Raw genomic sequence first — 52,705 nt, 5'->3', positions numbered from 1 at the left:
GGAATGGAAGCAGGCCATGAACCAGTTCGCTATCCTCTATGCGGATCGATTCGTTCGACCGTCCGTGTGATTCTCAACCCCCGCCTCGAACACGGAAATACTGACACTCCCCCGCATTCGGGCCTCCGAGGGCCGTGCGCGACTGTTTGAGTGTGAGGCTCCACCCTCCGACTGTCGGAATCGAATGTTTAGGACTGAGGCACGCACCGAAAACTGCGGCGCTCGGCCGTCTGCGGGCCGACGGCGGTGCGTTAAGGGACAGGGGTGCTTCGGCAAGGCTCGATTGCCGCGCGCCGCGAAGCGGAATCCGCAAAATGCGCACCGCTGTTGAAGCCCCGAGCCTCGTGCATGGAATCGGGACGTGCAAGAAGCGGCCGCCGCTGCAATCGGCCCAGTTCACTGAAGCAAAGGCAAAAAAAACGCGGCCGAAGCCGCGCAGATCTCGCTTTCCAGAGAGAGAGGGAGCAATGCCTGGTTACTGTTGCGCCACCGTTGCAGGCTGGGCCGGGTTGGTCGGGTTGGCGGCGCTGGCCGGTGCGGCCGGCGGCAGATCACCCCAGCCACCACCCAGTGCCTTGATGAGCCCGACCGTGGAGTTCACGCGGCTGCCGGCCAGTTGCACGCCGATGCGTTCGGCGGACAGCATGTTGCGCTCGGCATCGATCACGTCCAGGTAGTTGACCGAGCCCGCGTTGTAGCGCGTGCGGGACAGCTGCGCGGCGCGCGTGGAAGCGCGCACGGCGTCGTCCTGGGCCTTGGCCTGGTCGGCCAGCAGGCGCAGTTCGGAGAGGTTGTCTTCCACCTCGCGGAAGGCGACGAGCACGCTTTCGCGGTAGTTGGCGACGTTCTCTTCATACGCGGCGCGCGCCTGCTTCACGCCAGCGCTGCGAGCGCCACCGTCGAAGATCGGCAGCGATAGCGCAGTGCCCACCAGCGGCCCGAGAATCCACGTGCGGCTGCCCCACTTGAGCAGATCGCCGATGTCGTGCGACTCGTAGCCGAAGCCGCCCGTCAGCTGCAGCTGCGGGAAGAAGGCCGCACGCGCCACGCCGATACGTGCGTTGGCCGCAGCCATCGAGCGTTCTGCAGCAGCCACATCGGGGCGGCGCTCCAGCAGGGCGGAGGGCAGGCCTGCCGGCACACGCACATCCAGCGTGGTGAGCGGTTGTGCATCCATGTTGAAATCGGCCGGTGCCTTGCCCAGCAGCGTCGCCAGGGCGTGCTCGAGCACCGCGCGACGACGTTGTACGCCGATGCGGTCAGAGCGTGCCGTGGCCAGTTCGGCATCGGCGCGGGCAACGTCCAGTTCGCCGATGTCGCCGGTGTTGAAGCGGCGCTGCACGAGCTTGAGCGCTTCTTCACGGCCGACCAGCGTGCGGGACAGCAAGGCTTCTTCCGCATCCAGCGTGCGCAGGCTGAAATACGTCTGCGCCACGTCGGCCTGCAAGGTCAGCCGTGCGGCACGGTACAGCGCTTCGACGCGCTCGGCGTCGGCACCGGCGGCATCGATGTTGTTGCGCACGCGGCCGAACAAGTCGACCTCATACGCCACGGTGGACTGCGCACGCCAGTACGTCTGCGGCTGCACGGGCGCGCCGACCGGCAAGCCGGCCGATGCCGCCGACGCCCGCTGGCGCGTCGGGCCGAAGCCCACGTCCAGTTCCGGGAACAGCGATGCACGGTTGGCCTGCACGAAGGCGCGCGCCTGCGTCACGCGGGCGGCGGCGGCGGCCAGCGTGGGGCTGGCTTCAGCGGCCTGCGCTTCGAGCTTGTCGAGCGTCGGGTCGTTGAAGATCTTCCACCACGCACCGTCGGCGGGCAGGGCGGGCTCGGCGGTCTTCCACTTGCCTTGCTCGTTTGCCGCCAGCGGTGCATCGGTCGCCTGCGCTGGCTGCGCTGCTTCCTTGAAGGCGTTGGGCGTGCCAACGTCCGGCTTCTCGTAGGTCGGGGCGAGCGAGCAGGCCGCGAGGAACAGCGCGGCGGCCAGCGCCAGCGGAGTCCAGCGGCCCGCGCGCATGGCCGGACCTGTTTGTTGTTGTGTCGACGCGTTCATAACGATGTCTTGATGAGTGTTGACCTTAGTGCTGGGTCGACGGCACGGGCAGCGCGCCGTCCAGGTCCAGATCACGATCGGGTGCGTCTTCCGAGCGCTGGCCGCGGCGAGCCGCCAGCGTGCGCAGCAGCACGTAGAACACCGGCGTGAGGAACAGGCCGAACAGCGTCACGCCCAGCATCCCCGCGAACACGGCCACGCCCATGGCATGACGCATTTCCGCGCCGGCGCCGGTCGACACCACCAGGGGCACCACGCCCATGATGAAAGCGATCGACGTCATCAGGATCGGGCGCAGACGCAGGCGGCAGGCCTCGATGGCTGCTTCCACGATGGTGCGTCCCTGCAGCTCCAGCTCGCGCGCAAACTCCACGATCAGGATGGCGTTCTTACACGCCAGCCCCACCAGCACCACCAGACCGATCTGCGTGAAGATGTTGTTGTCTCCATGCGAGACCCATACGCCCAGCATGGCGGCGAACAGGCTCATCGGCACGATCAGGATCACGGCCAGCGGCAGCGTCAGGCTTTCGTACTGTGCGGCCAGCACCAGGAACACCAGCAGCACGCAGATCGGGAAAATCCACACGGCCGAATTGCCCGCCAGGATCTGCTGATACGTCAGGTCCGTCCACTCGAAGCGCACGCCCTTGGGCAGCGTTTCATGCGCGATGCGTTCCACAGCCGCCTGCGCCTGGCCCGACGAGAAGCCCGGGGCCGGGCCGCCGTTGATGTCGGCAGCGGTGTAGCCGTTGTAGCGCACGACCATGTCCGGCCCGAAGCCTTGCGACACACGGAGCAGCGATGACAGCGGCACCATCTCGCCGGCGGTGTTGCGCGTCTTCAGCTGCAGGATGTCTTCTGCATGGGCGCGGAACGGCGCGTCTGCCTGCACCTTCACCTGGTACGTACGGCCGAAGCGGTTGAAGTCGTTCACGTACAGCGAGCCCAGATACACCTGCATGGTGTCGAACACGTCCGTGACCGGCACGCCCAGCTGCTTGGCCTTCACGCGGTCGAGGTCGGCATTCAGCTGCGGCACGTTGATCTGGTAGCTCGAGAACGACGGGCCCAGCTCAGGCGTCTGGCGTGCCTTCGCCATGAAGGCTTGCGTGGCGGCAAAGAGCTGTTCGTAGCCGACCGAACCCCGGTCTTCGATCTGCATCTTGAAGCCGCCCACCGTACCCAGGCCCTGCACCGGCGGCGGCGGGAAGACGGCAATGAAGGCGTCCTTGATCGCACCGTACTGCTGGTTCAGTTGCCCGGCGATGGCGCCGCCCGACAGGTTGGCACTCTTGCGCTGGTCAAACGGCTTGAGCGTGACGAACACGATGCCGGCGCTCGGGCTGTTGGTGAAGCCGTTGATCGACAGGCCCGGGAACGCCACGGCGCTTTCTACGCCAGGGTGCTTGAGGGCGATGTCGGACATGCGGCGGATCACGTCTTCCGTGCGGTCAAGCGAGGCACCGTCCGGCAGCTGCGCGAAGCTCACGAGGTATTGCTTGTCCTGCATCGGCACGAAGCCGCCCGGGACCTTGTTGAACAGCAGCGCGGTCGCGCCGATCAGCGCCAGGTAGATGCCCAGCATGACCGCCTTGCGGCCGATCACGCGCGACGTGCTGCGGCCATACGACTCCGATGCGGCGCCAAACACGCGGTTGAACGGACGGAAGATCCAGCCGAGGCCCTTGTCCATCGCACGCGCCAGCCAATCCTTCGGCGCGTCGTGGCTCTTGAGCAGCAGGGCGGCCAGTGCCGGCGACAGCGTGAGCGAGTTGAAGGCCGAGATGACGGTCGAGATGGAGATCGTCAGCGCGAACTGCTTGTAGAACTGACCGGTCAGGCCCGTCATGAAGGCCAGCGGCACGAACACGGCAATCAGCGTCAGGGCAATGGCGATGATCGGGCCGCTCACTTCGCGCATGGCCTTGTACGTGGCCTCGCGTGGCGATAAGCCTTCGGCAATGTTCCGCTCGACGTTTTCCACCACCACGATGGCATCGTCCACCACGATCCCGATCGCCAGCACCAGCCCGAACAGCGACAGCGCGTTGATCGAGAAGCCGAACATCAGCATCAGGCCGAACGTACCGATGATCGACACAGGCACCGCCAGCAGCGGAATGATCGACGCACGCCACGTCTGCAGGAACAGGATCACCACGAGCACCACAAGCGCCACCGCTTCCAGCAGCGTGTGCGTGACGGCTTCGATACTGGAGCGGACGAACTGCGTCGGGTCATAGACGATGCGGTAGTCGACGCCTTCGGGAAAGTCTTCCTTCAGCTCGGCCATCGTCTTGCGCACGTCATCCGAAATCTGCAGCGCGTTGGAACCCGGCGCCTGGAAGATCGGAATGGCCACCGCCTGCTTGTTGTCCAGCAGCGAGCGCAGGCCGTATTCCGACGCGGCCAGCTCGATGCGGGCCACGTCACGCAGGTAGGTGACGGCGCCGTTGGGCGAACTCTTGAGGATGATGTCGCCGAATTCCTGCTCGGTCTTCAAGCGGCCCTGAGCGTTGACGGACAGTTGCAGGTCCGTACCCGGCACCGACGGCGAGCCGCCGATCACGCCTGCCGCCACCTGCACGTTCTGGTCGCGAATGGCCTTGACGACTTCGTTGGCCGTCAGGCCGCGCTCGGCCACCTTGTTCGGGTCGAGCCACACGCGCATCGAGTAGTCACCCGAGCCGAACAGCTGCACCTGGCCCACGCCGCTGATCCGTGCAAGGCGGTCCTTCACGTTCAGCACCGCGTAGTTGCGCAGGTACGTCATGTCGTAGCGGTCGTTGGGCGACAGCAAGTGCACCACCATCGTCAGGTCGGGGCTGCTCTTGATGGTCGTCACGCCCAGGCGCTGCACCACGTCGGGCAGACGCGGCAGCGCCTGCGACACGCGGTTCTGCACGAGCTGCTGCGCCTTGTCGGGGTCGGTGCCCAGCTTGAAGGTGACCGTCGTGGTCATGTTGCCGTCGCTGTTGGCTTGCGACTGCATGTACAGCATGTTTTCGACGCCGTTGATCTGTTCTTCGAGCGGCGAGGCGACGGTCTCGGCAATCACCTTCGGGTTGGCGCCCGGGAACTGCGCGCGCACCACCACCGAAGGCGGCACGACCTCGGGGTACTCCGAGATCGGCAATCGCCAGATCGAGATGATCCCGATCAGCAGGATCAGCGTGGAAAGCACGCCCGCAAAGATCGGGCGGTCCACGAAAAATTTAGAGAAGTTCATGGCTGTGAGCGATGAGGTTCAGTCGCGATTGAGCGCAGTCGGGGCCATCAGGCGCGGTCGGCCGGAAGGCGTTGTGCGTTGGCTGCGGTCTTGGCGTTCGCGGGCTTGGTTTCGGCCTTGGCGGCAGGCGCAGCGGATGTGTCGGCTTTGGCTTCGGCGGGTGCGGCCGGGGCGTCCGGCTGTGCACCCGGCAACACCACGCGCTTGGTGACGAGGCTATCCATGGTCACTGTGTTGGGTGCCACGGCGTCGCCCGGGCGCACGCGCTGGATGCCATTCACGACGATGCGCTCGCCGGCCTTCAGGCCCGACTTGACCACGCGCAGGCCGTCGATGGAGGCGCCCAGCACGACGGGGCGATAGCTCGTCTTGTTGGCCGCATCCACCACCAGGACGAACTTCTTGTCCTGGTCGGTACCGATGGCCTTGTCGCTGATGAGGATGGCGTCGTGCGGCGCGCCGGTGCTCATGCGCACGCGGGCGTACAGGCCCGGCGTGAGGCGGCCGTCGGCGTTGTCGAGCGTGGCGCGCACGCGGATCGTGCCCGAGCGCACATCCAGCCGGTTGTCGACCGACTGGATCACGCCTTCGCGCGTGTAGCCGTCTTCATTGGCCAGCCCGATGTAGACCGGGGTCTTGGCGCCCTGGGCGGCCTTCTCGGAGTAACGCAGGTAGCTTTGTTCATCCGCATCGAACGCCACGTACATCGGCGAGACCGACACCAGCGTGGTCAACACTGGCGCAGCGCCCCCGGCAGAGACGACGTTGCCGACGGTGATTTCTGCGCGCGACACGCGGCCCGCGACCGGCGCCACGATGTGCGTGTACTCCAGGTTCAGCTTGGCGGCTTCCAGCGCGGCGGCGGCGCCTTGCAGGTTGGCTTGGGCCTCGCGTGCGGCGTTTTCCTTCTCTTCGAACTCGCGGCGCGCGATGGCGTTGTCGGCCACCAGCTTCTGCGCACGGTCCAGCTCCGACGTGGTGTAGGCCACGCGCGATTTGGCGGCCGTCAGCGCGGCTTGCGTGCGGGCCACTTCAGCCGCGTACGGGCGCGGGTCGATGGTGAACAGCGCGTCGCCCTTCTTGACGATGCTGCCGTCCTTGAAGTGGACGGCGGTGACGGTGCCGCTCACCAGCGGGCGGACTTCAACGCGTTGAACGGCTTCGATGCGGCCGGAAAACTCATCCCATTCGGAAACGTTCTTGGCAAGGACCGGCGCCACATCCACCGGCGTGGCGGCAGGCGCGGCGGCCGGCTGCTGCGAAGCGCCGGCACTGGAGACCAGACCGTAGGTGCCCACAGCTGCAACGCCGAGCACGGCGGCAACCGAAATGGCGAGTGTGCGTTTGGACAGGCTCATGATGACTCTCTCGATTTTGTTGGGTAGGCAAAGAGAAAAGACTGGATAAAAGCGCGTTGGCCGCAGCGTAGAAATACGCGGGCGGCCTCGCACTCCGTTTCTTGTTGTATGGGTTCAGCCAGGCGTCTCCCCGGTCGGGTCTATGGAGGTGCGGTCCTTGCGGTCCGCACGTGGACGGCGTTTGCGTGGTGCTGCGGTCTGGCGCGTCATGCCGAGGTGCCAGCGCAGGAAGCACGTCATCTCGTCTTGCGCCACGGCGCTCATGGCAATCGAGTCATGGCACGCTTCGTTCACGCGCACGACCTGCGTGACCACGCCCGCCTCGATCAGGCATGCGGCGTAGCGCTCGGCTTCGGTGCGCAGCAGGTCTTGCGGCGCGGTGAGCAGCAGGGCGGGGGGCAGGCCCTGCAGGCGGCGCGATTCCACCGGTGCGGCGTAGGGGTGCACGCGTTCGGTCGGGCGGGGCAGGTACTGGCGATAGCAATCGGCGCAGACTTCGGCGGAGTTGTCGGCGTTGGCCAGGTGGTCGGGGCGCACGCGGGCCATGGTCGGATCGAGCATCGGCGCGATCAGGACTTGCGCACGCAGGTGCGGGCCACCGCGGTCGCGCGCAATCATCGACAGCGCCGCAGACAGGTTGCCGCCGGCGTCATGCCCGGCCACCGCGATGCGGCGACGGTCAATACCCCATGCGGCGGCATGGTCAGCCATGCAGCACAGCGCGGCGTATACATCTTCCGGTGCAGCGGGAAACGGCGCGGCGGGCGCCAGCGAATAGCCGACCGTGACGACCACGGCCGGCAATGTGGCGGCCAGGTGGCGCGCCGGCGCATCGGCATCGTCGATGGAGCCGCGCACGAAACCACCGCCGTGCAGGTACAGCACGCCGGGGCGGCGCAGCGGCGCGGCGGCATCGTCGGCATGCATTTCGGGGCGGAACACCCGCAGGCGGATGCGGCTGGCGTAGCCCTGGGTCCAATAATCTTCGGCCATGACCTCGCGCGGCAGCGGTGCCGCGCCAGCCGTTTCGCCCGGCGTGGAAGCTTGCTCAGGCAGCGTCGATGCTGCGCCGCGCAAATTGTTATTCAGTGCAACATTGTTGGTGGCGGGCGTTGCGTACGGTCGCGCTGGACGAACAGCGGCCGAGGCCGCATCGCTGGTCAGCGATCGATCCGAAACAACGAGGCGCGGTGGAGAAGAACCCATGATGTCAGGCGGGGCTTACCTTTGCGGATAACCCGGATATCGATGGGCTGAATGATGGTGATTAGACGAACGCAGATAAATGCCTATAATCAGACATCACTATTAGTTGCAGCCGAACAATCAATATTTACGGTTGTGCTACAAAGTGTCCTAGCTCGAGGCCGATCTTGTTGCACTGCGAAAACCCGTAGTCGCCGCCATCCTGATCGCGCCTCATGCTCAGAATGCATGCGTGTTCTCGAGCATGAGCAGACCCCTTGATTCCACAGGTCCGGCGCATTGCCCGTTTTGATTCGGGCAGTGCGCCCGCCCCGTGGAGTCCGTCCCTAAGGAGCCGCAGATGGATCGCTTGCAGGCCATGCAGGTTTTCACGCGTGTCGTGGAAGCCAGCAGCTTCACCAAGGCTGCCGACAGCCTTCAGTTACCCCGCGCCACGGTGACGAACCTGGTGCAAAGCCTTGAGGCGCATCTCGGCGTGCGCCTGCTGCACCGGACCACGCGCCGGGTCAATGTCACCGCCGATGGCGCTGCGTACTACGAGCGCTGTGTGCGTCTGCTCGGCGATCTGGAAGAGACCGAGGCGGCGTTTTCGCAAAGCGCGTCGGGCGCGCGCGGCACGTTGCGCATCGATGTTCCTGCGTCGATTGGCAAACGGTTGCTCGTGCCCCGCATTCGCGATTTTCATGCGGCGTACCCCGATCTTCAGCTGGAGATCGGCATGAGCGACCGTACGGTCGACCTCGTGCAGGAGGGCGTGGATTGCGCTGTGCGCGGTGGCGAGTTGCAGGATTCCAGCCTGGTCGCGCGCCGCATCGGCCAGCTGTCGATGGTCAATTGCGCGTCGCCGGAATACCTGGCCCGTTGCGGCACGCCCAAGACGCTGGAAGACCTGCAGGACCACACGGCGGTGAATTACTTCTCTGCGCGCAACGGCCGCCGCATGGACTGGGATTTCGTGATCGACGGGCAGAAGCAGATCCACAAGGTGCGCAGCATGGTGTCCGTCAATGATGCCGAATCGGCGGTGGCGTGCGGGCTGCATGGCCTGGGGCTGCTGCAGACGTCGCGCTTCCTGGTGTACGAGCACCTGATGTCGGGCGCGCTGGTGGAGGTGCTGCCGGACTATGTCTCCGAGCCGGTGCCCATCTCGGTGGTGTATCCGCACAACCGGCATCTGTCGCCCAAGGTGCGCGTGTTTGTGGACTGGGTCGCGACGCTGTTTTCCGACCACCCGTGCCTGCAGCTCAAGGAAAATCCGCGGCTGCAGATTGTTAGCGCCGCCTGAACAGTTATTTCTGCAAAGTCGCATTTATCAGACGGGAGCAACGATCTATTCTGCCTTCCAAGCGCAACAACGAGCGCAAACGAACAAGGAATCGATCATGAACTCCCGTCTCTTCTCCGCTTTCTCCCGCCGCGCTCTCTTGGCCATGGTGGCCACCGTGTCGGCTTCCGCCGCGCTGCTGTCGCAGCCCGCAACGGCTTCCATCCAGCCCAACTTCGATGCGCCGTCAGCAACGCAGGCTGGCCGTTTCGACCCGTACACGCAGGGCGCCGACCGCCAGGCCGATACCTACGGTTATCTGTCGTGGAAGAACGATCGCTTTGACCCGTACAGCCAAGGCGCCGATCGCCAGGCTGACACGGATGGCTACCTGTCGTGGAATGGCGATGCGAGCTATCCGAACGGCGGTGCTGCATCGCGCGCATAAAGCGCAGCGACTGAATTTCTCCTCCTCCCTGTTTGCGGCGTGACTTCACCGGTCACGCCGCATTTTTATTGTTCGGGCGCTTGGTAAAACCCTTGCGGCGCCAACGTGCCAAGGCGCCCATGTTGGGTTGGGAGTATCGTGGCAGGCATGCAGACCGTCGTCCTCACGTTCGATTCCAACCTGACGCCGCTTCTTCCGCTGGCGTTGCGCGGGCATCCCGTTGCGCGCGCGTGGGCAGAGGGCGCCACGCTCAAGCACGCCATCGAGGCGCTTGGCGTGCCGCATACCGAAGTGGGGCGCGTGCTGGTGGATGGCCGGCCCATGGCGCTGGAAGCCATGCTGCCGGCCCGGGGCCATGTTGCGGTTGCCGCCGTGGAGCCTTCGCTGCCGGCGGCGCCGCTGCACTTTCTGTGCGACGCCCACCTCGGCGCCACCGCGCGCCTGCTGCGCATGGCCGGCTTTGATACCGCCTACGACAACAATTACGCCGACGCGGCCATCGAAGGGCTCGCCTACGAGGAAGACTGGATCGTGCTGTCGCGCGACCGCGAACTCCTCAAGCGACGCGGCATTCGGCGTGGCGCGTTCATCCGTGCACGCGAGCCGCAGGCGCAGATGCGCGAGATCGTCACGCGCCTGCGGCTGGCCGACGTGGCGAAGCCGTTTTCACGCTGTCTCGAATGCAATGTGCCGCTGCGCATGCTGAGCGCGGAAGAGGCGTCCGCCAGCGTGCCGCCCCGCGTGCGCGAGCGCCAGCGGCTCTTCAGCACGTGCGACGTCTGCCGGCGTATCTATTGGCCCGGTTCACACTGGGCGCGCATGAATGCCGTGCTGACCGACATGCTGTGGCCCGAGGCCGACGCATCCCCCGATGCAGCGGAGGCCGCCGAGCGGATGCCGCGCACCGGCAGCGCGGGCGCCTGACTTATTGCGAAGGCGCGTTGCGCAGATCGGCCACGAACCGCTCGCGCCAGATGGTGAGATTGGCCGCGCGCAGCCGATCCATCATGTGGGCGTAGCGCGCCTTGCGTTCTTCCAGCGGCATCGTCAACGCGCGGTTCAGCGCTTCGGCCATGCCGCGCGTGTCATATGGGTTGACGATCAGCGCGGCATCCAGCTCGCGCGCCGCGCCGGCAAAGCGCGACAGCACGAGCACGCCGGGGTCTTCGGGGTCTTGCGCGGCCACGTATTCCTTGGCGACGAGGTTCATGCCGTCACGCAGGGGCGTGACATAACCGATCTGCGCGCTGCGGAAGAGCGCCATCAATACGCGCCGTTCGTACTGCTTGTTGATGTAGCGGATGGGCGTCCAGTCCAGCTCCGAGTGCTTGCCGTTGATGCGGCCCGACTCCGCTTCGAGCCGTTGCCGGATCTGCTGATAGCTCTGCACGTCCTGGCGCGACGTGGGCGCAATCTGGATGAAGGTCACGTGCCGGCGATGGTCCGGGAAATCGTCCAGCAATTGCTCGAATGCGCGGAAGCGTTCCGGCAGGCCCTTCGAATAGTCGAGCCGATCCACGCTCATGATGAGTTTCGTGGGCGGCTGGCCTTGGCCTTGCCCCTGGGGCGCGATGCGCTCGCCGCGCACACTCGCATGCCGCATGAACGGATTGCGCCGCGCCAGCGACGCCTTCGCCTGCTGGGCGATCTCGTCCGGATGCACGCCGATCGGGTAGACCTCGGCGCGCAGCGTGTGGCCATAGGCGTGCACGGGGCCGTTCTGTTCCTTCTGTTCGATGTAGCCGCGGGCTTCGCGCTCGATGTAGTCGTAGAAGGCGACGCGATCGGTTTCGGTCTGGAAGCCGACCAGGTCGTATGCACACAGCGCACGCATGAGGTCTTCATGCGGCGGAATCGTCGTCAGGATTTCCGGCGATGGAAACGGAATGTGCAGGAAGAACCCGATGCGGTTGGTGAGCCCCAGCGCGCGGCACTCGGCGGCAAACGGGATCAGGTGATAGTCGTGTACCCAGAGAATGTCGTCGGGCTGCACCAGCGCCTTGAGCTGATGCGCGAACTGCGCGTTGACGCGCCGGTAGCCGTGGTACTCCTGGCGCTCGTAGCGCGACAGATCCACGCGGTAATGGAAGATCGGCCACAGCGTCGCGTTGGCAAAGCCGCGGTAGTACTGGTCGTAGTCTTTGCGGTTCAGGCCGACGGTGGCGTAGGTGATGTTGCCCTTGGTGACGATGTTGGGTTCGTGCGAAACGGTCGTCGCGGTTTCGCCGCTCCAGCCGAACCAGATGCCGCCGGTTTCGCGCAGCGCATCGAACACACCCACGGCCAAGCCGCCGGCCGTTCCCTGGCCTTCGGCAACGGGCGCAACGCGGTTGGAAACCACAATGAGTCGGCTCATGCGGCACCTCGCTTGGCTGGGGTGGCGAGCGTTGCCAGCCACGCTCGCAATGCCGCCGCGTCTGGCACGCGCCAGCGCGCCTGGCTTGGGCCTGCGCCCACTTTGATCGACCAGCCATCCAGCGCATTGACGGCATCGAAGGCGCTTTCATCGGTCAGGTCGTCGCCGGCAAACAGCACCGTGCGGCCCATGAACGGCGGCTCGGTCATCAGCGTGTGCACCACATCGCCCTTGCTGGCGCCGCGCGGCTTGAGTTCGACCACCATCTTGCCGGCCTGCAGGCGCACGTGATCGGCATAGCGGTGCGCCAGCCGATCCGCCAGCGTCAGCACAGCGTTCTCGGCTTCGGGCGCGTGGCGGTAGTGCAGGGCAAATGCAATGCCTTTGCTCTCCAGCACCACGCCCGAAAACTGCGTCGACAACTGCGTGAGTTCAGCGCGTAGCTCGCGCTCCAGCCGGGCGAGCGCGTCGGCGTCGGTGCTCAGGCGAACGAAGCCGCCGTCTGCATAGCGGCGCTCGGCGCCATGCACACCGGCGATGACGAGGCCGGGCAGCGACAGGCGCGATTCCAAATCGTGCACCGTGCGCCCGCTGATGATGGCCAATGCGCCGCCGCTGGCGGCATGCAGCGCGGCCAGGGTTTCGCGTAGCGGCGCAGAGACATGCACCGCATCGGGCTGCGGCGCGATATCGACCAGCGTGCCGTCAAAGTCGAGCAGGAAGGCCGTTTGCCCCAGGTCGAGCGGGGGCAGCGGCGCCGCATTGGCAGAAGACAGAGGAGAGACGTTCTTGGACAAACCGGTTCTGATGAATGTGCTTGATGCGCCTTTTCACGCAAGAACCGGGCCGACTGCGTCAGCCATTGTCATTTCGGCATTCGCAGCGGTTCGGGGGAAGGATGGGATTGTAAAAAGGAGCGCGTGATGCAAAACCTTCACATCACGCGTGCCCCAGGCATCACAGCGATGCAGCCAGGCGCGTGCCTTGGTCGATAGCGCGCTTGGCGTCCAGTTCGAGCGCCTCGTCCGCACCGCCGATGACGTGCACCTTTGCACCGCCGGCCTGCAGCGGCTCCACCAGTTCGCGCAACGGTTCCTGCCCCGCACACAGCACGATGGAATCGACTGGCAGCCACTCGGCGGCTTCGCGTTTTTCTCCGTAGCTCACGAGCAGGCCTTCGTCGCCGATGCGTTCGTAGTTGACGCCGCCGACCATGCGCACGCCCAGGTTCTTCAGGCTGGTGCGGTGGATCCAGCCGGTGGTCTTGCCCAGCCCGCCGCCGAGTTTGCCGGCGCGCCGCTGCAGCAGGACGATGTCGCGCGCGGGTGTTTGCGGTTCGGGGCGGATGCCATCCACGCCGCCGCGCACTTCGGTCGGGTCCCCAACGCCCCATTCGGCACGCCACGTCTGCAGATCGAGCGTGGGCGAATGGCCGTCGAGCGCGAGGAATTCCGCCACGTCAAAGCCGATCCCGCCTGCACCGACAATCGCCACGCGCTTGCCGACCGGCTTGCGATGGCGCAGCACATCGATGTACGACAGCACGCTTGGATGGTCCTGCCCTGGGATCTTTGGGTTGCGCGGCGACACGCCCGTCGCAATGATGATCTCGTCGTATTTGGCGGCGAGCAGCTGCTGCGCATCCACGCGCGTACCCAGGCGCAGCGTCACGCCCGTGGCTTCGACGCGGCGCGTGAAGTAGCGCAGCATCTCGTGAAATTCTTCCTTGCCTGGGATCGTCTTGGCCATGTTCAACTGGCCGCCGAGTTCCGGTGCTGCGTCGAACAGGTCCACCGCGTGCCCGCGCTCGGCCAGCGTAATGGCAGCGGACAGCCCCGCAGGTCCGGCACCCACCACCGCAAAGCGGCGCTTGGCGGGCGTCGGTCGAATGACGAGTTCGGTCTCATGGCACGCGCGCGGGTTGACGAGGCAACTCGCAATCTTGGCCTTGAACGCGTGGTCCAGGCACGCCTGGTTGCAAGCGATGCAGGTGTTGATGTCCTGCGCGCGATTCGTGGCGGCCTTGCGTACGAAATCGGCATCGGCCAGCAGCGGCCGCGCCATCGACACCATGTCGGCGCACCCGTCAGCCAGCACGGCCTCCGCCACCTCGGGCGTGTTGATGCGATTGGACGTGACGAGCGGAATGCCCACCTCGCCCTTCATCTTTTTCGTGACCCACGCAAACGCTGCGCGCGGCACGCTCGTCGCAATGGTCGGGATGCGCGCCTCGTGCCAGCCGATGCCCGTGTTGATGATGGTGGCGCCCGCGCGCTCCACGGCCTTGGCGAGCTGCACGACTTCTTCCCACGAGCTGCCGTCCGGGATCAGGTCGATCATCGACAGGCGGTAGATGATGATGAAATCGTTGCCGACTGCCTCGCGCGTGCGCTGCACGATTTCCACGGGCAAGCGCATGCGGTTGGCGTAGCTGCCGCCCCAGTCGTCCGTGCGCTTGTTGGTGTGCGTGACGAGAAACTGGTTGATGAAGTAGCCCTCGGAACCCATGATCTCGACGCCGTCGTAGCCGGCTTCGCGGGCCAGTTGCGCGCACCGCACGAAGGCGCGGATCTGGCGCTCGATACCGCGTGCGGACAACTCGCGCGGCGTGAACGGGCTGATGGGCGAGCGCAACGCCGTGGGCGCCACCGCAAGCGGGTGGTAGCCGTAGCGGCCGGTATGCAGGATCTGCAGGGCGATCTTGCCGCCTTCCTCATGCACGGCGTTGGTGACCGTGCGGTGGCGACGCGCTGCGCCATGGGTGGCCAGGCGCCCGGCGAAGGGCTTCGTCCAACCGGCAATGTTGGGCGCGAATCCGCCCGTGACCATCAGCCCGACATCGCCGCGTGCGCGCTCGGCAAAGTAGGCGGCGAGCCGGTCGAAGTGGTTGCCGTCTTCCAGCCCGGTGTGCATCGACCCCATCAGCACGCGGTTCTTGAGCGTGGTGAAGCCGAGGTCGAGCGGGCTGAGCAGATTGGGGTAAGGCGAGGAGGGCGTGGAGGCGGGCATGTCCGGCGCAGGGGAGGCGCTGCGATGATGTGGAAACGCGCCGGACGGTAGCACCCAAGCGCCCGTTGGAACAACAGGGCGGGGCTCTAGATGTGTGGACTGCGCGTCAGGATTTTCCCGACTTTTTCGCGTCGTCTTCAGCCGGCTTGCCGAGCAGCGCTTTCAGCAGCTTGTTCTGGGGAATAGCCTTGCCGCTGCCCGTGCCGGGCTTGCCGGTGCGCTGGCTGTCGCGCTTGAGGTTGTTGGCGATCTTGAGGCCCTTGAGTTTTTCGAGGTCGGTTTTCTTCACGATGAGGTCCGCAATGGGATACATGAGCTGCGTGTTACGCTCGGCAGGATACGCGAATTGCCTGACCCCCGGTTCGCCCACGCCCCGTCTTTCTGTATTTCCGCTGCCGCAGTGACCGCATTCACGCCGCCCGCCACGCCCGTTCCGGACCTGTTCCAGCCCAGCCTGCAAGACTGGACCGAGCAGCCCGCCCAAGCCTTCGAGCACTGGCTCGCCGCACGCGGCTATCGTGAATCGTCGGCGACGGTGTATCGCGCGATGTGGCGCAAGTGGCTGCGCTGGGCCGAGTCGCACCAACGCGCGTTGGCAGATTGGAGTGCCGCCGACATCGCAGCCTTTCTCGACGAATCGGGCCTGACCAAGCTGCATCGATATCGCTACGCGCGTTTGATCGAGCGCGTTTTCCACCAGATCGAGCAGCAACGCACGGGCACGCACAACCCGGCAAGCACCGCTGTCCAGCAGAAGCTGGCCGAAGGCGAGAACGACCCGACCACGTTCCTGTCAGCCGCCGAGCGCGCGGCGATCGAGGCTTCATTGGAGGTGGGCGGGCAGGCCAGCGAGGCCGCTGCGAATGCCAGTGCGTTCAAGCTGGCGCGCGACCGTGCGCTCGTGGCGGTTTGCCATGGAGCGGGGCTGAAGGTCGCGCAGGTGCAATCGCTGCTGCTCCGCCAGGTGGATGAGGCGCTGGAGACGATCACCGTCGAGCGCCCGCGGGGCCCGTCTTACCGGGCGCCTGTGCTGGAAGCTGTGCGCCCCGCGCTGGCGGCCTGGCTGGCGGTGCGCGCGCACGCAGAGGTGCCTGGCGAGCGCGTGTTCGTTGCCGACGCCAGCGGGCGCGTGATGCACGCAGCGTCGGTCTACCGGCGCGTTGAGGCCTGGCTTGCCGCGCTGCCGGCATTGCTGCACCGCAGCGAACGGCTCTCGCCGCAGACCCTGCGCAACGGATACACGGCGGCGCTGTTCGACGCTGGCGCGGACCCTGCTGAGGTGGGGTACGCGCTGGGCCTGCGCGATGCGACGTCGGCATGGCGGTTGCGCGCGGCCTATGCTGAGTGGCAGGCGGCTGCCCATCCGGACCGCCAGCCGTAGTTCCAATTTTTGTGCAACACAGGCTGCAAACCGCCCGCTAGCGGCTGGCAGGCTTTGCTATGATCGCGCTGTTTTACGCGCTGCGAAGCGGGTCGGCGCAGCGTAGAACGACGATGCCCGGTTCAAACCGGCACGCTAGCTCTCTCCTTCCTCGATACCTCGCACCCCATGACAGAAACCATTCTGCTGACCGGCGCTACCGGCTACATCGCCTCGCACACCTGGGTTGAACTGCTGGATGCGGGCTACCAGGTGATCGGTCTCGACAATCTCTGCAACAGCAGCTCGACCGTGCTGTCGCGCATCGAGCAGATCACCGCCAAGACGCCGAAGTTCGTGCAAGGCGACGTACGTGACCGCCGCCTGCTCGACGACCTCTTTGCCAGCTCGCGCATCTCTGCGGTCATCCACTTCGCGGCGCTCAAGTCGGTCGGCGAATCGGTCCAGAAGCCGCTGGCCTACTACGACAACAACATGGGCGGGCTGGTGACGCTGTGTGCCGCCATGGCGCATGCGAATGTGCGCCAGCTGGTGTTCAGCTCGTCGGCAACGGTGTATGGCAATCCGCATACCGTGCCGATCACCGAATCGTTTCCGCTCTCGGCCACCAACCCGTACGGCCAGACGAAGGTGATGGGCGAGCAAGTGCTGCGCGACTTGGAGATTTCCAATGCGGCGTGGCAAATCGCTTACCTGCGTTATTTCAATCCGGTGGGCGCGCACCACAGCGGCCTGATCGGCGAAGACCCGCGCGGCATTCCCAACAACCTGATGCCGTATGTGGCACAGGTGGCGGTGGGCAAGCGCGAGAAGCTTTCGATTTACGGCGGTGACTGGCCAACGCCTGACGGCACTGGCGTGCGCGACTACATCCACGTGGTGGACCTTGCGCGCGGGCACCTGTCGGCGCTCGACACGCTGCGTCGCGATGGCCGCGGCTTTACCGTCAACCTCGGCACGGGCCGCGGGTATTCCGTTCTGGAAGTGGTGGAGGCCTACAAGCGCGCCAGCGGCAAGCCCGTCCCGTATCAGATCGTGGACCGCCGCCCCGGCGATATTGCAGCGTGCTATGCCGATCCGGCACTGGCGGCGTCGCTGCTGGGCTGGCGCGCGCAATACGGCATCGAGCGGATGTGTGAAGACTCGTGGCGCTGGCAGAGCATGAATCCGGACGGCTTTCAAACCCGTGGCTGATTCATTGAACGGCTCGAACCCACAGGAGACGCCCTGTCGTGGATGAGGCGTTGATCGCTCACCTGGTCAATACGCTGGCGCACGCGTCGTTGCCTGCATTGCTGCCATTTGTCGTGGCCTGCGGTGCGGGCAGCTTGCTATTGCGTTTGCTCGATGACTTGCGCAGCGCTACCGCGTCGCGCACGCGCGTGCCGCTGGTCATGACAGCGCTGTTTTCCGCGATCGGGCTGTGGGCCGTGCCGCTGCTGCCGCTGCTTGCACGTTGGCCGCTGCACGAAGACACCGCCGTGCTCGTGATGACGCTGGCTTCGTTCTGCTGGAGCCTGGCCGTTGCGGCGCTGTGGTGCGTCCTCGGCGGCCGTGCGGGCATGGTGCGTGCGCTTTCGCTGGGTGTACTGCTGAGCGTGAGTGGGCCGGTGGCGGTGTTGCTGTTGGCCGGTGTAACGAGCTTCAGCACCACCGCATGGGAAGACGCAGGGCTGCTCGCTATCGTCATTGTCTTGTCGGCGGTGGCGTGCGCGGCGGCGCTGCAGTTTGCGCTGTCCGCGCGGTCAGGCGCGACGGGCGTGGCGGTGCGTCGCCCGGGCGTGAGCCTGTTTGTGAGCGTGCTGTTCGGCACCGCGCTGACGGCGGACGCGGTCTACACGGCGTCGCTTGCGGGTTCGTTTTCGACGTTCCCCGCCATGCCCGCCAATGCGCCGGCAGGGTTGCAGTTGCTGCTGGTGGTGGGGGCGGTTGCGACGGTGCTCGCGGCTTTGCTGCTGGGTTATCGGGATCGCGCCACGGGCGACACCGCGGCCGCCATCGCTGCCCGCGAAATTCGTCTGCGCAAGGAAACCGTGCAGGCGCTCAACGACCTGGAGCAGAGCTACCGCCGCCGCGAAGCCGAACTCGTTGCGCGCCATCAACTGCTGCTGGACGGTGCAGACGTCGGCCTGTGGGAGTTCGACCTGGTCACCCGTGCCGCGCAGTTCTCCACGCGCTTTGCGGCCATGCTCGGCTACACGCTCAAGGAAATCGGCCCAAGCACCAGCGAATATCTCCGACTGGTGCATCCGGATGATCTGCCCATGGTGCTCAATCGCATCCAGGCGCATGTTGACGGCAACTCGCCGGCGTACGTGGCGGAATTCCGGATGCGGCACAAGGACGGCAACTATCGCCAGATGGCTGCGCACGGTGTGGCCGTGCGCGACGCCGGCGGCAACGCCGTGCGCATGGCCGGGTCGCATATCGAGATGGCGGTCAAGGTCGTGAAGGTGGCCCAGGCAGAAGTTGCCGCGCCAGCTTCTTCAACCGTTGCGCAAGCGCCCGAAACGCTGCGTCGCCATGGCTTGTGGGAGTCGTGGTCGCCGATCGATTCTTCTGCGGCCGAGGCTGTCCCGGCTCCATCCGCGCCGACAGCTGCGCCTGCGCCGGCCAGCGGCGGCGCACTCCCAAGCATCAACCCCAACGCGTTGCGTTGAAATCTCTTTCTCTCGCCTTTTACGGTCGGCAGCGTCTTCTTGGGTACATGCCCTACTCAAGTTTTCCCCGCGCGCGTTCGATACCCCAAACAGAGCGCGTGTAATCGCGCCAGGGGAGCGCCGCGATGCACCTGTGCCTTGCGGACACAAGAAAACGCTTGGAGGGAAGGAAGATGAATCGACTCACGCTTCGTCAGAAGCTGTGGCTGCCGCTTGTCCTGAGTTGGCTGTGCCTGCTTGTCATCACATTGTGGAGTGCCTGGGGGGCGCGCACTGTGCGGATGGAGGAGCGGCAACGCGACCTCCAGAACGTCAGCGCGACGGCGTTCAGCGTCATCAAGGAATACGCCCAGCTGGCGCAGGAGGGCAAGATGACGGTGGACGAGGCCAAGGCCCAGTCCATCGCGCGCCTCAAAGACATGCGGTACGGTACCGACGGCTATTTTTCGCTGTCGAGAACCGACACCGTGTCGGTCATGCATCCGATCAAGCCCGAGATGGTCGGCAAGAACATGTCTGGCGCGACCGATCCGGAAGGCAAGCATTTGTTCGTGGACATCGCCCAGACGGCCAAGGCCGGCGGCGGGTTCGTGCGCTATCTGTGGCCCAAGCCCGGCAGCGACAAGGCTGAGCCGAAGCTGACCTACGTTTCGTACTACGAGCCGTGGGATTGGTCGATGACGACGGGGCTGTATATCGACGATGTGGATGCGGCGTTCCGCACGTCTTTGATCCAATCGCTGGGCTTGTTGTTTGGTATTGGCCTGCTGATGACCGTGGTGGTGGTGTCGGTCACGCGCGGCCTGCAACGTCAGCTGGGCGGTGAGCCGGCCTACGCCGCGGATATTGCTGCGCGCATTGCCAAAGGTGATCTGGCGTTGCGGGTGCAGACCCGTCCGGGCGATCGGGACAGCATGCTTTTCGCCATGTCCGAGATGCAGCAGCAACTGACCGGCACGATCAGCGACATCAAGAACTCGGCGGATTCCATTGCCAGTGCGACCAAGCAGATCGCTGCGGGCAATGCCGATCTGTCGCAGCGTACGGAGCAGCAGGCGTCTTCGCTGGAAGAAACGGCGTCGAGCATGGAAGAGCTGACCAGCATCGTGAAGCAGAACGCCGACAACGCGCGTCAGGCGAGCACGCTGGCCGTCAATGCCTCGGATATTGCAGTCAAGGGCGGCGAGGTGGTCGGCCGTGTGGTCGAGACCATGTCGGGCATCAACGAAAGCAGCAAGAAGATCGCCGACATCATCGGGGTGATCGAAGGCATCGCTTTCCAGACCAACATCCTCGCGCTGAACGCCGCCGTTGAAGCTGCCCGCGCTGGCGAGCAGGGCCGCGGCTTTGCCGTGGTGGCAGGCGAGGTGCGCAGCCTGGCACAGCGCTCAGCGAGCGCGGCCAAGGAGATCAAGGAGCTGATCGGTGATTCCGTGGGCCGTGTGCAGAACGGGTCGGCGCTGGTGGAAGAGGCCGGTGTGGTGATCCAGGACGTCGTGACTGCCGTGAAGCGGGTGACGGACATCATGGGCGAGATTTCTGCGGCGTCTGAAGAGCAGAGTTCCGGCATCGAGCAGGTCAACCTGGCGGTGAACCAGATGGACGAAGTCACACAGCAGAATGCCGCGCTCGTGGAACAGGCGGCGGCCGCTGCGCTGTCGCTGGAAGAGCAGGCGCAATTGCTGCGCACGGCGGTGGGGCGCTTCCAGACGTAACCGCGCGAATCTCGGCGAGGCAGCAATACAAAAGGCCGGCGAATTTGCCGGCCTTTCTTTTGTGGTTTCCGGCGCGCCTCTTTGTGCGGGCTCGGAATGCTGCGCTTGGTGGCGCAGTTCAGGCGACCAGAAAATCCTCCATCTTCCGGCCTGACGACAGCTCCTTGACCAGCCAGCCCGGACGCTTGCCACGACCCGTCCAGGTATTGCCATTGTTGTCGCGGTAACGCACCGGCACCTTGCGGCCGGCCTTCTTCGAGGCCACGGCACCCTTCGCACCAAAACCGAGGTCTTCGGCGGTCAGGCCGTATTCCACGATCTTGTGCTTGATTTCAGCGATCACCGTCGCTTGTTCATTTGCCCGGAGTTCATCGGCCTGGCGCTGCAGTTCAGAGATCTTCTGAACAATTTCCTTGTAAGTCGGCATTATGGATTCCTCAACTTTGCAATTGAAACATGGGCACGCTCCCCGTAGCCCAGGGCATTATAACGAGTTTGCAGGTGAGAAATGAATTTCGTTAAGACCTCATGTCAATAGCGTGGATTTTCTGCCCCACCACGCTTTGCGCAAACCTGTATGGGGCGTGTGTTTGCGCGAGGTGCGAAAGTCGTAAACATATGAACCATTACAAGGGCCAGGCCATTCGGCGGTATTGAAATCAATCTTGCCGCACAGCCTACGCAATCCCAACACAGTTTTTCTTATGTGACTACTTCATTGCTTCGGCAATCGCGCCTGCGCATTGCCGAAATATTTCCAAATATGAAGGTGAAAGGTTCTCGAAAGGTTCGGTTGAATGCATCAAAAAGGGGCATTTTCTGTGCCGCCTAATTCGATGTCACTTATTAGGCGTACTGCAGCCCAAGTAAACCCTGGAAATCCTTGGCCGGCAGCGGACGTGCCAGCAGATAGCCCTGAACCTGATCGCACTGCAGATTCACCAGGGCCTGCATTTGCGCTTCGGTTTCGACGCCCTCGGCCACGACGGTCATGTCCAGGGAGTGCGCCATGGCACAGATGGCGCGAATGATGGCCGCGGCCTCGGCGGGGTTGTCGTCGAGCGCCGAGACAAATGCGCGGTCGATCTTGATCTGCTGGGCGCGGAAGCGCTGCAGATAACTGAGGCTGGAATAACCGGTGCCGAAATCGTCGATGGCGACCTCAAAGCCGAGCGACTGAATCTGGCGGATGGCGGCAATGCTCTGGCCGGCGTCGCGCATGGCCGCTGTCTCGGTAATCTCAAACATCAACCGATGCGCGGCCACCTGATAGCGGTGCAGGATCTGCGACAGGCGCTGCACAAGGTCGGGCTGCTGGAATTGCCGCGGCGAGAGGTTGACGGCGATGCGCTGCGGCGGCATGCCGATGGCATCCCAATGCATGATCTGGCGGCAGACTTCTTCGACCACCCAGTCGCCCAGTTCGACGATGGTGCCGGTGCGTTCGGCCAGCGGGATGAATTCCGCCGGCGACACCGGGCCCAGTTCCGGATGGTTCCAGCGCAGAAGCGCTTCAGCGCCCGTCATGGCTCGCGTGCGTGCATCGTACTTCGGCTGGTAATACACCGAGAGTTGCCCGTTGAGCGCTGCATGCGAAAGCGCGCGTTGAATCTGCAGCACACGGTGCGCAGTGGTGTTCAGGCGCGGCTCGAAGAAGCGGTAGGCATTGCCGGTCGACTGCTTGCAGTCGAACATGGCCGTGTCGGCATGTTCGAGCAGCGCATCAGCCGTCGCGCCGTTGTGCGGATGGACGACGACGCCAATGCTGGCGGTGGCGCGCAGTCGACGGCCTTCCACTTCCACCGATTCGCGCAGGCGGAACAACAGCTTGTCGCCGATCGTCGCTGCGGCCTCGGGCAGCGCCAGGCCTTCCACGAGGATGCCGAATTCGTCGCCGCCAAGGCGCGCGACGGTGTCTTCGCCGCGAATGGTCTGACGCAGTCGCTCGGCAATGATCTGCAGCACGCGATCGCCGGCGTTGCGCCCGTATTGGTCGTTGATCTGGCCGAAGTTGTCGAGGTCCAGATAGAAGAGGGCAAACGGTCGGCCGCGCCGTGTGGACGAGAGGATTGCGGCCTCGAGCGCTTCGCGCAGATGCTGGCGGTTCGGCAGGCCGGTCAGCGTGTCGTGCAGCTGGGGCCGGGGCGTCTGATTTGCCACGCGCGCCAGCGATGCTTCCAGATGCGCCTGCGCCGAGTCGATGCGGGTTTCAAGCATCATCAGCACCGCATGCAGGCCCAGCGCGACCAGCACGCCCCCGGCGCTGAGCATGATGACGGGCACGGTCTGCGTCATCGACGCGTCGGCCGGCCATACCGCGGCACACGGCCACAATACGAGCGACAGCACGGCGGTAGTGGCCAGCACGGCGGCGGCGCGCGCGCGCAAACCCACGGCGGCGCGACGCTGCGCCGGCGGCATATGAAACGCCATGCACACCGCCAGACATACGCCTGTGCCAAGGACGAGCGTGCCGCCGCCCCAGCCCAGCAGCGTGCGGCGCAGGGACAGGGCGTCGTCATGCACCCAGGGGCGCGTCAGATACAACTCCATCGTCAACAGCCCGATGCCCAGCGCCACGGCACCCATGGCAATGCTGCGTCGTTGCGGAACCTGTGCGCCGTTGGCGGGCGACGCGTCCGGCAACACAATGGAGAAGACCGCCAGCGATGCAGCCAGCGCCGTCATGAGCGTCGCCGCAATCGGCGCGGATATGGGTGTGCCGACCTGCCGATGCAGGCCAAGCTGGCCGAGCCAAAGCCCGGACCACAGCCCAATGCCAAGAATGGCCGCGCAGGCGATGCGCCAGTTGCGGCGTTTTGCGATCGTCGAGCCCCCCGGCAGACGTGTCGCAGCGTCAAGTGCGGCAAACGTGGTCAGCCCCGTGCTGACCCACGCAAACAGCAGCAGCGCAATATGGAAATCGTTATGCATGCGAGCGCATCCGGCGCGGCCCCCCGATACGACCGGCGCCTAGTCTGTGTTTTGCGGCGAGGATAGCGCAAAAGCCTGTCGTTTCAGGCCGCGAAAAAGCGCGTTTGTTGTGCGCTATTCACAGAATGTGTCGGGATCATTCGCCGCAACCGTCTCGTATCGAGCCGGCATGACGGCGCCACGCCTCTCTAGGGAGATCGGCACAAATCGCGGAAACGTGACCCGGGTATACGCGGATGGCCCGACGCCCGTGTTTGGGCGTCGGCGTCAGGCGGGGCGGGTTGGAAAGGCGGTCGGGAGGTCCGGGGCGCGGTCAGGCATTCAAGCGGCCGCGTCGACGCGAAGCCGGCGTGGCGGCGCCCGCACGTTCCAGATCGACACTCGGCAGCAGATGCAGCAAGCGCACAAGTTCAGACTGACGATGTGTGCCGGTCTTGCGCAGAATGTCGCGGATATGTACGCGCACCGTGTGCAGCGAGAGGAATTCGCGCTCGGCAATCTCCTGCAGCGTTTCGCCCGCAGCCAGCCGGGCAGCGACGATGCATTCCTTGTTGGTCAGTCCGAAGAGCGATGCAAGCACGCCGGCGTCCATGACGGAGCGCGTCTCGGAGTTGCCGACCAGCACCAGCGCCAGCGGCGAAGCCCACGTCGAACGCATCGCATCGGAGGGGGCAAGCGGGGTGGCGATGAACGGCACCGGACGGCCATCGCGCGCCAGATACATCCACGAACCAGCCGCGCCTTGCACGCCGAGCGACCCGGCGGCGTGTTCGATGAGGTTGCGCAGCGCGGCGTTGTGCATGTGGTCAGCCGAGTGCAACATGCTGCCATCCAGCGACAAACGGTCGTCTTCTGCCGTCATCGTGCGTGCCCAGGCGTTGGCGTATTTCACGCGCATGGTGCGTTCAATGACCATCACGCCAAAGTCGAGCGCATCCAGCCCAGCCATGCCGACCGCGGCAAGTTCGTTCAGCTCGAGGTTGCGCTGCTGCATGCGCGCGGCACGCTGCAGGTGGGGCAGTACGCGCTGCAGGCGGGACTCGCGCTCCATCGCGCTGACTTCCGACGCTTCGTCGTCGCGCGTGCGCAGTCGCATCGTGACGCGCATGTCGGGCGTGTCGATGAGGGTGACGGCCGCCGAAGCGTTCTCTTCAGAGGCCTCGGCACTGATCAGTTGCGGGTCTTGGCAGAAGGCGTTGCAGTGGCCCGGCTGCGGGCAGTGCTGGCACCAGCCCGACGAAACGCCATGACGCGGCGTGTCGGTGTGCTTGTCCCAGACGAAATAATGGGCGCTTTCGGCGCCGGCGTAGACGGAGAGCAGGGCCAGGGCGATCGGCATCTGCGCAGGCTCAAGTACCGCCTCGTAAATGGTATCGACGAGTCGATGGAACTCTGCGTCATCCGATAGACGTTGCAGCATGATGGCCCCCGGTGCGTATTTGCGACAGCTCAGAGTGCAATCCCTTGCTGTCGGCGTGGTGCGGCGTGATGCCGCCGTCGCTGTAATGATTATTGTTGTTTTGCGCGACTTCTGTTGTAATCGGCAACTCTTTGGAAAAACTTAACATTCCGCTTCTGATGCTCCCAAATTCGGACGGTGCTGTATCCCCCTCCTAAGAGGGGAGTATGGGCGACTTTCAGCGCTGAAAATATAAATAATATAAAAAATTCCTACACATGTTCACGATGCCGGCGGGCGTCAGTTGAACTGGTATGTGTAGGCCGCGTTGAACCGCAGACTGCGGGAGCTTGAATTGATCGGTTTGTCGCCCACGGGGCGCGCGATCGCCAGATCCAGCGTGTAGTACTTCCGATCGGAGAAGCGCACGCCCAGCGCAATCGAACCGAGCTGGTCATGCACCAGCGTGCCGGCGTTCGAATAGACCTTTGCGGTGTCGTACAGCACGTAAGGCTGCACGGTCTTCAGATGATCCATCGAGACCTGGAACGCGCGGTTGATTTCCACCGAGGCGCCCCAGCCGCGGTCACCCGCCACTTCGCCGGCCGGATAGGCCAGGCCGAAGAAGCGTCCGCCAAAGCTGATCTGCTCCGACGACGGAAGCACCGCGCCGCTGTACTGCGCTGCCCCCGACACCACCACGCCAAAGCCCAGGGGCAAGTCGTGGGCTTCGCTGGCGGTGACGCGCGTGCGCAGGAAGCTCAGGTCGACGTTGTTGGTGGCGTTGGCCGAGGCGCCCTTGCCGGCGCCCAAGCTGTTGATGCCTTGGTACAAGCCCAACGACGCACGTCGGGTCTCGCCCGGGTTGACTTCGGTATAGAGAACCTCGGCACCAGCCACGCGGACTTTGGTATCTAACTCTGTCTGCGCAAAGCCCGGGTTTTGCGGTGTATAGCGCTGCTTGTCGTCGTTGCCGTAAAAGGTGCCCGTCAGCGTCAGGTTGCGGGTGTTCGATAGCAATACCGGATAGCTCAATGACAAACCGAGCCGCTGCGTGTCCGTCAGATAGCGCGATTGATAACCCAGTTGCTCCAGCGGCAGATTCTCGGGCATGCCGCGATAGTGCGACCACGAGAGCTTCGCCAATAGTCCATCGGTGCCGATCGGCTGTGCCCACGTGGCGGAGTAGAACGTCTCGTGATCCGACCCGCGCGGTTGCAGCGTCGACACGGTGATCTGCTCGCCCAGCGGCGTCACGCTGTTCAACGTGCCCGTGATGATGGCCCGCACACCCGGCGAGCGATATTCGACGCCCGTGCCGATGGTGTACGGCTGGCGCTTCACGTTCAACACCAGTTCGCTGGCGCCGTCGGTGGTGGTGGGCGGCTGCACGGTTGCGGTGATCTGCACACCGGGTTGCAGCGCCAGCACGCCGGTCACGCGCTCGAACGTTTCGCGGCGCAAGGGCTTTTCATTCATCAGGCGCTGCGAGATGTCGCGCAGGCGGCCTTCCAGCGGCCCGGGTGTCCCTTCGATTCGCATGCGCGCCACATAGCCTTCGACCACGGTAACGCGCACGACCCCGCCTTCAAAGGTCTGTGCGGGCACAAAGGCAAACGACAGCGGAAAACCGCGGTCGGCATACAGCTTGGTGACCTCGTTCGCGGCCTGCAGGAGTTGCGCGACGGTGATGTCGTGTCCGGCCAGCGGTGCGAAATACGCAGCGACCTCAGGAAACGGCAGCGTCTTGACGCCTTCGATCTGGAACTTGGTCGGGGTGAGATGGGTGGCGAGCAGATTCTCCAGCGCGGGATTCGGCCGCTGAACTTCGACCTGGATTTTCTGCTGGGGCGGACGGGAAGTATCGACCTTGGGAAGCGTGTCGATCGGGTTGCCTTGGGTCGGGCTGCTCTGCGCCCAGCTCAGTGCCGGGCCGGTCAGTGCTACGCCTGTGGCCAGGGCCAACCGCATGGTGGTGGTCCGCACGCCTGTCTCCTCCGTGGTATTCGTTTGTGGTGTCGCGAAGCCGTGCAGCCGCGCGTTGCATCAAACGATAACCGCGAGACATGGTGCTTTACAACAAGACACATGGAGGGAGCGTTCACGCGACGCAACGGCCAAGGTTGATACCGATGGCGCGAAGGCGCGTGCCAGCGAGCCCAATGACGATGCCGCATTGCGCGGCATCGGTCTGTTTGAAACGCGACAGCGGCGGGCCGGCGTGGTAGCCGGTCCGCCGCTGTGTGGACGCTCGATCAGTGGTGCGTGCCGCCCAGTACGCCGCCGACCGTACCCAGCAGGCCGCCCACCGCGCCAGTCACCGGCGACAGCGGCGTTGCTGCACCTGCCGACGTCAGGCCCGTGCCCACCGTGGTGACCACCGTGCCAACCGGTGCCGTGATTGCGTTGACCGGGCCCAGCGGATTGCCGGTGCCGCCTGCTGCACCGCCCAGGCCGCCCAGCAGACCGGTGACCGGAGCGAGCGGGCTGGAGCCACCTGCGCCACCCAGACCGCCGAGGGCGCCCGTGATCGGCGCGAGCGGATTGCCGCCGCCCGTTGCGCCACCGAGGCCGCCCAGCAGACCGGTGACGGGAGCGAGCGGGCTGGAGCCGCCTGCGCCACCCAGACCGCCGAGAGCGCCAGTGATCGGCGCAAGCGGATTGCCGCCGCCCGTCGCGCCGCCGAGACCACCGAGCAAGCCAGTGACCGGAGCGAGCGGGTTGGTACCGCCAGTGCCACCCAGACCGCCCAGTGCGCCGGTAATCGGAGCGAGCGGATTACCGCCGCCCGTCGCGCCACCGAGGCCGCCCAGCAGACCGGTGATCGGCGCCAGCGGGTTGCCGCCCGATGCTGTGGGCGAGTACACGACGCCGCCCAGCGCGGCAACCGTGTTGCCCGTGGCCGTGACCACGCCACCCAGACCGCTGACCACCGGAACATTCGCCGCGGTGAGCGTGGTGCCGCCCTTGGCAACGGCCCCGCCAATCGTACCCAGTAGCGTATTGACCGGCGAACCCAGACCGGTGGCCGCGCCTAGCGTCTGCGTACCGCTGGTGACCTGTGAAGTCAGCGGCACGATGGCCGTGCTCAGTTGCTGCGTAAGTTGTTCCACGGGGCCGGTCGACAGGGCCGTGCCCAGCGTGCCGCCGCCGTTGGCCACGGCTTGGCCGATCTGCGTGACCACACCTGCCAGCGGCGTCGTCACCGGGGCCAGCGGTGCCAGCGGGCCGGTGCCCAGGTTGTTGACCAGCGTGCCGGCGCTCGTGACGGTGTTTCCGGCACCGGTCACCACATTACCGAGACTGGAAACCGTGGTGCCAACCGGATTGGCGTTGCGGCCGATGCTGCCCAGCCCGTTCTGCACGCCCGTGCCCAGCGCCGAAACCGTCGCGCCGGCGTTTTCGACGACACCGCCCAAGCCGCTTTGCACACCGCTCAGTTGCGAGGGCAGCGGCGCCGTTTCGATCGTCTTGCCAAGACCGGTCACCGTCGAACCGACGCTCGTGACAATGCCGCCCGCATTGTTGAGGACTGCGCCAGTCGGTGTCAGGGGCGCAGGTGCCGGAGTCGGACTCGGGCTCGGGGAAGGCGACGGAGACGGAGACGGCGAGGGGGAAGGCGACGGCGAAGGGGAGGGGGCCGGGGAAGGCGTCGGCGTCGAACCGCCGCCGTTGTTGTTCGAGCCGCCGCCGTTTGAACCGCCCAGCGAGCTGCCGAGGTCGCCGGAGCCGGAGCTGGCGCAACCACCCAAAACCAACAGGCTTGCCATGGTGGCGGCCAGGCACTTGATGTTCTTATTCATGATGGATCTCCCGTTTTAAAAGTCCGCTTTAGTCAGCAGGAAAATGTCTCACTCTCGCTGTGAGGTGGCCGGACTCTGCAAACGGTGTGCCATGTCTTGATTATTACGCAATGCGTAATGGGGTATCAGAATTTGCCCCGGTTATCTCAATAAAAATGAAGAAACTGTGGAAACTAACCAAAATGCGTGATTTCCATACCCTACCAAAGTAGGGGTGAAACGTTTGCCTCGTGGGTTATGTCGGGAACGAATATGTTCCGTGTCACGTTACGCCGTAACGTCCGAAACACGGATTTGAATGGCGTAACACCGCGTTTTGAGGTTGGGGTAACACCTGATGCATCGCCCACAAAACCAATAAACAGGCCGCTCTCCGAAATCTGAGTCATGTTTCTAATCCACCTGGCATGCCCTTTGCAGAATGTGGCCCGCAGTCCGCAGTACCGAGCTCAGACATCAAGACACATCATTCCAAGAAGGGGACGGACCATGACTCACATTCGATACTCCATTCGCGTTGCGCCGTTGGCCTGCGCTGTTGCCGCTTTCATGTTGGCGGCTTGTTCTTCGGGAGGCTCCGGCTCGGGCAGTTCGCCCAATCCGAGCCCGAACGATACGACGGGCGTGACGCCCATCGGCAAGGTCGCAAACGGCACGGGCAACACCGTTGTGGCGACCGGCCAGGCTGTCAGCAGCCTGGGTTCGACGCTTCAGAACGCAAACATTCCGGGCCTGTCCGATCAAGCCAAGGCCGGGCTGGGCGGCACGGTGGACAACGCCGGCAAGGCCGTCAGCGATCTCGGTCTGGGCATCCAGACCGGCATTGGCAAGATGGGCCAGAACCCGAATCCGATCGGCACGACGGTGGCCAGCACCGGCAATGTCGTGACGGATCTGGGCCAGGCCACGGTGAGCGCCGGCTCGCTGGTGCAGGGCCTCGGTCAGGGCTCGGGCGCGCCGCTGGCGCCGATTACCCAGCCTGTGGGCGGCGGCGTTCAGCAGGTCGGCCAGGCGCTGATTGGCGGCGGCACGCTGCTGGGCAGCGCGCTGTCCTCGGGCGCGGTTCAGCAAGTGACGCAGCAGCTGAGCACGGCCATCGTGCCGGTCACCACGCAAGTCAGCGGGGCGACGCAGATGGTGGGCGATGCCACCGGCCTGGGCGGGGTTCTGAACAACCTGTTGGGCACGGTAGGCGGCGGTGTCGCCGGCGCCGGCAACACCATCACCGGGACGGGCGTGCCGGTGGTCTCGAACCTGGGTCCGGTCGTGACGTCGGTCGGCACGACCGTCGCCGCAATCGGCGGTGTCACCACGGCAGGCGGCTCTGCCGGCAGCAACCCGCTGGGCGGCCTGCTTGGCGGCGTGGGTGGCAGCACCGGCGGCAGCAACCCGCTCGCCCCGCTGACTGGGTTGCTGGGCGGAGCCTCTGGCGGTTCGAATCCGCTGGCACCCGTGACCGGCCTTCTGGGCGGCGCAGCCGGCGGCAGCAACCCGCTGGCCCCTGTGACCAATCTGCTGGGCGGCGCGACGAGCGCAGCCGGCGGAGCCTCGGGCGGCAGCCCGCTGGCTCCCATTACCAACTTGCTGGGCGGCGTTGGCAGCCTGGCTCACTGAGCAGTACCTGTCTGTGCTCTTGAAGGTGCGCGGGCGTGTTCCCGTCGCTCGCGCATCCTTTTTTTGTCTAGACAGAAGGGGAGCGTTCAGACCGACCCCGAGGATTAATGGGAAACCCGCCCAAATAATGAGTTTGGTCCGAGGTGCATTAGGGGATTTCCATTAGTTTTCAGAGGGTTGGCATGTCTTTAATAAAGTTAAATAGAGACTTAACTCTAATTTGTGACAAGTACCTCAGTTGAGTTATTTTGTTTGCGGCGCCGCACGCCTATAAAGTTGTTACGGGGTGTTACGTGACATACGTGACACGCCGAAAAAAAAGGATGCCCATGGGGTGGGTGTGCGGTGATCACCGGGTGTGTTCTGGGAATTACGCTCAGTGAGGCTTGAATCTCGTTCCATTAGTGGAACGACGCAGGTAGCAGAAATTTCTGCCGCTTGTGTCATCGCAGTAAATCCCCATGCGTTTTATCCGTTACTAGCAAATATGAACTGGCTAAGGTTGGAGCGCCGAAAGCTGGTCGAGATCAACACGTCCGCGGGCGAGTGCAAACAGGAGAGAGAATCATGAAAAACGCCGTTCTGAAGTTCCTTCGTGATGAACAAGGTGCCACTGCCGTTGAATACGGCATGATCGCGGGCCTCATCGCAGCAGCGATCACGGTCGCCGTCAGCAAGCTTGGCAACGAACTCACTACCGTGTTCAACAGCATCTGCGGGGCAATCAAAGGTGGTGGCGCTACCACGTGCTAGAGCGCTGGTACGGCCATGCAGATACCGCTGGCTGGGCGAGTGTCGTAGTTCTCGCAGTTCTGGCTATTACGTGGGACTTCCGCGCGCGGCGCGTGCCGAACTGGCTCGTCGCTGCGGGCGTGGTGCTGTCCATCGTGCTGATCAAGCTGGGCGGGGTCGAGGCACTTGCCTATGACTGGCAAGACTTCTGGCTTGGCGGGGTGATCGCATTCGCCTGTTTTCTGCCGCTCTATATGTTGGGCTGGATGGGCGCGGGCGACGTCAAGTTCTTCACGGTCGCCGGGTTGCTGGCCGGCTGGCACGGGCTCGTCGCAGTGTGGCTGGTCTCCAGTCTCATCGCGGGGCTGCATGGACTCGCAATCTTGATGCTGCGCCAGTTTGATGTGTCATCGCCGTCGGCCTGGCTCGCGATGCGCATGTGCCCGGCGCTGGAGCGCTGGGACGCCGCACAGGCCGGACGCCGCGGTATTCCGTATGCAGCCTATATGGCGATCGGATTGCTGAGCCTGCCTTGGGTGCCCGCCACGATGCGGATGCCCTGGTTGCCGGGCATGTAGCCGGAAGATTCAAGCGTTGAAGAAGAGCCGCAAAGCGGCCAGCCTATAAAAAGGAGTCGGCCATGCCGACATTGCGATGGGAACGGGAGGGTGCATACCTGCACCCAGATACGCGCAGGCCAGTAGCCAGCCGGCTTGCGCGACACAACAGCCGCGGTGCGGCTTCTGTTGAATTTGCCGTGGTCGTGCCGGTGCTGCTGGTGCTCATGCTGAGCATCGTGTACTACGGCGTGATTCTCGCCATGCAGCAGATGCTGACGCTGGCGGCTGAAGAGGGCGCGCGCGCCGCGCTGCGCTATCAGCCTTCCAATACCCAACGTGTCGCCGCGGCCTATGCGGCGGTTGCTTCGGTACTGCCTGCCTCGCTGAGCGCGCGGGTCCAGACCAATCAGAGCAGCACACCCCTGGTGAACTGCCAGAACGTGGCAGGCATGCAATGCCTGAGCGTGGTGCTGACCTTGCCCGTGACTTCCGGCAACACCCCCCTGCTGCCTGCGATACCCCTGCTGCCCGCACCCGCCACGCTGACGGGCTCGGCCGTCGTGCAGTTGGTAGCGGGTTCGTAAGCCCTTCCGGTTCGCTGATTCTCTTGATTGATCGCACCTGACATCGCACCCAAGATTGCCTAGACAGGCCGCCCAGATGACCAGCAAACATCTCCAGATTTTCGCCGCCGGACTCCTGCTGCTTGCCGCCATTCTTGGCGCCGTAGCGTGGAAGAGCGCGCATCGTGCGCCTGCGCCGGTGGCCGTGCAGCAAGACGGCAAGACCGTATATCCCGTTGTGATTACCGTGAAGCCGCTGGAAGCCGGCAAGGCCATCACCGCCGACCAGGTGGCCATCGAACGGTTGCCCATCAACCCGACGGATGCGTTCTCGGACGTCAGCAAGGTGGTGGGGCGCGAACCCGTCCTGCCGATTGGCGTGGGTGTGCCGTTGATCGCATCGCAACTCTCCGCCGGATTGGCTCAGCAGGTCGAGGCCGGCCAGCGCGCGGTTGCCATCAACGTGGACGAGGTGATCGGCGTGGGTAACCGCGTCATGCCTGGCGATTACGTCGACGTGTTTCTCGTGATGCGCAAGGACGGCCAGGAGATCGAAGACAGCCAGGCGCGCCTGCTGCTGCCGCATCTGCGCGTGCTGGCGTTCGGCCCGCTGGCCGTCAACGAAGGGCCGCAGAAGCAGCCGGAGAGCAACAACGTCACACGCAAGGTCGATCAAGCCAAGACGGCCGTGCTGGCCGTGCCGGTGGAGGCGGTCAACCAATTGGCGATGGCCCATCAGAGCGGCCGTCTGCTCCTGGCGCTGCGCAACCCCGGCGACGACGCCGAGCCGACCGTCAAGCCGCAGGATGCCGCATTGCTGGCAGCCGCCAACCGCAACCCGATGGACGTTGCACAAGCCGGCGTGTCGATGGCCAGCCTGACGGGTTCGGCGCGCAGGCCGGCAGTTGTGCAAGCGCCGCCGCTGCCAGCCGTTGCCGCAGCACGCACGACGGTGCGCAGCAGCACCGCCGGCACTGGTGTCGAGATCATCCGCGCAGGAAAACGTGAGGAGCAACATGACTGATGCCGCCATGGTTCGCGGTTGGATGGGCGTACTTGCGTTGGGCTACGCTGCCTTCGTGTCGACCGCATGGGCCCAGACAGAACCGACCGGCCAGACGCTTCATCTGCTGACGGGCAGCCAGCGCGAGATTCGCCTGGGCAAGCCGCTGGAGCGCATTGCGATTGGCAACCCCGAGATTGCCGATGCGCTGTTGCTCAAGGGGCGCGGCGCGGCCACGAGTGTCCTGATCATCGCCAAGAAGCCGGGCGCGGCCAACGTGATGGTCTGGACGCAGGGCGGCGTGGCGACGACTTACAACGTGCAGGTGGACGCCGCTGCGCCTGTGGCAGGCGATCCGACCGTGGTTGCGCAGGGCGATACCGCCGTCGTGTCGGGCCAGCCCAAGGATGTATACGCGTTGAGCCGCGCGCGCCGCGCCGCCGCCACGACCAGTGGCGCCGAAAAGCCGAAAGACGGCAACGTCATCGACACCACCTCGATGAACGTGCCGGGCACGGTGCAAGTCGACGTGCGGGTCGTGGAGTTCAGCAAGACGGTGCTCAAGGAAGCCGGGTTCACGTTCGGCCGTACGCGCGGCGGTTTCGATTTCCGGACATTTGCGCCGTCGTCGCTTTCCAAGGTCACGTTCGGCTCCAACGGCTTGACGACCGAATCGACCATGCCCATCGGCTCGGCGTTCAACCTGCTGGTCTCGTCGGTCAGCAGGGGGCTCTTTGCCAACCTGAGCCTGATGGAATCGAACGGCATGGCGCGTGTGCTGGCCGAGCCAAGCCTGGTGGCGTTGTCGGGCCAGAGCGCCAACTTCCTGGCGGGCGGCGAGATTCCGATTCCCGTGCCGCAGGCCCTCGGGACCACCACCATCGAATACAAGCCGTTCGGCATCGGGCTGACGGTGTCGCCGACGATCCTGTCGGAAAACCGCATTGCCCTGAAGGTCGCACCCGAAGCGAGCGACCTCGATTTCAGCCGTGGCATCACGCTCAATGGCGCGACGGTGCCGGCCATCGTCACGCGCCGGGCCGATACAACGGTGGAACTGGGCGATGGCGAGAGCTTTGTCATCGGCGGCCTGGTCAGCCGGTCAACGCTATCCAACATCGACAAGGTTCCGTTCCTGGGCGACGTGCCGATCATCGGGACGTTCTTCAAGCGACTGAATTACAACCAGGAGGAGCGGGAGCTCGTGATCATCGTTACGCCGCATTTGGTCAAGCCGATGGCACGCAATGCACCGATCGACAAGATGCTGCCGGGCCAAAGCGGCGGGCAGGATCGTGATGTCGCGGGCGAGCCGGTATGGCGGCCGTTTGCTCTGGGGGTGGCAGATCCGGCCACCATGCCCGGGTTCTCGAAGTAAGGGGCGGGCATGGATTACTTCCTTCTGCACGGCGGCGCGCGTGGCGGCATGCAGGCCGACGCCCAGTCGGCAGGCGTGCACCGCTGGCTGGCCGCGGCGATTCGGGAGCTGGGCGTGCTGGTGGCGGAGACGACGGGCCACGACGCGTTCATCGAGCAGATTGGCGCCGTGAACCCCGAGGTGGTGTTTGTGCGCTTTGCCTCGTCCCCCACGCTGATCGACGTACCGGACCAGGACCAGAAGCTGGGCGAGGGCACCGACGCAATCAACGAGGCCACGCAGCTTGTTGCGCAACTCACGCGTTTGTTTCCGGGCTTGCCGCTGGTGGCGGTGGGCTCGGCAGCCGATGGCCGCGCGATGCTCGCCGCCTTGCGCGCCGGCGTAAAGGATTTCGTCGATGTGGATGGCGCGCCGGCCGAAGCCGTGCGCGTGGTGCGTCGTTTGCTGGCCGAGCGCGCTTCAGCCGAGCCGACGCGCCGCGGGCGCGTGCTGGCCGTGTTGGGCGCGCGTCCTGGCGTGGGTGCCACCACGTTGGCCACCAACCTTGCCACCGTGGTGCGCCGCACGTCTGCCAGTGATGTGATGCTGCTCGACCTCGGCCAGCCGCTGCGCGATGGCGCGCTGTACCTCAACGTGCAGGCCAACTTCCATTTTGTTGAAGCCGTGCGCAACCTGCGCCGCTTCGACCAGGTGTTCGTGCAGACCGCGCTGTCGCGGCATCCGAACGGGCTGGCTGTGCTTCCGCTGCCCATTTCGCTTGCGGAGATGCGTGATATCTCGTTCTCCGAAGCGCTGGGCCTGCTTAACCGCTTGCGCACGTTCTTCGATCTTCAGGTGGTCGACCTGGGCGGTTTCGGCAACATCGATTTCATCGCACAGATCATCAAGGCCGCTGATGACGTGATGCTCGTGACCGAGCAGAGTGTGGGCGCCATCGTCTCGGCCGCAGAGCTGATGCAGGAACTCAAGAAGCGCGAAATTGACCGCGACCACCTGCACCTGACCATTTCAAAGTTCGACACACGCTTGTCGTTGGACGCGGCACAGATCGCGGAGCGGTTGGAGATCCCCTCGGTGCTGACCGTGCCGAACCGCCGCGAAGCGCTGGTGATTGCGTCCAACCAGGGCGCGATGCTGGCCGAAACGCACCCCACCGACGCCTACGTGCGCGCGCTTGCCCAGATCGCCCAGACGCTGGGTTATGCGCAGCAGAGCGAGCGCGCCTCAGGTGTCTCGAGTTGGGTGTCAGGTGTGAGTGCGCGACTCGGCGGGCGCTTTGGCGGACGTTCCAAGCGCAAGTCGGCAGACGCCACTGAACTGGACATCGGGACCACCGAACGGAACGCGACATGACACAACCCATCGAGTTCTCCAACCAGGCGGACGCCGGCAACGGTGTGTTTGCCGTTTCGCAGGCCTTCCAGGACATCAAGGAAGCCGCGCACGAACATCTGCTCACGCGCATCGAAGAGCTGGGTGCCGAGTTCGGCCGCTGGTCGCGCACGGCCATCCAACGGTTTGTCGATCTGGAGGTGGAAGGCTTTACGCGCATGCGCCGCATCCCCGTCAACGAAACGGAGATCCGGCAGATTGCCGAGGCGCTGACGAAGGAGCTGGCCGGCTTTGGGCCGATCGAAGACCTGCTCGCCGATCCGGCGGTGGAAGACATTCTCGTCAACGGTCATCTCGACGTTTATGTGTCGCGGCACGGCATTCTGGAACGCATTCCGGTGCGTTTTGCCGACAACAACCACCTGCTGCGCATCGTGCGCCGCATCCTCGCGCCGATCGGGCGCCGGCTGGATGAATCGAACCCGATGGTCGATGCACGGCTGCCCGACGGCGGCCGCATCAACGTGGTCATTCCGCCGCTGGCCCTTGAAGGGCCGGTCGTGTCGATCCGCAAGTTCCGGAAAGACCCGCTCAAGCCTGAAGATCTGCTGGGCCTGGGCACGATGAGTGAAGAGATTGGCGCGCTGATCGAATCCGCTGTGCGCGCGCGCTGCAACATCCTGGTCAGCGGCGGCACGAGTTCGGGCAAGACTTCATTGCTCAACGCGATGGCGTATCACATTCCGACGACCGAGCGCGTCATCACCATTGAAGACACGGCGGAACTGTCGCTCAACCACCCGCACGTGGTGCGCCTGGAAAGCAGGCCAGGCGGCTTTGAGGGCACGGGCGTCGTCACGATCCGCGAGCTGCTGCGCAACAGCCTGCGCATGCGGCCCGATCGCATCATCGTGGGCGAAGTGCGTGGTGGCGAGGTGCTGGAAATGCTCCAGGCCATGAGTACCGGCCACGACGGCTCGATGGGTACCATCCACGCCAGCAGCCCGCGCGAATGCCTCTATCGGCTCGAGATGCTTGCGGGCTTTGCCGGCTTCCAGGGCAGCGAGGTGAGCCTGCGCCGGCAGATCACCAACGCCATTGATTTCATCGTGCAGATCGGGCGGCTGTCCAACGGCAAGCGCCGCATTCTGTCCATTACGGAAGTCACGGGGTTGGGGGACAACATCATCTCGACGCAGGAGTTGTATCGTTACGAACCCTACATCGGTCCGGACGGCGAAGAAGTCGACCGCTGGACGGCGCTGGGCCTGCAGCCGCATTCGCCCAAGCTCGCCCGCCTGCGCAACAGCGAAGGGGGTGGCATGGACGGCGGCATGACTGGATTCGGCGGCGGAGGCCGTTTCCATGTCTAGCATGACGCTCTGGTTCGGTTGCCTGGCGCTGCTGCTGATGGGTGCGTCGCTCATGCTGTGGGCGGAGGCCGTGCGCCGTCGCGAGCGCGAGGCATCGCGCAGTTTCGTGCGTGCACAGACCGACCAGATCAACGCGCGCTACCAGCCGAACGTGGAGCCCGCGCCGGCCAGCGTGCCCGATTCACTCCACCGCGTGTGGAACGACGCGCTGCGCCGCGCCGATATCGAACCGACGCGTCGCTTTTACCTGTTGCTGATCGTGCCGGCCATCGTGATTGCGCTGGTCGTATGGGCGTTGTCGAGCATGATGTCGGCTGTGACGGCGCTGGGGTTGTACGTGTTGATCGTCGCGTTCCTGTTCTGGAACCGCACGCGCAAGATGAACGAGCGCCTGCTGCAACAACTGCCGGGCTTCCTGGATGGCGTGGTACGGCTGATGAGCATCGGCAGCGCCGTGCCGGCCGCGTTTCAGGCCGCAAGCGCCAATACCGAGCAACCGTTGCGCAACTGCCTGACCGCCATCACGCAGATGCAGCGTGCGGGCAAGGATCTGGACGCTGCCGTACTGACGGTCGGCCAGCAGTACCGCGTCAATGAGCTGATTCTGCTGTCGTCGGTTTTGCGCCTGGCGTTGCGCTACGGTGGGCGGGCCGACATTGTGATGGAGCGCACGGCGGCGTTCATGCGCGATCGGCAGCAGGCACAGCGGGAGCTGTTCGCATTGTCGGCAGAGACGCGGTTGTCCGCATGGATCATCGGGCTGCTGCCGATCGTGGTGGGTGGGGTGATCGTCATGTTCAACGCGGCGTACATCATGTCGATGTGGCGCGATCCGTTCGGCAAGACGTTGATTCTCACGGCCTTCGGCATGGAAGTGCTGGGTGCCGTCATGCTGGCCAGGCTGGCGAAATCGGTCTGAGGAGGGCGCGTGGACGATACCTTGATCACTCTCAGTCTGACCGCAGCGGCCGCAGGTGTGCTGGTATTCGGCGGGCTTGCGCTGCGTGCAACGCTCACGCGGCATCGCAGCGCGCGCAAGCTCGATACGGCGTTGTCCAACATGCGCGCGACGGCGGCCAACCCTGCCGCACCCGCTGCGTCGCCGGTGGTGCAGCCCGCCGCAAAACCGCGCCCGCACGGCTCGCGTGAAGCTCAGCAGCTCCAGCAGCAGATTGCCAAGGTTGGGCAACGCTGGATCGACACAGGTTTGGGCCGCCGCATCGTGACCGAGGAAGACCGCAAGCTGCTTGAAGAATGCGGTTACTACGGTGAGCACGCCCGGACGGTCTTTGGCGGTACGCGTATCTTGCTGCCGCCGCTGCTCGCCGTGTTCGGCGCATTGCATGCGTCGTCGGCCCTGTTCGTGTTCGTGTTTGGATTTGTCGGCTTTGCATTGGGCTACCTTGCGCCAAAGTGGCTGCTGGGGCGTCGCAAGGAAAGCCGTCGGCGTCGTATGGACGATGAGCTGCCGGTCATGGTCGACATGTTGCGGCTGCTGCAGGGCGTCGGCTTGTCCATTGACCAGAGCCTCCAGGTGATTGCCAACGAATTCCACAGCATGCTGCCGGTGCTTGCGGGCGAATTTGGCCGCGCCAACCAGCAGTTCGCCTCAGGCCGCCCTCGCGAGCAGACGCTACTGCGCATTGCGCGCCTGTTTGACAACGAAGACCTGAAGGGTCTCATCACGCTGCTCACGCAGGTGGACCGCTTTGGCGGCGCGGTGCAGGAGCCGCTGCGGCAGTTCGGCGGGCGCCTACAGGAGAATCGCCGCGCTCGCCTGAAGGAGCGCGTGGGCAAGCTGACGGTGCAGATGACGATGATCATGGTGATGACGCTCCTGCCTGCGCTGCTGATCATCACCGCGGGGCCGGGCTTCATGGGCGTCATGCGCGGCCTGCAACAAACCGGGGGACATTGAGATGACACGCTTCCCAAACAGCGCGCGCGCCAGCCTTGCCGTGCTGACCATCCTCGTGGCCGGCTGCGGCTCGATGGCGACGTCCGACATGAGCCTGCGCGCCGATGCCGACATTGAAATGGCCCGTCAACGCCAGAACCAGGAGAAGGCCGAAATCACGAATCCGGCCACGTATCTTTCGTTGATTCGCAAGATGCAGGAGCAGGGCCTGTATTACGCTTCGTTGGCGCATATCGATGCCTATCAGCAACGTTACGGGCGGTCACCTGAAGTGCTGCTCATGCGCGCTGATGCGCTGCGCGAAACCGACCAGCTAGCAGCGGCCGACGCCGAGTATCGCGCGGTGGTCGGCGCCACCTCTGCCATGGGCGCGGGCACGCAGGGCGCTTTGCTCAATGCGGCGGCTTGGCGTGGCTTGGGCATCGTTGCAGGCCGGCAGGGCAATTTTGTCGAGGCGGCTCGCCGGCTGCAGGTGGCAGCACAGGCCAATCCGACCGACGCCAATACCGCCAGCGATCTGGGCTACGCACTGATGCGTGCCGGCGAGGTCGAGCAAGCCCGCGTGCCGTTGATGCAGGCCCAGCAAATGGCTTTGGGTAACCCGAAAGTTGCGGGCAACCTGGTGATCTGGCTCACCGTGAACGATCGTAAGGATGACGCTGCATCGCTGGCCGCACATGCACAGCTGACAGCATCGGCGCGCAAGGCCGTCGATGACGACGTCGCGCGCGTGCGTGCCGCTTGGCGAGATCGCCGTATCGCAAGGGAGACCACGACGATGGCGCCGCGCACCGTGGCAACCGGGCCTTCTGCCGCAGCGTCTGCGGGCGTCTCGGTCGCCGCAGCGGCGACTGCAACGCGTACATCGGCACGCCCGCTGGCGTTGCAGCGCGGTCGCCTGCTTGACACCTTGGAGGTTTCGCAATGAGTTTCCGCATCCTGATGGCCGCTGGTGTGGCGGCATGGCTGACGTGCGGCGTCGCCGGCGCTCAGGGATTTTCGGGCAACGATCCGCAGAGCGCGGCGCCCAAGGTCGGCACTAACGTGGGTGATGCGACCCGAGCGCTGCTCAAGGCGCAAACCGATGGCACCTACGCGGGCGAGTTCGTGCCGTTACGCGGCGAGCAGGCTGCGCTTGCCTATCAGCGCTACCTCAATTCGTTCAATCAGGCTATGCCGACCGCGGCTCAGCAGGATTCCGGAACGCGGGCGTCGACAATCAATCTTGTCCAGCAGCCCGCGCGCTGATCCTCTGACGAATGTGCCCCGCGCTGTGACACGAGCCGCCCCCCTCCGTCTTCGCCGAGCCGTCATGCTCCGCCGCCGCCTGCGTGGCGCTGTGAGCGTGATGACGGCCACTTTCGTCGCCACGGTCGGACTGGCGGTGCTGGTGTCGATCGATATCGGTAATCTGTTCTATCAGCAGCGGGCTCTGCAACGCTCCGCCGATCTTGCAGCGATGGCGGCCGTGCAGCGGCTGGACGTGCCTACCGCCGCCCAACAGGCAGTGGTACAGAACGGACTGACGGTTGACGGCAGCAATGTCACGCTAGCAGTTGTGCCGGGCGTGTGGGATGCCAGCGCAGGCACAGCGCCCACCTATTTCACCGCGCAGGCGGCCGTTGACGGCAACACCAACGCGGCGCAGGTCACGATCACGCAGAACGTGCCGTATTTCTTCATGGTGGGCCGGCGGCAACTGACGGCGACGGCCATTGCCAAGAACACATCCATCGTGGCGTTCTCCCTCGGGTCTGGGCTCGCCTCGGTCAATAACGGACTCCTGAACCAGCTGCTTGGATACCTGCTCCACACGAACCTGAATATCGACGCCGTCTCGTACCAGGGGCTGGCTACCACCAACATCCGGCTCGCCGATCTGGCGGTCGCGCTGGGGGCGGGTTCGATGCAGCAGTTGCTGTCCCTGTCACCAAGCCTGGGAAATCTTTTCAATGCCGTGATCTCGGTCGCGTCGCAGTCCGGGCTTGCCGGCGTATCTGTGGGCGGGGCAGGCGCCAGCAACGCGCTGTCGTTCGGCAGCGATTTGAATGTGCCGATCAATATCGGCGATGGTGGAGCCTCTTCGCCGGGCTTGCTTCAGGTGCTGGCCCTGGCGGGCAATGAACAGGCGGCACTCAATGCCACCGTCAACGTGCTCGATCTTCTGACAACGGCTGCACAGATTGCCAACAGCCAGTCGGCGGTGAATGTGGCGCCCGTTACGCTGAACCTTGTTGGGTTGGGGGCGGTCACGCTGTCGCTGAAGATCATCGAGCCGCCGGCCATCGCGGTGGGGCCTCCGGGACAGTTCTTGTCAGGGCCGAACGCCGGTCAGTGGAGGACGCAAGCGCGGACAGCGCAGGTTCGGTTGGGTTTAGGCATCAATGCCAACGTGCTGGGGCTTGCCGGCATTACGTTGCCGATCGGCTTGCAAGTTGCCGGCGCGCAAGGACACGCGAAAGCGAACAACTGTGTCGTTCCTCGTCAGAACTCGACGGCCACCATCTCGGTACAGCCGCAGCCTGTTTCGCTATGTATTGCTACGGGTGCAGATACAGCAGTCAGTGGCGCGTTGAATTGCTCATCGGCAGCTCCAGCGCCTCTCGTTAGCCTGATCGGAATCGGTGCAGTGAGCATCAAGGCCAATGTGTCGCCGGCGGCCAATTCTGGTTGGACCGATGAAACGATCGCGGCCACTCAGATCGGCTTGAATCCGCAGACCGATACGAGCGGCAATTCACCGCCGCGCGTTGCGACGCAGGCGGTATTCGGCTCGATCCTGAACAGCAATCTCAATCAACTGCAATTGACAGTCCTCGGAATTCCGCTGGGGCCGATCGGTGCGGCGATTCTGGCGCCGGTATTGGCTCTGATTGGCTCGACCCTCGACGCCGTCCTCACCCCTCTACTCGAAGTCCTCGGCATCCAACTCGGCTACGCCGACATCAAACTCCTCTCCCTCGACTGCGACGCCGTCGAGCTGGTTTACTGACATGGAAGCGACGACATGAAAACCGATCGCTGGGCGTACGAAACGCTTGAGATTTTTGTCTGGGAAGGCCGTCACGACATTGCCGATCGTGTGGCGCGGTTCATGGCGCCGTTCGGGGCGGAGGTGATCCGCGCGGGTGGGATCGATTTTCAGCCGGCCGAGCCCCGGCTGAAGCCGGCAGTGGCGGTGATCAGCGCGTCGGTGGTCGAAAGCGGCGGCTTTACGGTCCTTGACTGGCAGGCCGCGCAAGGCATGCCGGTGATTTGGGTGGCGGCGGACACGCAGCATGATCCCAGCCGCTTCCCGCCCGAATACACGCACGTGCTCGGGCCGGACTTTGGCGCAACGGAACTCCGAGCACAGATCAGCAAGGTTTTGCCGTCGATGTCGTCTGCGCAGGCTCAGGCGCAGGACCAGAGCGACCTCGTGGCCGCATCGCCGGCCATGCACGGGCTGCTGGAGCAGGTCGAGACCTTTGCCGATTGCGACAGCAACGTCATGCTTTACGGCGAAACCGGTGCCGGCAAGGAGCGCATCGCGCGTCTGCTGCACGATAAGAACAGCGTCTACGGCAAAGGCCCGTTCGTGGCGGTCAACTGCGGCGCGATTCCCGATGGGCTGTTCGAATCGCAGTTCTTCGGCCATGCCAAGGGTGCGTTCACGGGCGCCATGTACGCGCACCGCGGCTACTTCGAACAGGCCAATGGCGGCACGCTGTTCCTCGATGAACTGGGCGACCTGCCGCTGTATCAGCAGGTGAAGCTGTTGCGTGTGCTCGAAGACAGCGAATGCACGCGGCTGGGGTCAACGGTGCCCGTCAAGCTGGATTTCCGCCTGGTGGCCGCCACCAACAAGAACCTGCGCGAGATGGTCGCCACCGGCAAATTCCGCGCCGATCTTTACTTCCGCCTCGCCGTGATCGAGCTGCGCATCCCCAGCCTTGAGCAGCGCGGCGCGGACGACAAGATCGCGCTGCTGCTCTCGTTCCTGCGGCATTTGCTGGGCGACAAGACCTTCGATGCCATGCCGCCGGTGCCCGAATGGGTGCGGGCGTCGGTCGCCCGGGCCTACTTTGCCGGCAATGTGCGCGAGCTGCGCAACCTGGCCGAGCGCATCGGCATCACGCTGCGTCAGTTCGGCCGCTGGGACGAAGCGCGCATCCTGCCGCTGTTCGCCGGCCTGCAGCGTGACGCCTTCGAGCGGGAGGGCGGTAATGGAGGCCATGGCGGCTATGGCGAGCGCAGCAGCGGTGGGAATGGGGGCACGGGTGGCGAAGAAGAGCGCCGCCGTATCCTCGCCGCGCTGGACGCCAACAACTGGCGCCGCCAGGACACCGCCGCCACGCTCGGCATCAGCCGCAAGGTGCTGTGGGAAAAGATGCGCAAATACCAGATCGCCGACGGCGAAGCCGAGCTGCGCGAGCTGGAGTGACGCCATACAACACCCGACTGCGCGGCGGGCGCCCCGCGCGCCACACGGGCGGCGGATCGCGTATAGTTTTCGGCTGCAACACCTGCGCAGAATCCACAGGGTCGAGATGAGAACAAAAAAACAGTCAGGGAAAGCGTCGCATCGCGCGTTTCAGAGGGGATTGGCCATCGCGGCCGCAGTCGCAGTCGTGGCCGGTACGGCCGCCTGCACATCGGCCGTGGCGCAAAGCCCCGCCGCACCGCCCACCGCCATTGCACCGATTGCTGCCGCCGCGCCTGTGCCGGCACTGACCGCCACGGTCGGCCAGCCGGCAGCGACGGCGCCCGCCGCCAGTGTGGCCGCCACGCCCGCCGGCGCAGCCCGCACCGACGGTCCGGCACCCGCCAGCGCCGTCTTCGAACTGCAACAGCGCATGCAGGCGCATGAATTGTCCGAGCTGCGCACCACCTATAACGGGGCCTACGGCGCCAGCCTGCTGTTTGCCCAGAGCGACCTGACGTACTACGTCACGCTGTTCCAGCAGAAAGACCTTTGGCGAGTCATCAAGACCACCAATGAAGCCGCTGCCGAACGTCTGTATAGCGACTTCGCCCGGCAAACCCGCACGATGGCCGATCTGGAGCTGCAGCGGATTCGCCTGGAAGCCCAGAAAGAGCGTTCCGAGCGCCAGATTGCCGCCCAGCAGGAAAGGCTGCGTGGCCTGAAGACCGACCTGGATATCCAGCGTCAGCAGCAGGCCCAGGCCCAGGAACGACAGAAGGTCGCCCGCACGGAAGCCGAGGCCTTGGATATCGAACGCCGTGCCGCCCGCGCCCGCGTCGACGAATTGCAGCGTCAGATTCGCGAACTCGAAGCCCAGGTCAACGCGCCGTTCAATTCACAGCCGCGCCGCCGCTGATCCAGCGCTTCACATCGTCCCCAGATCGGGCGGCCTACGGGTCGCCCGATTCACTTTTAGGGGGCCGTATTCAAACATGGCGAGTTTGTTTGATGCATGGCAGGGCGGCGCGTACATTGGCGGACAACCCATTTTCGCAGTCGACCGCGCATGCGTTCCGCCTCCGAGTTACCCGCCAATGCCTCGCCCGCTGCGGCGGAGCCCATCCCGCAGCCCAAGGGCTTGCCGTGGCTGGGCAACCTGCTGCAACTCCCCAAAGACCGCTTGGCCCAGACGCTTCTGGAAACCAGCCGCCAGTTCCCCCAAGGTCTCTACCAGCTCGACTTTGCCGGGCGGCGCGTGCCGTTCGTCTATTCCGCCGATCTGGTGGCCGAACTCTGCGACGAAACACGTTTTCGCAAACTGATCGGCCCGCCGCTCTCGTTCCTGCGGGCGGGGGCGGGCGATGGCCTCTTCACGGCGCATCAGGACGAGCCCAACTGGGGCAAGGCGCATCGCATTCTGCTGCCGGCTTTCAGCCAGCGTGCGATGAAGGGTTACTTCGACGTGATGCTCGAAGTCGCCAATGCGCTGGCCGACAAGTGGGCGCGCCAGGGGCCAGACGCCGATATCCCCGTGGCCGACGACATGACGCGGCTCACGCTCGACACCATCTCGTTGGCGGGTTTCGGATACCGTTTCGATTCGTTCAACACGCCGGAGCTGCATCCGTTCCTGGTGGCCATGGTGGGTGTGCTGTCCGAAGCCATGGGCAAGCTCACGCGCCTGCCGCTCAAAGACCGCTTCATGCGCGAGCACCATCGCCGGTTCGAGCAGGACGTTGCCGCCATGCATCAACTGGTGGACGAGGTGATCCGCGCGCGCCGTCAGGCAAAAGATGGCGGCATCGGCGCGAGCGACTTGCTTGGGCTGATGCTCAACGCGCGCGATCCCGTGTCGGACGAGCCGCTGGATGACACCAACATCCGCTTTCAGGTCATCACCTTCCTGATTGCCGGGCATGAAACCACGAGTGGCTTGCTGACTTTTGCGCTGTACATGCTGCTGCGCCATCCGGCCGTGCTGGCCCAGGCGTATGCCGAAGTTGACCGCGTGCTGCCGGGCGATACCGTGCCGCAGTATGCGCACCTCGCACAGCTGGATGTGATCGAGCGCGTGTTGAAGGAAACGCTGCGCCTGTGGCCAACCGCCCCGAGCTTTGGCGTGGCGCCGTATGAAGACACGCGCATTGGCGGCCGCTACGCCATCCGCAAGGACCAACGCGTGGTGACCGTGCTGCTGGCGCTGCATCGCGATCCGGCGGTGTGGGATCGCCCCGAAGTCTTCGATATCGACCGCTTCCTGCCAGAGAACGAAGCGAAGCTCCACCCGCACGCCTACAAACCCTTCGGCAACGGCGAGCGCGCCTGTATCGGCCCCCAGTTTGCGCTGACCGAAGCCAAGCTGGCGCTTGCGGTGATCCTGCAGCGCTTTGCACTGTCCGACCCGTACGACTACGGCTTCCACATCAAGGAAACGCTGACGCTCAAACCGGACGGTTTCCGCCTGCGCGCGCGGCTGCGCAATGCGCGGGAGCGGTTATCGGTCGCCACGCCTGCCCGCACCGAGGCCGTCACGCAAGACGCCGCCGAATCTGCACTTGCCGGCGGCGGTGAGCCGATGCACGTGCTGTATGGCGGCAGCCTGGGCACCTGCCAGGACATCGCCGAGCAGCTCGCAGCCACCGCATCGCGTGCCGGGTTCGACGCCAAGGTAGCGCCGCTCGACGCCATTGCCGACGCGCTGCCGCAGCAGGGCACGCTCATTGTGGTAGCCGCTACCTACAACGGCCGTGCGCCGGACAGCGCCCGCACCTTGGAGGCGCGGCTCGATGCCGCCGATGCGCTCACCCGGCAGGCAACCGGGTTGCGTTATGCCGTCCTGGGTTGCGGCAACTCGCAATGGCCCGCGTTCCAGGCGTTCCCGAAGCGGGTGGAAGCGATGCTTGCCGCAGCTGGCGCGCAAGCCATCGTGCCGCGTGGCGAGGCGGACGGAAATGCCGGTTTCGATGCTGCCGTCGGCGCCTGGACGCGCAGCCTGTGGAGCGCCCTGGGCGCCCGCCAAACCCACGCCGACGGCCCGTCCGTCCACGTCGACTACGTTGCGCCTGATGCGCTCCGGGCCGCCACGCTGCCGCCCGCCGCACGCGCGATGACGGTGCTCGCCAATGAAGAACTCGTCAGCGACGCCACCGGCCTGTGGGATTTCACGCGGGAAGCGCCGCGCGGCCCGACGCGTCATCTCACCGTGCGGTTGCCCGACGACGTGACCTATGCCTCTGGCGACCACCTCGCCGTCTACCCACGCAATGCCGATGACCGTGTCGACGCCGCCATCGCGCGGCTTGCGTTGGAGGGCGATGCGCTCGTCACCCTGACCGCGCGCCATGCGCACGTGCGGCACCTGCCGCTGAACCAGCCGGTGTCCGTGCGCCAGCTGCTACGTGATTTCGTCGAGCTGCACGACACCGCCACCGTGCGCGATATCGCCGCGCTGCACGCGGCCACACGCTGTCCGTTCACGCGCGGTCAGCTTGCCGTCTGGCTCGAAGGCGATGACGCGGCCGAGCGCTTCGACCGTGACATTCAAGTCGCGCATGTCAGCGTGCTCGACTTGTTGATCCGCTTCCCCGCGATCGAGCTGACGCTGGAGGCGTTTCTCGCGCGGCTTGGGCCGATGCGCCCGCGCTTCTATTCCATCGCGTCGTCGGCACGGGTGTCGCCGGGTGTGGCCGCGCTGACGGTGGGCACTGTGTCGGGGCCGGCATGGTCTGGCGTCGGCACGTATCGCGGGACGGCATCGAACTACCTGATGACGCTGCATGCAGGCGCCGAGATCGCTGCCGCTGTGCGCACGCCGAATCCGCCGTTCGCACCCGACGCAGACGCCAGCAAGCCGATGGTGCTGATCGGCGCAGGCACGGGCATCGCGCCGTTCCGTGGCTTCCTGGAGGAGCGCGCCGCGCAGCAGGCGGCGGGCGAGGCGGTGGCAACGTCGCTGCTGTGCTTCGGCTGCCGCCACCCCGAGCACGACTTTCTCTACCGAGACACTTTGCGTGCGTGGGAAGACGCAGGCGTGGTGCGCGTCTTTCCCGCATATTCCTGCGTGGCCGAGCATCCGCATCGCTTCGTGCAGCATGCCCTGTGGGATGCGCGCGAAGCCGTGTGGGCAGCGTTCGATGCGGGCGCCACGTTGTATGTCTGTGGCGACGGCCGTGCGATGGCGCCAGCGGTGCGCGACACGCTCATCCGCATGCACCAGGCGCGCTACGGCAGCGATCTGCCGACCGCGTCGGACTGGCTGGCGGCGCAGATGCAAGCCGGCCGCTACCGGCAGGACGTCTTCAACTGACGCTCCGATAAGGTTGTTGCTGGTGTTGTGGCGCTGCCGCATCGGCTGCCCGCTTGAACCGGGGCCGGGATGCCACATGTTACGATTTGCCCCTTGGAGTACAGCGCTTTTGGCCCAGCGACGCCCTGTCAGGCGCGTCCGGCGCAGTGGCTCCACGAGGAGAAATGAGAATGTGGCGCCGAATCAAAGCGTCCTGGATGGCGATCTTTCTGTTCACCCTGCTGGGTGTCGGGTACTTGTGGATGTACCGTTTCGAGCCGCTGCTCTCCGGTGAGGCCGGCAGCGATGTGTTTGTGTGGGACCGCTGGACCCATCGCGTCTGTGCGCTGACCGACAATGGCGAAGCCACGGAATGGCGTTGCGATAACGCCATGGAAACCGACGGCTCCAGCAGCAACACCAATTCGGATGTCTCGATCCGCAAGCGCATGCGCGACGCCGTGCAGCGCATCAATCTGTAAATCCCGACTCCCACCCACGCCCGCCGTTCGTCGCGGGCGTTTTTCTTTTTCGGTTCTTCTTATCCCTGGCTGGGTTCAGCCGCGTCCACGAGTTCTGGCGACGGCACGGGCGGCAGCTTGCGCACCTGCGCAGTCTCCATGCGGCCTTGACGCTGGAACGGCCCCAGGTTTTGCGGCTGCCCCGATTCGAGCGCGCGCTCGATGGCGGCCAGTACACGCACGTCGGCCAAGCCTTCTTCGCCGTTCGGCTCGGGCTCTCGGTTGTTGAGGATGCAATCGGAGAAATACTGCAGCTCGCCGCCGAACTGGTCGGTGGCGTCAAACGCTTGTTCGTGCGTCTTGCCATCAATGGTGGCGCGGTATTTCAGCCCCACGCCAAACATGAAGCCTGGCGAAACTTCCAGATCGCCTTTCGTCCCGAGGATGCGGTACTGGTCGATGCTGGCGCCGCTGTAGCTCACGACGAACTGGGCGACGCGGTGGTCGGCAAAGCGCAGTGTCACGCTGACGGTGTCGTCGAAGTTGAACGGGAGGTCGGGGTCACGCACGCCACAGGCGGACACCTCGACCGGCTCTTCGCCAAAGAGATTGCGCACCGCGTTGATGGGGTACACGCCCATGTCCGACACCGGCCCGGCCCAATAGCCGTGGTTGGCGCGGTGGTTGGACGGCGCCACCGATTGGCTGAAGACGGCCGAGAACGCGCGAATGCGGCCCAGCTTGCCGGTTCGCACCAGTTCAATGGCGGCCAGCGTGGCGGGCTCGAAATGCAGCCGGTAGGCAATCATCAATTTCGCATTGCCGTTGCGGGCCGCTTCGATCATCGCTTCGCAATCGGCCTCGCTGGTGGCCATGGGCTTTTCAAGCAGGACGTGGATGCCGCGCTGGAGGGCGGGGAGGGCGTACTGCCGGTGCATGTCGTTGGGCAGCGCGAGGTAGATCGCGTCGATATCGCCCGAGGCGAGCAGCTGGTCGTAGTCCGCATAGCCGTGGACATGCTCGATGCCGTAGCGCTCGGCCAGCGCGGTGGCCTTGACCTCATCGCCGGTGACCAGCGCCGTGACGACGGAGTTGCCGCTTTGCGCTACGCCCGGCAGAAACGCGGCCTGGGAAATCCACCCCGCGCCGACCACGGCATAACGCACCGGGCTCTGAACGGTGCGGGCTGGAGCGACTTGCGGCTCACTTTCAGCCTCATGAGAAGCGGTATTCATGACAATTCCTTTGCAATCGTTGCGCACGGCAGCATGCCGGGCCGTGATGCGGCGTGCTCGACCGTGCGGGTTCTGACTGATTAAGCAAAGGTGGTGCCCGGCGGGCGCAAAAGGCGTCACATCGGGCGCGCAGAGGTGCCTGGCCCTGCGCTCAGGCGTGCTCGGCGCGGCTGTCGGTTGGGGCTTCGTCGCGCTCGGTCATGCCGTAGTCGCGCACCACGTGGGCGATGCGCAGGCGGTAGTCGGCAAACGCGCGGTCGCGGCCGACGTGCTGCGCGCCGCGGTGCTGCTCCATGTTGCGCCAGGCCTTGACGGCCTCTTCATCGCGAAAGAACGACAGCGAGAGCATCTTGTCCGGATTGGTGATGCTCTGGAAGCGCTCCACCGAGATGAAGCCGTCGACCTGCTCGAGCAGGGGCTTCAGCCGTGCGGCAAGGTTGAGGTAGGTGTCGCGCTGGCCTTGTGCAGGCTCGACTTCAAAGATGACGGCGATCATGGCAAGTCTCCTGTGGGGTGTTTTCGTGATGCGTTCGTGGGTGCAACTTCAAGCTTGAAAGCGGGGAATGCGCGCATTGGGGGAGGGGCGGTATGCCACCTCGCCAAGGCTGGCGAGCCATCGGTCGACATCCTGCAGGCTCAGCAGATGCCGCACCGTTGCGCCCGCGATGGTGGTGGCCAATGCGTCGGCGGGGCAGCGGTGCGCGCCACCGCCGAAGGTCCACAGGCGCGGCGCTGTGCGGTCGATGTCGAAGCGTAGCGGGTCCGGGTTGGTTGTGCCATCCACGTTGGCAGCGGCCAGCAGCACCAGGATCTTGTCGCCCGCGCGCAGCGGCTGGCCCAGCAGCGCGATATCGTGCGCGACGAAGCGGCGCGTGTTCTGCACCGGCGCATCGCGGCGCAGGACTTCACGCACGAAAGGCTCGATGGCGAGCGGCTGCGCGCGCAGCCGGGCCGTCAACTCGGCGTGCCGCGACAGCGCAACGATGCAGTTGCCGAGCAGGCCGGCGCAGGCGTCGTAGGTTTGCGCGAGGAGGGCGGCGAGATTGGCGATGTCGGCGTCGTTGTCATCGTCACTGCCGGCGAACGGCGCGTCGGCAAAGCGCTGCTGCAAGCGGCCCACGGCGGCATCGGCCTGCGCGACCACCCCTGCGCTGGCCCCCGGGCCCAACGCGGCCAGGTAGGCGGCAATGTCGGCCTGGCAGGCAGGCGCATCGGCGTGATCGCCCAGCAGCGTTTGCGCCATCGTGGCGAGCGGCACGCGAAAATGGGCATCGGCATCCAGCGCGGTATCCAGGCTGGCTGCGTCGGGCAAAGTAGCGCGCGCTTGCCGCTGCGCGCGGCTGGCCAGCGCCGATACATCCAGCCGGCCCAACGCGGCCATCACCTTGGCTTTGCGCGTGCTGTGATCCGGCCCGTCGATCTGGCGCACGAGGCGGCCAAAAAATGCGCCCGTGGGCGTTGCCGCCACGGCCTTGGGCACCGGCTCTTCTGCAGGCCGTACGCGACAGGCGGCACTGCCAAGCACGGCATCGACAGCTTCGCCGCCGGCGGCCACCCACCAGCCGAGCGTGGCATCGAAGAAGAACGGACGCGTGGCGGCCAGTTCGGCGTAGTAGGGCGCGGGGTCGGCATGCACGATGGCTTGCAGCACGTCGGCGGGCGGGGCGGTGTCGGGGGCGGTCATCTGCGTGGGGCGCGGGAGTAAGATGGCTCCCATTCTCAGGACTGGCCGCCCGCCTGTCACGCGCCAACAGTTTGGTCTCCATCGAACCATGACCGCATCTTCCCCAGCCACCGCTTCGACAACCCAGCCGGACATCGGCCGCGTGGCCGCCACCATTGGCGATCCGACCCGCATCCGCATGCTGCTGCTGTTGATGGAAGGCCGTTCGCTCACCGCCAAGGAACTCGCTTACGGCGCTGGTGTGGAGCCCGCCACGGCCAGCGCGCACTTGCGCCGGCTCGAGGCCGATGCGCTCATCACCTCGTTGTCGAGCGGACGCTACAAATACTTCGGGCTGCGCTCTCCGGCGGTGGCGGAGATGATCGAATCGCTGCTGGTGGTCGCACCTGAAAAGCCGGCCGACCCGCGGCGCTCAGCCGTGCCCGAAAACCTGCGTGCCGCACGCCTGTGCTATGACCACTTGGCTGGGCAGCTTGGCACGGAGGTGTCGGAGAAATTGCTGTCGCGCGGCTGGCTGACGCAGCTCGATGAAACGCACGGCGCCTACGACGTCACGCCCGAGGGTGAGCAGGCGCTGGCCGCCATCGGCGTCGACGTGAATGCGCTGCGCAATGGCCGACGCCGCTTTGCTTACGGTTGCATGGATTGGAGCGAACGTCGCCCGCATCTGGCAGGCGCGCTCGGGGCCGCCGTGGCGGAGCGCTGTATCGCGCTGGGCTGGCTGGCGCGGCAGAAGCATTCGCGGGCGCTGAACATGACCGAGGTCGGGCAGCGCGAATTGCATGCGTGGCTGCGCACGGCGTAGAGCCGTGCTGTTGTGGGTCAGTTGGCGCCGCGGATCGACTTGACGTAATCGCGCTGGAACACGCACATGCGTAGCGCGTTGTGATACGCGCCGTTGCTGAAGAACTCTTCGATCAGCTCGCCTTCGCGCTGGAAGCCGCATTTCTCGTACACGTGGATCGCCCGTTCGTTCACCACGTCGACAACGAGATACAGCTTGTGCAGATTCAGCACCATGAACGCATAGTCGATGGCCAGTCGCGTCGCGGTTGACGCATAGCCGTGACCTTGCCAGCCGGGCGCGATGATGATCTGGAATTCGCCGCGGCGGTGGATGTAGTTCAGCTCCATCAACTCGACCAGACCCACGGCTTCGCCGGCATCGTTTTCGCAGATGAAGCGGCGCTCGCGCTGGTCGTGCACGTGGCGGTCGTAGAGTTGCGAGAGTTCAGTAAAGGTTTCGTACGGCTCTTCGAACCAATAACGCATGATCTTCGCGTCGTTGTTCAGCTCGTGCACGAAACGCAGGTCGTTGCGCTCGAGCGGGCGCAGGCAGAGGTC

General features: G+C 65.0%; 42 protein-coding genes (1 of these 42 only partly in view). 25 read left to right on the top strand and 17 right to left on the bottom strand.

From position 1 onward, the window contains the following. Positions 1 to 475 precede the first annotated feature (475 nt). The 4 genes from R2676_RS17700 to R2676_RS17685 form a co-directional block, all read right to left on the bottom strand. Positions 476 to 2,053, bottom strand: a complete 1,578-nt coding sequence (locus tag R2676_RS17700; protein WP_410482504.1) for an efflux transporter outer membrane subunit — start codon at positions 2,051 to 2,053, stop codon at positions 476 to 478. Positions 2,054 to 2,078: 25 nt separating this feature from the next. Next, positions 2,079 to 5,285, bottom strand: a complete 3,207-nt coding sequence (locus tag R2676_RS17695; RefSeq protein WP_027679075.1) for an efflux RND transporter permease subunit — start codon at positions 5,283 to 5,285, stop codon at positions 2,079 to 2,081. 47 nt (positions 5,286 to 5,332) lie between these two features. After that, positions 5,333 to 6,643, bottom strand: a complete 1,311-nt coding sequence (locus tag R2676_RS17690) for an efflux RND transporter periplasmic adaptor subunit (RefSeq protein WP_206274503.1) — start codon at positions 6,641 to 6,643, stop codon at positions 5,333 to 5,335. A 114-nt stretch (positions 6,644 to 6,757) separates the two neighbouring features. Then, a complete protein-coding gene (locus tag R2676_RS17685) occupies positions 6,758 to 7,849 on the bottom strand; it encodes an alpha/beta hydrolase (RefSeq protein WP_206274502.1) in 1,092 nt (363 codons plus the stop codon). A gap of 340 nt (positions 7,850 to 8,189) precedes the next feature. On the opposite strand from R2676_RS17685, the gene R2676_RS17680 reads away from it, so the two are divergent. From R2676_RS17680 to R2676_RS17670, 3 genes are all read left to right on the top strand, one after another. After that, positions 8,190 to 9,134 carry a LysR family transcriptional regulator gene (locus tag R2676_RS17680; RefSeq protein ID WP_206274501.1) on the top strand — a complete coding sequence of 315 codons (945 nt, stop codon included), beginning with the start codon at positions 8,190 to 8,192 and terminating at the stop codon, positions 9,132 to 9,134. A 97-nt stretch (positions 9,135 to 9,231) separates the two neighbouring features. Further along, the gene (locus R2676_RS17675; RefSeq protein ID WP_206274500.1) at positions 9,232 to 9,561 is read left to right on the top strand and encodes a hypothetical protein; all 330 of its coding nucleotides are present in this window, start codon (positions 9,232 to 9,234) and stop codon (positions 9,559 to 9,561) included. Positions 9,562 to 9,708: 147 nt separating this feature from the next. Then, positions 9,709 to 10,485, top strand: a complete 777-nt coding sequence (locus R2676_RS17670; RefSeq protein ID WP_206274499.1) for a Mut7-C ubiquitin/RNAse domain-containing protein — start codon at positions 9,709 to 9,711, stop codon at positions 10,483 to 10,485. A gap of 1 nt (position 10,486) precedes the next feature. Here R2676_RS17670 and otsA read toward each other — a convergent pair whose 3' ends face one another. The 4 genes from otsA to R2676_RS17650 all read right to left on the bottom strand — a co-directional run bounded on the left by otsA (position 10,487) and on the right by R2676_RS17650 (position 15,239). Further along, positions 10,487 to 11,917: an alpha,alpha-trehalose-phosphate synthase (UDP-forming) gene (gene otsA / locus R2676_RS17665; protein ID WP_027679069.1), complete on the bottom strand. Its 1,431-nt coding sequence runs from the start codon at positions 11,915 to 11,917 to the stop codon at positions 10,487 to 10,489. After that, positions 11,914 to 12,714, bottom strand: coding sequence for a trehalose-phosphatase (gene otsB, locus R2676_RS17660; RefSeq protein ID WP_206274498.1), 801 nt, complete (start codon positions 12,712 to 12,714; stop codon positions 11,914 to 11,916). Before otsB ends, otsA begins: the two co-directional genes overlap by 4 nt. Before the next feature lie 160 nt (positions 12,715 to 12,874). Further along, a complete protein-coding gene (locus R2676_RS17655) occupies positions 12,875 to 14,926 on the bottom strand; it encodes an oxidoreductase (protein WP_206274497.1) in 2,052 nt (683 codons plus the stop codon). 106 nt (positions 14,927 to 15,032) lie between these two features. After that, the gene (locus R2676_RS17650; protein WP_316857518.1) at positions 15,033 to 15,239 is read right to left on the bottom strand and encodes a hypothetical protein; all 207 of its coding nucleotides are present in this window, start codon (positions 15,237 to 15,239) and stop codon (positions 15,033 to 15,035) included. Between the two features lie 87 nt (positions 15,240 to 15,326). On the opposite strand from R2676_RS17650, the gene R2676_RS17645 reads away from it, so the two are divergent. The 4 genes from R2676_RS17645 to R2676_RS17630 all read left to right on the top strand — a co-directional run bounded on the left by R2676_RS17645 (position 15,327) and on the right by R2676_RS17630 (position 20,682). Then, positions 15,327 to 16,307, top strand: coding sequence for a tyrosine-type recombinase/integrase (locus tag R2676_RS17645; RefSeq protein WP_206274495.1), 981 nt, complete (start codon positions 15,327 to 15,329; stop codon positions 16,305 to 16,307). A gap of 168 nt (positions 16,308 to 16,475) precedes the next feature. After that, positions 16,476 to 17,501: a UDP-glucose 4-epimerase GalE gene (gene galE, locus R2676_RS17640; protein WP_009240632.1), complete on the top strand. Its 1,026-nt coding sequence runs from the start codon at positions 16,476 to 16,478 to the stop codon at positions 17,499 to 17,501. Positions 17,502 to 17,539: 38 nt separating this feature from the next. Next, a complete protein-coding gene (locus R2676_RS17635) occupies positions 17,540 to 18,967 on the top strand; it encodes a PAS domain-containing protein (protein ID WP_206274494.1) in 1,428 nt (475 codons plus the stop codon). 173 nt (positions 18,968 to 19,140) lie between these two features. Further along, entirely contained in the window at positions 19,141 to 20,682 is a 1,542-nt protein-coding gene (locus tag R2676_RS17630) for a methyl-accepting chemotaxis protein (protein WP_206274493.1), read from the top strand. Between the two features lie 118 nt (positions 20,683 to 20,800). Here the strand turns inward: R2676_RS17630 and R2676_RS17625 are convergent, their stop codons facing one another. The 5 genes from R2676_RS17625 to R2676_RS17605 form a co-directional block, all read right to left on the bottom strand. After that, on the bottom strand, positions 20,801 to 21,109 hold the full coding sequence (locus R2676_RS17625) for an H-NS histone family protein (protein ID WP_004627393.1): 309 nt from the start codon (positions 21,107 to 21,109) through the stop codon (positions 20,801 to 20,803). Between the two features lie 419 nt (positions 21,110 to 21,528). Further along, positions 21,529 to 23,616 carry a putative bifunctional diguanylate cyclase/phosphodiesterase gene (locus tag R2676_RS17620; RefSeq protein ID WP_206274492.1) on the bottom strand — a complete coding sequence of 696 codons (2,088 nt, stop codon included), beginning with the start codon at positions 23,614 to 23,616 and terminating at the stop codon, positions 21,529 to 21,531. A gap of 313 nt (positions 23,617 to 23,929) precedes the next feature. After that, positions 23,930 to 25,036 (bottom strand): helix-turn-helix transcriptional regulator, encoded by a 1,107-nt coding sequence (locus R2676_RS17615; RefSeq protein ID WP_316887270.1) that lies wholly within the window; start codon positions 25,034 to 25,036, stop codon positions 23,930 to 23,932. Between the two features lie 279 nt (positions 25,037 to 25,315). After that, positions 25,316 to 27,001 (bottom strand): ShlB/FhaC/HecB family hemolysin secretion/activation protein, encoded by a 1,686-nt coding sequence (locus R2676_RS17610; protein ID WP_206274489.1) that lies wholly within the window; start codon positions 26,999 to 27,001, stop codon positions 25,316 to 25,318. 269 nt (positions 27,002 to 27,270) lie between these two features. Then, complete coding sequence (locus R2676_RS17605) at positions 27,271 to 28,818, bottom strand: collagen-like triple helix repeat-containing protein (RefSeq protein ID WP_206274488.1); 1,548 nt, start codon at positions 28,816 to 28,818, stop codon at positions 27,271 to 27,273. Positions 28,819 to 29,307: 489 nt separating this feature from the next. On the opposite strand from R2676_RS17605, the gene R2676_RS17600 reads away from it, so the two are divergent. The 17 genes from R2676_RS17600 (at position 29,308) to R2676_RS17520 (ending at position 48,463) form a co-directional block, all read left to right on the top strand. Continuing rightward, entirely contained in the window at positions 29,308 to 30,432 is a 1,125-nt protein-coding gene (locus R2676_RS17600; RefSeq protein WP_206274487.1) for a collagen-like triple helix repeat-containing protein, read from the top strand. A gap of 567 nt (positions 30,433 to 30,999) precedes the next feature. Then, on the top strand, positions 31,000 to 31,185 hold the full coding sequence (locus R2676_RS17595) for a Flp family type IVb pilin (protein WP_206274486.1): 186 nt from the start codon (positions 31,000 to 31,002) through the stop codon (positions 31,183 to 31,185). Positions 31,186 to 31,277: 92 nt separating this feature from the next. Then, positions 31,278 to 31,742 carry an A24 family peptidase gene (locus tag R2676_RS17590; RefSeq protein ID WP_027679055.1) on the top strand — a complete coding sequence of 155 codons (465 nt, stop codon included), beginning with the start codon at positions 31,278 to 31,280 and terminating at the stop codon, positions 31,740 to 31,742. A gap of 62 nt (positions 31,743 to 31,804) precedes the next feature. Beyond that, positions 31,805 to 32,308: a TadE/TadG family type IV pilus assembly protein gene (locus tag R2676_RS17585; protein ID WP_027679054.1), complete on the top strand. Its 504-nt coding sequence runs from the start codon at positions 31,805 to 31,807 to the stop codon at positions 32,306 to 32,308. Positions 32,309 to 32,384: 76 nt separating this feature from the next. Continuing rightward, on the top strand, positions 32,385 to 33,311 hold the full coding sequence (gene cpaB, locus R2676_RS17580) for a Flp pilus assembly protein CpaB (RefSeq protein ID WP_206274484.1): 927 nt from the start codon (positions 32,385 to 32,387) through the stop codon (positions 33,309 to 33,311). Further along, complete coding sequence (locus R2676_RS17575; protein WP_206274483.1) at positions 33,304 to 34,668, top strand: type II and III secretion system protein family protein; 1,365 nt, start codon at positions 33,304 to 33,306, stop codon at positions 34,666 to 34,668. The genes cpaB and R2676_RS17575 overlap by 8 nt, the downstream gene beginning before the upstream one ends. Positions 34,669 to 34,677: 9 nt before the next feature. Continuing rightward, a complete protein-coding gene (locus tag R2676_RS17570; RefSeq protein ID WP_206274482.1) occupies positions 34,678 to 36,021 on the top strand; it encodes an AAA family ATPase in 1,344 nt (447 codons plus the stop codon). Beyond that, positions 36,018 to 37,373, top strand: a complete 1,356-nt coding sequence (locus R2676_RS17565) for a CpaF family protein (protein WP_027679050.1) — start codon at positions 36,018 to 36,020, stop codon at positions 37,371 to 37,373. The genes R2676_RS17570 and R2676_RS17565 overlap by 4 nt, the downstream gene beginning before the upstream one ends. Then, positions 37,366 to 38,292, top strand: a complete 927-nt coding sequence (locus R2676_RS17560; RefSeq protein WP_206274481.1) for a type II secretion system F family protein — start codon at positions 37,366 to 37,368, stop codon at positions 38,290 to 38,292. Before R2676_RS17565 ends, R2676_RS17560 begins: the two co-directional genes overlap by 8 nt. Before the next feature lie 9 nt (positions 38,293 to 38,301). Continuing rightward, positions 38,302 to 39,291 carry a type II secretion system F family protein gene (locus R2676_RS17555; RefSeq protein ID WP_206274480.1) on the top strand — a complete coding sequence of 330 codons (990 nt, stop codon included), beginning with the start codon at positions 38,302 to 38,304 and terminating at the stop codon, positions 39,289 to 39,291. A gap of 1 nt (position 39,292) precedes the next feature. Continuing rightward, entirely contained in the window at positions 39,293 to 40,219 is a 927-nt protein-coding gene (locus R2676_RS17550; protein ID WP_206274479.1) for a tetratricopeptide repeat protein, read from the top strand. Next, the gene (locus R2676_RS17545; protein WP_206274478.1) at positions 40,216 to 40,539 is read left to right on the top strand and encodes a DUF3613 domain-containing protein; all 324 of its coding nucleotides are present in this window, start codon (positions 40,216 to 40,218) and stop codon (positions 40,537 to 40,539) included. The genes R2676_RS17550 and R2676_RS17545 overlap by 4 nt, the downstream gene beginning before the upstream one ends. 64 nt (positions 40,540 to 40,603) lie before the next feature. Then, a complete protein-coding gene (locus R2676_RS17540) occupies positions 40,604 to 42,283 on the top strand; it encodes a TadG family pilus assembly protein (RefSeq protein ID WP_316857512.1) in 1,680 nt (559 codons plus the stop codon). A 15-nt stretch (positions 42,284 to 42,298) separates the two neighbouring features. Then, positions 42,299 to 43,714, top strand: a complete 1,416-nt coding sequence (locus tag R2676_RS17535) for a sigma 54-interacting transcriptional regulator (RefSeq protein ID WP_206274477.1) — start codon at positions 42,299 to 42,301, stop codon at positions 43,712 to 43,714. A gap of 106 nt (positions 43,715 to 43,820) precedes the next feature. Further along, positions 43,821 to 44,612 (top strand): DUF2968 domain-containing protein, encoded by a 792-nt coding sequence (locus tag R2676_RS17530; RefSeq protein WP_206274476.1) that lies wholly within the window; start codon positions 43,821 to 43,823, stop codon positions 44,610 to 44,612. A 150-nt stretch (positions 44,613 to 44,762) separates the two neighbouring features. Further along, positions 44,763 to 48,002: a bifunctional cytochrome P450/NADPH--P450 reductase gene (locus R2676_RS17525; protein ID WP_206274475.1), complete on the top strand. Its 3,240-nt coding sequence runs from the start codon at positions 44,763 to 44,765 to the stop codon at positions 48,000 to 48,002. 170 nt (positions 48,003 to 48,172) lie between these two features. Next, positions 48,173 to 48,463 carry a hypothetical protein gene (locus R2676_RS17520; protein WP_206274474.1) on the top strand — a complete coding sequence of 97 codons (291 nt, stop codon included), beginning with the start codon at positions 48,173 to 48,175 and terminating at the stop codon, positions 48,461 to 48,463. 59 nt (positions 48,464 to 48,522) lie between these two features. On the opposite strand, the gene R2676_RS17515 is transcribed toward R2676_RS17520, so the two are convergent. From R2676_RS17515 to R2676_RS17505, 3 genes are all read right to left on the bottom strand, one after another. Continuing rightward, positions 48,523 to 49,677 (bottom strand): Gfo/Idh/MocA family protein, encoded by a 1,155-nt coding sequence (locus tag R2676_RS17515; RefSeq protein WP_206274473.1) that lies wholly within the window; start codon positions 49,675 to 49,677, stop codon positions 48,523 to 48,525. Positions 49,678 to 49,828: 151 nt separating this feature from the next. Beyond that, positions 49,829 to 50,173, bottom strand: a complete 345-nt coding sequence (locus R2676_RS17510; RefSeq protein ID WP_103519081.1) for an antibiotic biosynthesis monooxygenase family protein — start codon at positions 50,171 to 50,173, stop codon at positions 49,829 to 49,831. Between the two features lie 48 nt (positions 50,174 to 50,221). After that, on the bottom strand, positions 50,222 to 51,361 hold the full coding sequence (locus R2676_RS17505) for a cytochrome P450 (RefSeq protein ID WP_206274510.1): 1,140 nt from the start codon (positions 51,359 to 51,361) through the stop codon (positions 50,222 to 50,224). Positions 51,362 to 51,449: 88 nt separating this feature from the next. Here R2676_RS17505 and R2676_RS17500 point away from each other — a divergent pair, with 88 nt between their 5' ends. After that, complete coding sequence (locus R2676_RS17500) at positions 51,450 to 52,166, top strand: ArsR/SmtB family transcription factor (RefSeq protein ID WP_147215655.1); 717 nt, start codon at positions 51,450 to 51,452, stop codon at positions 52,164 to 52,166. A gap of 17 nt (positions 52,167 to 52,183) precedes the next feature. On the opposite strand, the gene speG is transcribed toward R2676_RS17500, so the two are convergent. Continuing rightward, on the bottom strand, positions 52,184 to 52,705 hold the 3' portion of the coding sequence (speG, locus tag R2676_RS17495; RefSeq protein WP_206274472.1) for a spermidine N1-acetyltransferase. It continues 21 nt past the right edge of the window; 522 of the gene's 543 nt are visible here — the last part of the coding sequence; the start codon falls outside the window, past its right edge; it ends in the stop codon at positions 52,184 to 52,186.

This window comes from Ralstonia flatus, assembly GCF_958439105.1.
Classification (GTDB): Bacteria; Pseudomonadota; Gammaproteobacteria; order Burkholderiales; family Burkholderiaceae; genus Ralstonia; species Ralstonia flatus.
The sequence above is the reverse complement of the archived record's forward strand: the minus strand, read 5'-3'. Positions and strand labels throughout refer to the sequence as shown.

Coding starts and splice junctions, on each gene's coding strand:
- galE (WP_009240632.1), top strand. CDS start 16,476: ATGACAGAAACCATTCTGCTGACCGGCGCTACCGGCTACATCGCCTCG.
- R2676_RS17535 (WP_206274477.1), top strand. CDS start 42,299: ATGAAAACCGATCGCTGGGCGTACGAAACGCTTGAGATTTTTGTCTGG.
- R2676_RS17510 (WP_103519081.1), bottom strand. CDS start 50,173: ATGATCGCCGTCATCTTTGAAGTCGAGCCTGCACAAGGCCAGCGCGAC.
- R2676_RS17570 (WP_206274482.1), top strand. CDS start 34,678: ATGGATTACTTCCTTCTGCACGGCGGCGCGCGTGGCGGCATGCAGGCC.
- cpaB (WP_206274484.1), top strand. CDS start 32,385: ATGACCAGCAAACATCTCCAGATTTTCGCCGCCGGACTCCTGCTGCTT.
- R2676_RS17685 (WP_206274502.1), bottom strand. CDS start 7,849: ATGGGTTCTTCTCCACCGCGCCTCGTTGTTTCGGATCGATCGCTGACC.
- R2676_RS17695 (WP_027679075.1), bottom strand. CDS start 5,285: ATGAACTTCTCTAAATTTTTCGTGGACCGCCCGATCTTTGCGGGCGTG.
- R2676_RS17675 (WP_206274500.1), top strand. CDS start 9,232: ATGAACTCCCGTCTCTTCTCCGCTTTCTCCCGCCGCGCTCTCTTGGCC.
- R2676_RS17505 (WP_206274510.1), bottom strand. CDS start 51,361: ATGACCGCCCCCGACACCGCCCCGCCCGCCGACGTGCTGCAAGCCATC.
- R2676_RS17500 (WP_147215655.1), top strand. CDS start 51,450: ATGACCGCATCTTCCCCAGCCACCGCTTCGACAACCCAGCCGGACATC.
- R2676_RS17650 (WP_316857518.1), bottom strand. CDS start 15,239: ATGTATCCCATTGCGGACCTCATCGTGAAGAAAACCGACCTCGAAAAA.
- R2676_RS17585 (WP_027679054.1), top strand. CDS start 31,805: ATGCCGACATTGCGATGGGAACGGGAGGGTGCATACCTGCACCCAGAT.
- R2676_RS17605 (WP_206274488.1), bottom strand. CDS start 28,818: ATGAATAAGAACATCAAGTGCCTGGCCGCCACCATGGCAAGCCTGTTG.
- R2676_RS17680 (WP_206274501.1), top strand. CDS start 8,190: ATGGATCGCTTGCAGGCCATGCAGGTTTTCACGCGTGTCGTGGAAGCC.
- R2676_RS17615 (WP_316887270.1), bottom strand. CDS start 25,036: ATGCTGCAACGTCTATCGGATGACGCAGAGTTCCATCGACTCGTCGAT.
- R2676_RS17550 (WP_206274479.1), top strand. CDS start 39,293: ATGACACGCTTCCCAAACAGCGCGCGCGCCAGCCTTGCCGTGCTGACC.
- R2676_RS17630 (WP_206274493.1), top strand. CDS start 19,141: ATGAATCGACTCACGCTTCGTCAGAAGCTGTGGCTGCCGCTTGTCCTG.
- R2676_RS17620 (WP_206274492.1), bottom strand. CDS start 23,616: ATGCATAACGATTTCCATATTGCGCTGCTGCTGTTTGCGTGGGTCAGC.
- R2676_RS17600 (WP_206274487.1), top strand. CDS start 29,308: ATGACTCACATTCGATACTCCATTCGCGTTGCGCCGTTGGCCTGCGCT.
- R2676_RS17655 (WP_206274497.1), bottom strand. CDS start 14,926: ATGCCCGCCTCCACGCCCTCCTCGCCTTACCCCAATCTGCTCAGCCCG.
- R2676_RS17690 (WP_206274503.1), bottom strand. CDS start 6,643: ATGAGCCTGTCCAAACGCACACTCGCCATTTCGGTTGCCGCCGTGCTC.
- R2676_RS17595 (WP_206274486.1), top strand. CDS start 31,000: ATGAAAAACGCCGTTCTGAAGTTCCTTCGTGATGAACAAGGTGCCACT.
- R2676_RS17670 (WP_206274499.1), top strand. CDS start 9,709: ATGCAGACCGTCGTCCTCACGTTCGATTCCAACCTGACGCCGCTTCTT.
- R2676_RS17575 (WP_206274483.1), top strand. CDS start 33,304: ATGACTGATGCCGCCATGGTTCGCGGTTGGATGGGCGTACTTGCGTTG.
- R2676_RS17625 (WP_004627393.1), bottom strand. CDS start 21,109: ATGCCGACTTACAAGGAAATTGTTCAGAAGATCTCTGAACTGCAGCGC.
- R2676_RS17525 (WP_206274475.1), top strand. CDS start 44,763: ATGCGTTCCGCCTCCGAGTTACCCGCCAATGCCTCGCCCGCTGCGGCG.
- R2676_RS17540 (WP_316857512.1), top strand. CDS start 40,604: ATGCTCCGCCGCCGCCTGCGTGGCGCTGTGAGCGTGATGACGGCCACT.
- R2676_RS17515 (WP_206274473.1), bottom strand. CDS start 49,677: ATGAATACCGCTTCTCATGAGGCTGAAAGTGAGCCGCAAGTCGCTCCA.
- R2676_RS17530 (WP_206274476.1), top strand. CDS start 43,821: ATGAGAACAAAAAAACAGTCAGGGAAAGCGTCGCATCGCGCGTTTCAG.
- R2676_RS17520 (WP_206274474.1), top strand. CDS start 48,173: ATGTGGCGCCGAATCAAAGCGTCCTGGATGGCGATCTTTCTGTTCACC.
- R2676_RS17700 (WP_410482504.1), bottom strand. CDS start 2,053: ATGAACGCGTCGACACAACAACAAACAGGTCCGGCCATGCGCGCGGGC.
- otsA (WP_027679069.1), bottom strand. CDS start 11,917: ATGAGCCGACTCATTGTGGTTTCCAACCGCGTTGCGCCCGTTGCCGAA.
- R2676_RS17560 (WP_206274481.1), top strand. CDS start 37,366: ATGTCTAGCATGACGCTCTGGTTCGGTTGCCTGGCGCTGCTGCTGATG.
- R2676_RS17565 (WP_027679050.1), top strand. CDS start 36,018: ATGACACAACCCATCGAGTTCTCCAACCAGGCGGACGCCGGCAACGGT.
- R2676_RS17545 (WP_206274478.1), top strand. CDS start 40,216: ATGAGTTTCCGCATCCTGATGGCCGCTGGTGTGGCGGCATGGCTGACG.